Annotated in this window: 52 protein-coding genes and 1 pseudogene (2 of these 53 running past the window's edge); 27 read left to right on the forward strand and 26 right to left on the reverse strand. The window is 59.4% G+C overall.

Annotation, left to right across the window (positions count from 1 at the left end; all coding sequences use genetic code 11):
- From KDX37_RS03410 to gloB, 3 genes are all read right to left on the reverse strand, one after another.
- A protein-coding gene (locus tag KDX37_RS03410) for an extracellular solute-binding protein (RefSeq protein WP_231651263.1) crosses the window boundary here: on the reverse strand, positions 1-951 show its 5' portion. It extends 876 nt beyond the left edge of the window; the window shows 951 of its 1,827 coding nt (coding positions 1-951); its start codon is at positions 949-951; the stop codon falls past the left edge of the window.
- Positions 952-1,077: 126 nt separating this feature from the next.
- The gene (locus tag KDX37_RS03415; protein ID WP_231651264.1) at positions 1,078-2,664 is read right to left on the reverse strand and encodes a lytic transglycosylase; all 1,587 of its coding nucleotides are present in this window, start codon (positions 2,662-2,664) and stop codon (positions 1,078-1,080) included.
- A gap of 98 nt (positions 2,665-2,762) precedes the next feature.
- Positions 2,763-3,542, reverse strand: a complete 780-nt coding sequence (gloB, locus tag KDX37_RS03420) for a hydroxyacylglutathione hydrolase (RefSeq protein ID WP_231651265.1) — start codon at positions 3,540-3,542, stop codon at positions 2,763-2,765.
- A gap of 81 nt (positions 3,543-3,623) precedes the next feature.
- Between gloB and KDX37_RS03425 the strand changes: the two genes are divergently transcribed.
- From KDX37_RS03425 to KDX37_RS03440, 4 genes are all read left to right on the forward strand, one after another.
- Positions 3,624-4,382: a methyltransferase domain-containing protein gene (locus tag KDX37_RS03425; protein ID WP_231651266.1), complete on the forward strand. Its 759-nt coding sequence runs from the start codon at positions 3,624-3,626 to the stop codon at positions 4,380-4,382.
- A 48-nt stretch (positions 4,383-4,430) separates the two neighbouring features.
- Positions 4,431-4,883: a ribonuclease HI gene (rnhA, locus tag KDX37_RS03430; protein ID WP_231651267.1), complete on the forward strand. Its 453-nt coding sequence runs from the start codon at positions 4,431-4,433 to the stop codon at positions 4,881-4,883.
- 89 nt (positions 4,884-4,972) lie between these two features.
- Complete coding sequence (dnaQ, locus tag KDX37_RS03435; protein WP_231651268.1) at positions 4,973-5,752, forward strand: DNA polymerase III subunit epsilon; 780 nt, start codon at positions 4,973-4,975, stop codon at positions 5,750-5,752.
- 22 nt (positions 5,753-5,774) lie between these two features.
- Entirely contained in the window at positions 5,775-6,332 is a 558-nt protein-coding gene (locus tag KDX37_RS03440; protein ID WP_231651269.1) for a GNAT family N-acetyltransferase, read from the forward strand.
- A gap of 38 nt (positions 6,333-6,370) precedes the next feature.
- Here KDX37_RS03440 and KDX37_RS03445 read toward each other — a convergent pair whose 3' ends face one another.
- Positions 6,371-6,586: a hypothetical protein gene (locus KDX37_RS03445; protein WP_231651270.1), complete on the reverse strand. Its 216-nt coding sequence runs from the start codon at positions 6,584-6,586 to the stop codon at positions 6,371-6,373.
- Positions 6,587-6,799: 213 nt separating this feature from the next.
- On the opposite strand from KDX37_RS03445, the gene KDX37_RS03450 reads away from it, so the two are divergent.
- Positions 6,800-7,369 carry an NADPH-dependent FMN reductase gene (locus KDX37_RS03450; RefSeq protein ID WP_231651271.1) on the forward strand — a complete coding sequence of 190 codons (570 nt, stop codon included), beginning with the start codon at positions 6,800-6,802 and terminating at the stop codon, positions 7,367-7,369.
- 177 nt (positions 7,370-7,546) lie between these two features.
- Positions 7,547-12,778 carry a hypothetical protein gene (locus tag KDX37_RS03455; RefSeq protein ID WP_231651272.1) on the forward strand — a complete coding sequence of 1,744 codons (5,232 nt, stop codon included), beginning with the start codon at positions 7,547-7,549 and terminating at the stop codon, positions 12,776-12,778.
- Between the two features lie 51 nt (positions 12,779-12,829).
- Here KDX37_RS03455 and KDX37_RS03460 read toward each other — a convergent pair whose 3' ends face one another.
- The gene (locus tag KDX37_RS03460; protein ID WP_231651273.1) at positions 12,830-13,981 is read right to left on the reverse strand and encodes an acyl-CoA dehydrogenase family protein; all 1,152 of its coding nucleotides are present in this window, start codon (positions 13,979-13,981) and stop codon (positions 12,830-12,832) included.
- Positions 13,982-13,984: 3 nt separating this feature from the next.
- Positions 13,985-15,082, reverse strand: coding sequence for an enoyl-CoA hydratase/isomerase family protein (locus KDX37_RS03465; protein ID WP_231651274.1), 1,098 nt, complete (start codon positions 15,080-15,082; stop codon positions 13,985-13,987).
- A 240-nt stretch (positions 15,083-15,322) separates the two neighbouring features.
- Between KDX37_RS03465 and KDX37_RS03470 the strand changes: the two genes are divergently transcribed.
- Positions 15,323-17,002: an MFS transporter gene (locus KDX37_RS03470; protein WP_231651275.1), complete on the forward strand. Its 1,680-nt coding sequence runs from the start codon at positions 15,323-15,325 to the stop codon at positions 17,000-17,002.
- Positions 16,999-18,222, forward strand: coding sequence for an HlyD family secretion protein (locus KDX37_RS03475; protein ID WP_231651276.1), 1,224 nt, complete (start codon positions 16,999-17,001; stop codon positions 18,220-18,222). The genes KDX37_RS03470 and KDX37_RS03475 overlap by 4 nt, the downstream gene beginning before the upstream one ends.
- Positions 18,223-18,246: 24 nt before the next feature.
- On the opposite strand, the gene KDX37_RS03480 is transcribed toward KDX37_RS03475, so the two are convergent.
- From KDX37_RS03480 to KDX37_RS03505, 7 genes and pseudogenes are all read right to left on the reverse strand, one after another.
- On the reverse strand, positions 18,247-19,863 hold the full coding sequence (locus KDX37_RS03480; protein WP_231651277.1) for an inorganic phosphate transporter: 1,617 nt from the start codon (positions 19,861-19,863) through the stop codon (positions 18,247-18,249).
- Positions 19,864-19,995: 132 nt separating this feature from the next.
- Complete coding sequence (locus tag KDX37_RS03485; RefSeq protein WP_231651278.1) at positions 19,996-21,015, reverse strand: transporter; 1,020 nt, start codon at positions 21,013-21,015, stop codon at positions 19,996-19,998.
- 96 nt (positions 21,016-21,111) lie between these two features.
- A complete protein-coding gene (locus KDX37_RS03490; RefSeq protein WP_231651279.1) occupies positions 21,112-21,933 on the reverse strand; it encodes an aldo/keto reductase in 822 nt (273 codons plus the stop codon).
- An 81-nt stretch (positions 21,934-22,014) separates the two neighbouring features.
- Positions 22,015-22,749, reverse strand: coding sequence for a methyl-accepting chemotaxis protein (locus tag KDX37_RS29655; RefSeq protein WP_406641247.1), 735 nt, complete (start codon positions 22,747-22,749; stop codon positions 22,015-22,017).
- A 123-nt stretch (positions 22,750-22,872) separates the two neighbouring features.
- Positions 22,873-23,646 (reverse strand): annotated as a pseudogene (locus KDX37_RS29660) (cache domain-containing protein); the annotation flags it as partial.
- A gap of 361 nt (positions 23,647-24,007) precedes the next feature.
- On the reverse strand, positions 24,008-24,616 hold the full coding sequence (locus KDX37_RS03500) for a TetR/AcrR family transcriptional regulator (RefSeq protein ID WP_231651281.1): 609 nt from the start codon (positions 24,614-24,616) through the stop codon (positions 24,008-24,010).
- A gap of 273 nt (positions 24,617-24,889) precedes the next feature.
- Entirely contained in the window at positions 24,890-25,906 is a 1,017-nt protein-coding gene (locus KDX37_RS03505) for a 1-aminocyclopropane-1-carboxylate deaminase (RefSeq protein ID WP_231651282.1), read from the reverse strand.
- A gap of 185 nt (positions 25,907-26,091) precedes the next feature.
- Between KDX37_RS03505 and KDX37_RS03510 the strand changes: the two genes are divergently transcribed.
- A complete protein-coding gene (locus KDX37_RS03510; RefSeq protein ID WP_231651283.1) occupies positions 26,092-26,598 on the forward strand; it encodes an Lrp/AsnC family transcriptional regulator in 507 nt (168 codons plus the stop codon).
- A gap of 15 nt (positions 26,599-26,613) precedes the next feature.
- On the opposite strand, the gene KDX37_RS03515 is transcribed toward KDX37_RS03510, so the two are convergent.
- The gene (locus tag KDX37_RS03515; RefSeq protein WP_231651284.1) at positions 26,614-27,093 is read right to left on the reverse strand and encodes a transketolase; all 480 of its coding nucleotides are present in this window, start codon (positions 27,091-27,093) and stop codon (positions 26,614-26,616) included.
- A 334-nt stretch (positions 27,094-27,427) separates the two neighbouring features.
- Here KDX37_RS03515 and KDX37_RS03520 point away from each other — a divergent pair, with 334 nt between their 5' ends.
- On the forward strand, positions 27,428-28,336 hold the full coding sequence (locus KDX37_RS03520) for a DUF808 domain-containing protein (protein WP_231651285.1): 909 nt from the start codon (positions 27,428-27,430) through the stop codon (positions 28,334-28,336).
- Positions 28,337-28,380: 44 nt separating this feature from the next.
- Here the strand turns inward: KDX37_RS03520 and KDX37_RS03525 are convergent, their stop codons facing one another.
- From KDX37_RS03525 to puuE, 6 genes are all read right to left on the reverse strand, one after another.
- A complete protein-coding gene (locus KDX37_RS03525) occupies positions 28,381-29,163 on the reverse strand; it encodes an outer membrane protein OmpK (protein WP_231651286.1) in 783 nt (260 codons plus the stop codon).
- Between the two features lie 409 nt (positions 29,164-29,572).
- Positions 29,573-30,862: a urate hydroxylase PuuD gene (locus tag KDX37_RS03530; protein WP_231651287.1), complete on the reverse strand. Its 1,290-nt coding sequence runs from the start codon at positions 30,860-30,862 to the stop codon at positions 29,573-29,575.
- Between the two features lie 47 nt (positions 30,863-30,909).
- Positions 30,910-31,413, reverse strand: a complete 504-nt coding sequence (locus KDX37_RS03535) for an ureidoglycolate lyase (RefSeq protein ID WP_231651288.1) — start codon at positions 31,411-31,413, stop codon at positions 30,910-30,912.
- A gap of 99 nt (positions 31,414-31,512) precedes the next feature.
- A complete protein-coding gene (gene alc, locus KDX37_RS03540) occupies positions 31,513-32,508 on the reverse strand; it encodes an allantoicase (protein WP_231651289.1) in 996 nt (331 codons plus the stop codon).
- Between the two features lie 16 nt (positions 32,509-32,524).
- On the reverse strand, positions 32,525-33,064 hold the full coding sequence (gene uraD / locus KDX37_RS03545; protein ID WP_231651290.1) for a 2-oxo-4-hydroxy-4-carboxy-5-ureidoimidazoline decarboxylase: 540 nt from the start codon (positions 33,062-33,064) through the stop codon (positions 32,525-32,527).
- Positions 33,061-33,990, reverse strand: coding sequence for an allantoinase PuuE (gene puuE, locus KDX37_RS03550; protein WP_231651291.1), 930 nt, complete (start codon positions 33,988-33,990; stop codon positions 33,061-33,063). Before puuE ends, uraD begins: the two co-directional genes overlap by 4 nt.
- A 400-nt stretch (positions 33,991-34,390) precedes the next feature.
- On the opposite strand from puuE, the gene uraH reads away from it, so the two are divergent.
- Both uraH and KDX37_RS03560 read left to right on the forward strand, forming a co-directional pair.
- Positions 34,391-34,744: a hydroxyisourate hydrolase gene (gene uraH / locus KDX37_RS03555; RefSeq protein WP_231651292.1), complete on the forward strand. Its 354-nt coding sequence runs from the start codon at positions 34,391-34,393 to the stop codon at positions 34,742-34,744.
- 133 nt (positions 34,745-34,877) lie between these two features.
- Positions 34,878-35,636: a GntR family transcriptional regulator gene (locus KDX37_RS03560; protein WP_231651293.1), complete on the forward strand. Its 759-nt coding sequence runs from the start codon at positions 34,878-34,880 to the stop codon at positions 35,634-35,636.
- A gap of 19 nt (positions 35,637-35,655) precedes the next feature.
- Here the strand turns inward: KDX37_RS03560 and KDX37_RS03565 are convergent, their stop codons facing one another.
- The 5 genes from KDX37_RS03565 to phhA all read right to left on the reverse strand — a co-directional run bounded on the left by KDX37_RS03565 (position 35,656) and on the right by phhA (position 40,256).
- The gene (locus KDX37_RS03565) at positions 35,656-36,876 is read right to left on the reverse strand and encodes an MFS transporter (RefSeq protein ID WP_231651294.1); all 1,221 of its coding nucleotides are present in this window, start codon (positions 36,874-36,876) and stop codon (positions 35,656-35,658) included.
- Between the two features lie 162 nt (positions 36,877-37,038).
- Positions 37,039-37,218 (reverse strand): hypothetical protein, encoded by a 180-nt coding sequence (locus KDX37_RS03570; protein WP_231651295.1) that lies wholly within the window; start codon positions 37,216-37,218, stop codon positions 37,039-37,041.
- Between the two features lie 650 nt (positions 37,219-37,868).
- Positions 37,869-39,065: an amino acid aminotransferase gene (locus KDX37_RS03575; protein WP_231651296.1), complete on the reverse strand. Its 1,197-nt coding sequence runs from the start codon at positions 39,063-39,065 to the stop codon at positions 37,869-37,871.
- Positions 39,065-39,421: a 4a-hydroxytetrahydrobiopterin dehydratase gene (locus KDX37_RS03580; protein WP_231651297.1), complete on the reverse strand. Its 357-nt coding sequence runs from the start codon at positions 39,419-39,421 to the stop codon at positions 39,065-39,067. Before KDX37_RS03580 ends, KDX37_RS03575 begins: the two co-directional genes overlap by 1 nt.
- Positions 39,422-39,455: 34 nt before the next feature.
- Positions 39,456-40,256 carry a phenylalanine 4-monooxygenase gene (gene phhA / locus KDX37_RS03585; protein ID WP_231651298.1) on the reverse strand — a complete coding sequence of 267 codons (801 nt, stop codon included), beginning with the start codon at positions 40,254-40,256 and terminating at the stop codon, positions 39,456-39,458.
- A gap of 279 nt (positions 40,257-40,535) precedes the next feature.
- Here phhA and KDX37_RS03590 point away from each other — a divergent pair, with 279 nt between their 5' ends.
- The gene (locus KDX37_RS03590; protein WP_231651299.1) at positions 40,536-42,086 is read left to right on the forward strand and encodes a sigma-54-dependent transcriptional regulator; all 1,551 of its coding nucleotides are present in this window, start codon (positions 40,536-40,538) and stop codon (positions 42,084-42,086) included.
- Positions 42,087-42,218: 132 nt separating this feature from the next.
- On the opposite strand, the gene KDX37_RS03595 is transcribed toward KDX37_RS03590, so the two are convergent.
- A complete protein-coding gene (locus KDX37_RS03595) occupies positions 42,219-42,485 on the reverse strand; it encodes a DUF2790 domain-containing protein (protein ID WP_231651300.1) in 267 nt (88 codons plus the stop codon).
- A gap of 336 nt (positions 42,486-42,821) precedes the next feature.
- On the opposite strand from KDX37_RS03595, the gene acs reads away from it, so the two are divergent.
- The 14 genes from acs to astE all read left to right on the forward strand — a co-directional run.
- Positions 42,822-44,777 carry an acetate--CoA ligase gene (gene acs / locus KDX37_RS03600; RefSeq protein ID WP_231651301.1) on the forward strand — a complete coding sequence of 652 codons (1,956 nt, stop codon included), beginning with the start codon at positions 42,822-42,824 and terminating at the stop codon, positions 44,775-44,777.
- 559 nt (positions 44,778-45,336) lie between these two features.
- Positions 45,337-46,113 (forward strand): ABC transporter substrate-binding protein, encoded by a 777-nt coding sequence (locus tag KDX37_RS03605; RefSeq protein WP_231651302.1) that lies wholly within the window; start codon positions 45,337-45,339, stop codon positions 46,111-46,113.
- An 83-nt stretch (positions 46,114-46,196) separates the two neighbouring features.
- Positions 46,197-46,886 (forward strand): ABC transporter permease, encoded by a 690-nt coding sequence (locus KDX37_RS03610; RefSeq protein ID WP_231651303.1) that lies wholly within the window; start codon positions 46,197-46,199, stop codon positions 46,884-46,886.
- Positions 46,883-47,581 carry an ABC transporter permease gene (locus tag KDX37_RS03615; RefSeq protein WP_231651304.1) on the forward strand — a complete coding sequence of 233 codons (699 nt, stop codon included), beginning with the start codon at positions 46,883-46,885 and terminating at the stop codon, positions 47,579-47,581. The genes KDX37_RS03610 and KDX37_RS03615 overlap by 4 nt, the downstream gene beginning before the upstream one ends.
- A gap of 1 nt (position 47,582) precedes the next feature.
- Positions 47,583-48,695 (forward strand): succinylglutamate desuccinylase/aspartoacylase family protein, encoded by a 1,113-nt coding sequence (locus KDX37_RS03620; RefSeq protein WP_231651305.1) that lies wholly within the window; start codon positions 47,583-47,585, stop codon positions 48,693-48,695.
- A gap of 22 nt (positions 48,696-48,717) precedes the next feature.
- Entirely contained in the window at positions 48,718-49,482 is a 765-nt protein-coding gene (locus KDX37_RS03625; protein WP_231651306.1) for an ABC transporter ATP-binding protein, read from the forward strand.
- 133 nt (positions 49,483-49,615) lie between these two features.
- Entirely contained in the window at positions 49,616-50,608 is a 993-nt protein-coding gene (argR, locus tag KDX37_RS03630) for a transcriptional regulator ArgR (RefSeq protein WP_231651307.1), read from the forward strand.
- Between the two features lie 271 nt (positions 50,609-50,879).
- Positions 50,880-52,097, forward strand: coding sequence for an aspartate aminotransferase family protein (locus KDX37_RS03635; RefSeq protein WP_231651308.1), 1,218 nt, complete (start codon positions 50,880-50,882; stop codon positions 52,095-52,097).
- A gap of 136 nt (positions 52,098-52,233) precedes the next feature.
- Positions 52,234-53,265 (forward strand): arginine/ornithine succinyltransferase subunit alpha, encoded by a 1,032-nt coding sequence (gene aruF, locus KDX37_RS03640; protein WP_231651309.1) that lies wholly within the window; start codon positions 52,234-52,236, stop codon positions 53,263-53,265.
- Positions 53,266-53,328: 63 nt separating this feature from the next.
- The gene (gene astA, locus KDX37_RS03645) at positions 53,329-54,354 is read left to right on the forward strand and encodes an arginine N-succinyltransferase (RefSeq protein ID WP_231651310.1); all 1,026 of its coding nucleotides are present in this window, start codon (positions 53,329-53,331) and stop codon (positions 54,352-54,354) included.
- The gene (astD, locus tag KDX37_RS03650; protein ID WP_231651311.1) at positions 54,351-55,820 is read left to right on the forward strand and encodes a succinylglutamate-semialdehyde dehydrogenase; all 1,470 of its coding nucleotides are present in this window, start codon (positions 54,351-54,353) and stop codon (positions 55,818-55,820) included. The genes astA and astD overlap by 4 nt, the downstream gene beginning before the upstream one ends.
- Positions 55,821-55,869: 49 nt before the next feature.
- The gene (gene astB / locus KDX37_RS03655; RefSeq protein WP_231651312.1) at positions 55,870-57,216 is read left to right on the forward strand and encodes an N-succinylarginine dihydrolase; all 1,347 of its coding nucleotides are present in this window, start codon (positions 55,870-55,872) and stop codon (positions 57,214-57,216) included.
- Positions 57,217-57,276: 60 nt separating this feature from the next.
- Positions 57,277-57,564, forward strand: a complete 288-nt coding sequence (locus KDX37_RS03660; protein WP_005754955.1) for a hypothetical protein — start codon at positions 57,277-57,279, stop codon at positions 57,562-57,564.
- An 11-nt stretch (positions 57,565-57,575) separates the two neighbouring features.
- Positions 57,576-57,671, forward strand: partial view of a succinylglutamate desuccinylase gene (astE, locus tag KDX37_RS03665; protein ID WP_231651313.1) — the start only. It continues 918 nt past the right edge of the window; 96 of the gene's 1,014 nt are visible here — the first part of the coding sequence; the start codon lies at positions 57,576-57,578; its stop codon lies beyond the right edge, outside the window.

The raw sequence follows: 57,671 nt of genomic DNA on the forward strand, positions 1-57,671 counted from the left end.
CCGGTGCGGGATCTGCGCCTTGATCACATCGCCCCGGGCGACCGCCGGAAAATCGTAGCCGTTGGCCCAGTTCTTGGCCTGATGCTCGATATAGATGTCGAATTCGCCCGCTTTGAAGGCTTCGAAGGCCACGTCGCTGTCGCGGTAAAACTCCACCTCGACGCGATCAAAATTGTATTTGCCGCGGTTGACCGGCAGATCCTCGCCCCAGTAATCCTTGACCCGCTCGAACACCAGCTGACGACCCGGCTGTACGCGGGTAATCCGGTACGGCCCGCTGCCCAGTGGAGGCTCGAACGTCGTCGCCTTGAAGTCGCGCCCTTTCCAGTAATGTTGCGGCAGGACGGGCAGTTCACCGAGGCGCAGAATCAGCAGAGGGTTACCGGCACGCTTGAAAACAAAGCGGATACGGTGTCGGTTGAGGATGTCGACACGCTGCACTTCCTGAAGCGCCGTGCGGTACTGGGGGTGGCCGTCCTTGAGCAGCGTGCGGTAGGAAAAGGCCACGTCGTAGGCAGTGATTGGCTTGCCATCGTGGAAGCGTGCCTGCGGGCGGATGTTGAAGACTACCCAGCTGCGGTCATCGCTGTACTCCACCGACTGTGCGATCAGGCCGTAACTCGAAGTGGGTTCATCGCCTGACGGGTCGTACTGACCGGTGCCGACCATCAGCGGCTCGTTGAGCTCGTTGACGCCATATTGCAGGAAATTACCTGTCGAGACCGGGCTGCTGCCCTTGAAGGTATAGGGGTTGAGTGTGTCGAAGGTGCCGAACGCCATCATTCTCAAGGTGCCACCCTTCGGCGCCTCGGGATTGACCCAGTCGAAATGAGTAAAGCTGCCTGGGTACTTGAGGACGCCAAACTGCGCGTAACCATGACTCTCGGTGATGGTTGCGTTGGCACAGAAGCTCAAGGCCAGACTGACGATTAGCAGGAAGGGACGTATCACGATCCAGGCGACTTGGGCTTTCGGGTCGCTAACAGTAACAGCTTGTCCCGACAGGAAAAAGACCGCGCGCCGCAGGGCAGGCTGTCCGCTTGCCCCAAGGTCATTTCCAGGCAAGCCCGACAGCCATCAGTGAGGCAGGTAGACGGTCAGAGTCTGGCCGGGTTTGAGGGCCTGGCCGGTACGTGGGTTCCAGCGTTTGAGATGTTGCATCTCGACGTTGAAGCGCTTGGCGACGATGTACATGGAGTCGCCTTTCTGGATCTTGTATTGCATGGATTTCTTTTCGCTGTCCTTGGCGCTGGCGACCGACTTGCTGCTGGCTTTGGTCGCATCCTGCATCACCAGGGTCTGACCGATCCTGAGTTTCTTGCCGGACAATTTGTTCCAGCGCTGAAGGTCCTCGACATCCACTTTGTTGGCTTGCGCAATGGTGGTCAGATTATCGCCGTTCTTCACCTTGTAGGTGCGGCTGCGTGATGGCTTGTCGTTGCTGGCCAGTGCTTCGAATACTGGAGCAGAGGAATTCAGGCCTGGCTTGACCGGAATGCTCAGTGACTGGCCGACTTTAAGTTTATTACCAGCCAGCTTGTTATTGCCTTTCAGCGAACTGACGGTCACCTGATAGCGGCTTGCGAGGCTTTCAAGCGTGTCGCCGCGACGAACCCGATAAGGCTGCCAGGCAACCAGTTCTTCCTGCTTCATGGTCGACAGACTTGCCGTCAGCAGTTGCGCCTTGGACGTCGGCACCAGCAAATGCTGAGGGCCGTCGATGGTCAGACGTTTCTTGAAAGCTGGATTGAGCTGGATGAGCTCGTCTTCGTCGATGTCGGCTGCGCTGGCCACCTTGGACAGGTCAACGCGCTTGTTCAGCTCGACGACTTCAAAGTAGGGCTCGTTGGCGATCGGGTTGAGGTTGACGCCATACGCTTCAGGCGACAGGACCACCTGGGACAATGCCAGGAGCTTGGGCACATAGTCGCGGGTTTCCTGCGGCAGAGGCAGGTTCCAGTAGTCAGTCGGCAGGTTGAGCTTGTCGTTGCGCTCGATGGCGCGGCTGACGGTGCCTTCACCGGCGTTATAGGCCGCGAGGGCCAGCAGCCAGTCGCCATTGAACATGTCATGCAGGCGTGTCAGGTAGTCCAGCGCTGCGACAGTCGACGCCTGGATGTCGCGACGGCCGTCATAGAAATTGGTCTGGCGCAGATTGAAGTAGCGCCCGGTTGACGGTATGAACTGCCAGAGGCCTACGGCCTGGCTGCGTGACACAGCCATCGGGTTGTAGGCACTTTCGATGACCGGGAGCAGGGCCAGTTCGAGCGGCATGTTGCGCTCTTCCAGACGCTCAACGATGTAATGCATGTACAGGCTGCCGCGTTCGCCGGCGTTTTCCAGAAAGGAAGGATTGTTGGCGAACCACAGGCGCTGCTGGTCAATACGCGGGTTTTGATCGTTGCCTTGCTGCAACTGGAAACCCTGGCGCATCCGCTCCCATACATCTTGAGGCGGGGCCAGAGGAACGACAGGCTTCTGAGACAGGAAGATGGGCTTTTGCTTGATGCCGGCGGCCAGGTTTGGCGCGCGATGAGCGCTGACGGGTTCGACGTTGGCAGTGGTTTGGCAGCCTGCCAACAGGGCACTCGCGGCTACGGCCACGGCCTGAGCCAACCGAGTCAATGCGTCCGAATTTACCGGCTTGCTTATAGATGACGACATTGTTCGGGGGGTGCATCCAGACGAAAATGTCGGGCGATTCTAGAAAGCGTGCTGCCGTCGGTCAACCTTTCAGAATTTTATTGCGGTTTGAGTGTCACTCAGAACTTGTCTTTCCAGGCTCTCAAGGTGGCGAAAACAGCCGTTTGAGAGGTGTTTTCGTGACCGCTCCGTTCGTCCGCTTTTTCTTTAACGGATGTTTCATGGGTGCGCAGGAAGGGATTGGTCAGTCGTTCGAGAGCCATTGTTGAAGGCAGGCTGATCCGGTTTTCGTTGCGCCAGCGGGTCACTTCGGCAAGGCGATGGGCAATATCGGTGTTGTCGGGTTCGACTGCCTGAGCGAAGCGCAGGTTGCTCAGCGTGTATTCGTGGGCGCAGTAAACCTGGGTGTTGTCTGCAAAGCGATTCAGACGCTGAAGCGATTCGTGCATTTGTTCAGGTGTGCCCTCGAACAACCGTCCGCAGCCAGCCGCAAACAGGGTGTCGCCACTGAACAGCAAGGGCGTGGTCGCCTCGTCGTGGTAGAACGCAATATGACCCAGTGTATGGCCGGGAACGGCGTGGACGGTGAACGTCATGCCCAGCACGCTGATCTCTTCAAGATCAGCCAGCGCCACGTCACGTTCAGGGATGTTTTCGTCGGCGGGCCCCGACACTCGAGCCTGAGTGGCTTTTTTGAGCTGAACAACGCCACCCACGTGATCGTTATGGTGGTGAGTAATCAGGATGTCGGTCAGCCGGTGGTCGGGATTTTGCGCCAGCCAGTCGAGCACCGGCTTGGCGTCTCCCGGATCGACGACCGCGCACTGCCGGGTCGAAAGGTCTTGTAACAACCAGATGTAATTGTCATTGAAAGCGGGGAGGGCATGGATCTGTATCATGGCGCAGTTCGCATCGCGGAAGACAATGGTGCATCTTAGAGTCTGTTGCTGCTCCGTGCGAGCACCTGTGGAGAAGAACTCATGACCGATGAAGCGTTCGCTCAGGCCGATCCTGAGTGGCTTGCGTTGATCCGCACCGCCCGCGAGTGGCTGTCAGGCCCTGTGGGGCAACTGCTGCTGGAAGAAGAGCGCCGGGTTCTCGAAGATGAACTGGGGCGTTATTTTGGTGGCTATCTGGTGCACTACGGGCCGTCCGCCGAGACCCCGCCAGTTGCTCATCAGGTGCAGCGCAATGTTCGCCTCGGCGCGCCGCTGCCCGGTGTCGAAATTGTCTGCGAAGAGCAGGCCTGGCCTTTGAGCGAGCACGCAGCGGATGTCGTTGTTCTGCAACACGGGCTGGATTTCTGCCTGTCGCCCCATGGGCTGCTGCGCGAGGCCGCGAGCAGCGTGCGTCCTGGTGGGCATCTGTTGATCATCGGCATCAACCCCTGGAGTACCTGGGGAGTACGGCACGTATTTGCTCGAGATGCGCTGCGCAAGGCACGCTGTATTTCGCCGTCACGGGTCGCTGACTGGCTGAACCTGCTGGGCTTCGCACTGGAGAAACGGCGCTTCGGATGCTATCGTCCGCCCCTCGCTTCAGCAGCATGGCAGTCGCGTCTGATGGGGCTCGAAAACCTTGGCGAAGGACGACAAAGTCCCGGCGGCGGCTTCTATCTACTGGTAGCGCGCAAGCTGGTGGTGGGCCTGCGTCCATTGCGTCAGGTCCGTCGTGAACCCATGGGCAAGCTGATTCCGATGCCCATGGCCAAGGTCAGTCGCAATACCCCCGATACCTGACGATTGCCTGCTACGCACAATGAAGCCCAACAGTGTGGAAAGGTTGTAATGAGCGATAGCGTTGAACTCTTCACCGACGGTGCCTGCAAAGGCAATCCCGGCCCTGGCGGCTGGGGCGCCCTGCTGGTGTGCAAGGGCGTTGAAAAGGAACTGTGGGGCGGCGAAGCCAACACCACCAACAACCGGATGGAGCTGACCGGCGCCATTCGTGGCCTTGAAGAACTCAAGCGCCCTTGCGAAGTCTTGCTGGTGACCGACTCTCAATACGTCATGAAAGGCATCACCGAGTGGATGGTCAACTGGAAAAAGCGCGGCTGGAAAACCGCCGCCAAGGAGCCGGTAAAGAATGCCGACCTGTGGCAGCAACTGGATGAGCAGGTCAATCGTCACACGGTGAAGTGGCAATGGGTGCGCGGTCACATCGGCCATCCTGGCAACGAACGCGCTGATCAGTTGGCCAACCGGGGTGTCGACGAAGTTCGCGGCATCAAGCACGGCTAAGCGAGACCGTCCTGGCTGACTCAGGCAGGGCACAGGCTTGTACTGGCTGCGGCGTGCTAAGATCGCGGCCTGTAGATGAGGCACAGTCAATGGCAATGCAAAACCTGGATAACCGCTCGATCGTACTCGACACCGAAACCACCGGTATGCCGGTGACCGATGGTCACCGCATCATCGAGATTGGCTGTGTCGAACTGATCGGCCGCCGCCTGACGGGTCGGCACTTTCACGTTTACCTGCAACCCGACCGCGAGAGTGACGAAGGCGCGATCGGTGTTCACGGTATCACCAATGAGTTTCTGGTCGGCAAACCACGCTTTGCCGAAGTCGCCGATGAATTCTTCGAGTTCATCAAGGGCGCGCAGTTGATCATCCACAACGCGGCATTTGACGTTGGCTTTATCAACAACGAATTCGCCTTGATGGGCGCGCGTGACAAGACCGATATCGCGCAGCACTGCTCGATACTCGATACCCTGATGATGGCGCGAGAACGCCACCCAGGGCAGCGCAACAGCCTGGATGCCCTGTGCAAGCGTTATGGCGTCGATAACTCGGGCCGTGAATTGCACGGCGCCTTGCTCGACTCCGAGATTCTGGCAGACGTCTACCTGGCCATGACCGGCGGGCAGACCAGCCTGTCGCTGGCGGGCAATGCGTCCGACGGCAATGGTTCGGGCGAAGGTTCAGGCAATCGTGGCAGCGAAATTCGCCGTCTGCCAGGCGATCGCACGCCCTGCCGCGTAATTCGTGCGTCCGAAAGTGAACTGGCGGAGCACGAAGTGCGTATGTCTACCATCGCCAAGGCATCCGGCGCGCCTGCGCTGTGGGTGCAACTGCTGGAAGCCCAGGCGCAGGCATCTTCCTGACAGCAACTGGTCGAGTGGTGACATGATTGTTTCAAACCCTGCCCTGAGCATTCGCGTTGCTGACGAATGCTTCGAGGATTACATCCTCAACAGCGAATTCACCTTCACCGTCCGCGGCTATGCCACGCCTCGGGTAGGTGAGCGTGTGGATTCATGGCAGATAGAGCCCGTCGAGCCTTACCTCAAGAATTACGGTATTGATTCTCAGGAATTCTGCGATTACCGCGATGCGGCGGACAGCTCGGTGTTGGTCGCCTGGCTGGATGAACGTGCGGTGGGCCATATGGTGCTGAGTACGCACTGGAGCGGTTTTGCCCACATCGACGAGCTAGCCGTCGATGAGTCCGCTCGTCGGCATGGGGTAGCGCGCTCGCTGCTCGATGTTGCCCGGTTCTGGAGCCAGAAACGCAATCTGCCGGGCATCACGCTGGAAACCCAGAACAACAATCTGGCAGCCTGCAAACTCTATGAGCAGTGTGGGTACGTGGTCGGTGGCGTGGACCACATGCGCTACCGAGGGATTGATCCGCAGACCCGCGAAGCGGCGATCTTCTGGTACCTGATCTTTCCCGAAAGCTGATTCCCGCCTGCATGGGGCAGACAGGAAACGCGCTCATGTCACTTTGGCAGACGGGTCATCTTCACGCCGGACTGCACCAGCTCGAAATCGTCCCCGCCCAGATGCTTGACCCGGTCACCGATCGCCAGTCGATAGGTAATGACAGGCTCGGCGAGCTGAGACTCATCCGGCTGGGATTCCTGGAACTCATGCACAGGGTAGACACGGCCTTCCGCATCCCGGGCATGAAATTGTCCGACTAGAACTGAAGCCATTTGCTTTGTAACCTCTGAAACTGAAGATAACCGCTGTTTTGCCTTTCTATCGAGGCTTGTAGACCACTGATTTATAGGGGAGTTTACCGCGAGGAAAAAAATAGTGGGGAGCCGCGTTTTCAGGACCGGGAATGAAATGGCATGTTCTTCGTCTAAAGCCGGGTATGTGATCTATACCTAACCCTCACTCGAACCAGAAGGCGGATACTTTTCATGAGCCAGGTCCATTCCATTGCTGTATTGGTCGGCAGTCTGCGCAAGGACTCGATCAACCGTAAAATCGCGCTCGCACTCGCTGAGCTGGCCCCTGATACGCTGAAGCTCAAGATCGTCGAAATAGGTGATCTGCCACTGTACAACGAAGACATCGACGGCGAATCGCCACCGCCAGCCTACACGGCCTTTCGCGAGCAATTGGGCGCTGCACACGGGGTCCTGTTCGTGACCCCGGAATACAATCGTTCTATACCGGGAGCCCTGAAGAATGCCATTGACGTGGGGTCACGGCCTTATGGCAAGAGCGCCTTCAGTGGCAAGCCAGGTGCAGTACTCAGCGCATCGCCTGGCGCCGTTGGCGGGTTTGGTGCCAACCAGCATGTGCGCCAGACGCTGGTGTTTCTCGATGTACCTTGTCTGCAACAGCCGGAAGCCTATCTGGGTAATGCCGCAACATTCTTTGACGAAAAAGGCACGCTTTCTGACTCGGTAAAACCATTTTTGCAGAAGTTCATTGATCAGTACGCGGCGTGGGTGGACAAGAACTGCACGGCCTCCAGCCACTGACTCAACACTGATTCCGGGCGGGCAACGCGGCTGCAGGCGTGTCGTTACGCCCGCCGGGTATTTTTCAACTGATTGCACTATGTAGCGCAGTCTGTCTGGCCTGATCCATAAGCTGTTCCTTCAAGGCTTCCGCCCGTAACTGCGGCCGGCGGCGGATTTTATCCAAAGGAATGGCTTATGCCTGCTTCACAACCCCCGTATTTTTTCAGTGCAACACTGCGCCAGCGTTTTGCCCTGGACGTCAGCGAAGCGAACCGCCGCTCGGTTATCAGTGACGTGGAGGCTCTCTGGCTGCAACGACTGGTCAACGCGAACCCACAAATACAGGGCGCTGACCCGCTACCGAGGGTCGACAGACTGGTCATGGACGACGGCTCGCCAGTCAATGCCGAGCTGACGGGTGCGTTGCTGATCAGTCATGCCGACGACGGGAACCTGCCGGTTTTTCTCAGTACGCTGCTGTTCGGTATAGAGCGCTTCGAGCATCGCAGTCAGGTGCCGGTTGCCTTGATGCTGCGATTCAATGAAATCAGCACCCGGTCTTCAATCATTGATGTCCAGCTCGTCGAAGGTCCTTTGTTCGAGGTGCAAACGCGCGCGATCATCCGGCAACAAGCCAGCCACCTCAATGGGGTTTCAGCACAGCTACAACTGCTGCCGGATCTGCGGACAGTGATCGGCCATGGTGCACAGGCGAGCCTGAAAACGCGCGTGCCCGGCGACGCGCTCGACGTGTTCGTTCATCCTGTCCATGTCGTTGAAACAACGCCATCCAGCGACCTGGCGCTGACCGAAGTGGTGAGTGCCCAGAGCCTGGCCGATGTCGCCATGGACCGCTTTTTGTCGCGCAATCTGGCGCCGGGGCTTAAGTATCGGTTTCTCGATGGACAGGGCTATACGCTCTCGGCCGACCAAGAGAAGCCTTACCTTCAGGCGCTTGACGACGCAGTCTCTTCGATCAACCTCCAGTACGACCACCAATTGACGACCTACTGGATTTCTTCGCGACCGGAGGGCGATACGGTTCATGCTTTCGTGGTGCATGCCTTGATCGAGTCGTTTCGCCAGCACCTGCTCGCGGGTCTGGCCGACGGTTCGCTGACCCGTGAGGAGGTCCGTTGCCTGGGCGCGATGTTACATCGCGCCGCTGCGGGCGCTGACCCCTCGGCGGTGCAGGCTCACCGGATCTCGGTAGCGGTTGCCAGGCAAGATCCCGTCAAGCTGGTAGGGCTGCTATTGATCGTCTGCAAGACGCTGGAAAGTGAGGGTGCCTACGTCTACGCGTCAGGGGCGGGGTTCAGACGGTTCGACAGCGTGGAGCAGGTCAGCCTTCATTTTGAAGGCGATCAGGCGCGTACGGAACTGCTGTTTCATGCATCCTTGAACGATCACCCGTTGCTGGCAGCGCCTGGGAGTATTGAGCTGCATCTGGAAACGCTCTCTGCGCCTTACTTCCCTGAATGCCTTGATTCGATCATCGCCTTGCAAAAACGTAATCTGCGCCACGCATTTGCACTGTCGCCGATACACCAAGCCAAAGGAATTGCACGGATCGACGATGCGCTGGACATTCGCGCCTATGTGGATGTGCGTTTGCTGGGCCTGCATGAGCCGGGGCGCTGGCGCTCTGGTCGATGGAACGTCGAGCAGGCACTCGATACGGCAGGTGAGCCGGACAGTCCGCTGTTGATCGACGGCCCGCGGGCGTCTGACACCTGGGCCGAAAAACTCAGCAGTATCGAAGCGCTGAGCGAGCGAGTGGACCTGCAGCGACCTGGCGTCGATGGCTGCATGCGTCAGGCCTTGAATGCCTATCTCGCGCAGGTCACGGGACCGGCGCTTGACGCGCGAGCGCTTTGGTATGCGTCCGACGCACATGACGTGACGGCTGTACGCCTGATTGCACTGGCCCTTGATCGGGTGAGCGGGCATACGCACGCTGTGCTTTCCTCGGGAAGAATGCTTGACGGCTTGAAGGCTCCGTTGACCACTCAAGCGCTGAGCCAACTTCCTTCGGTGCTGGTTGAGCAGATTCTGGAGTGCGTGGTGCCCGATTTCGCCGCGCGTTTTGAACATCAGGTGCAGGAATTCTACGCCGGATGGCCTCGGCTCCCGAGCGCTTGTGAGCGACCCGATGTGCTGTCGGTCATGATTCGGGAGCGCACGCTGCGCCTTGAGCTGTTGATGGAAAAGCGCTTGGGGAGACTCCCGCTGTTTGCGCTGGAAAGCGTTCAGCAACTGGTAGACCGACCCGTGCCTGCGGTCAGAGCCGCATTGGCGGAAAACGGCTCAGATGCCTATACGCTGTCGATTCAGTACGACCCGCTGGCACCGGCGATATTGCTGCCTAACGCTTTTGTCTGCTGCAACGAGCGTTCCGGCAGCTACGTCATGTGGTCGCTGATCAATGGCTTCAGGTCGTTTACTTCGTTGCAGGCACTGAGGAGCCATGTGGCGTCTCTGCTGACAAGCGACAGGGCGGAGTCGTGGCTGCTTGAGCTGCTGGCTGATCCGGACGCGCGGCGCGCACGCGATCATCTTCGCCAGGTCGCGGCACCGCAGGCCAACGTTACGCTGCAGAAAATAGCAGGCCACTTCCTCGAAGCGCTCGAGCAACACGAGATCAAACGTCAGCAAAGCGTCGTCGCGGCTCGCTACAGGCAAGCGGTTTCATGGCAGTTGCCATCCAGATTGTTCATCCATGTGTTGGCAGCTGCCGAACGTGAAGGCTTCAATCGACTGGCTTCGAACGGGCTGGGTGTCGCGATCCAGTTGATTGTTTACAAAGCTCTGGTGCCCGACTGGATCGGTACCGCGTCGATCACTGAGCAGATCAAGGTTGCTGATGCGCTGGGGCGCTTTTACCAGGCATGCTTTGCGCAAAAGGACTTTCTGTTCGACATTCCCGGTCTGGATGATTACTCGCGCCAGCAACTCAGCCGTCGGCTCGACATCGATTTTCCTGGTCAGCGTCTGGACCCGACTGCGCTGGTCGTGACGTTCACTCGTTACATTCCAGCGCCTGCTGTCCCCGGACAGCTGCCGCAACTGATACCGGCCGCAGACGTTCGCGTCAGCGAAAACCTTGCCGAGTTTGCCGTCAATCGATTCATGTCGGCGCAGGAGGGCGTTCTCTCTATCACCACGCCGGATGGGCAGCCACTGCCGGCGGCGCTGACCTCTGCTTATATCCGGGAGCTGGTGAACGAACTGGACGTCGCCGCTGGTTTTCGGACCCTGCTGGCGAAGGCACTGGATGAGGATAACCCCGCCTACGCAGAGCGGCAGCGGCTGTTCACCCAGCAGTTGCCATCGCTGGACGGCCTGAGAGCGCTGATGCTCAAGCTCAAGGGCGAGCTGTCGGGCGATGCGCTTTACTTGATTGATGCGGTCCTGAGCATGCCGGATGATATCGCTCGCTTGCCGGTCAAGGGGTGCAAGGCGACGTTCAGCCCACTGCGCCTGCTGCCAGCCGCGAGCGGATGGACATCGACCCCAGTGACAGGTGTTTACGTCATTGCGCCCCAGGCGCCCCTTACAGGTCCATGGCTGCTTTATGTGCTGATGCACGATGAATTCGTCTTCGTCGAATACCGCGACCAGGCCGCGCTGGTGAATGGCATCTGCAGCACACAAGAACTGCAAGATATCCTGCTCGACCGTATGGACCCGGACATGCGCCACGTTTACGACAAGGGTGGTTTCCTGGAACCCCACCTGCCGTTCAGCACCGAATCATCCTGGGATGTCCCGCTGGCAACCCCGCTGCCTGTCACGCTCGACGTACGACCGTTCCACGGCAATGCATTGAACTGTCTTTTCGAAGATGCGCTGCACATTCTGAAGTTGAAAGTCCGCCAGCAAAGTGTGACCAGCGCCGAACATCGCCGTGCCGCGTCCCGGCACCTGTTCGTGCTGGGTGCAGAGCAGATCATGGCGCTGTTGCCTGGGCGGCTGGGTGCGTTGGCTGGACTATGGCAAAGCCAGGCGCTGCTCAGTTCATCGGTGCTTTCGGCTGGCCAACAGCATTGGGGCAAGGCGTTATCGGAGTTCATGGCGGCCTTGAGTGTGCTGATTTCGTCCAGACAGAACCCTCCAACGTCTGCGATGGCGCAAGGCGACGAGGACGCGCTGGTCGGGGAGGCCATTGTCGAAGATCAGGAAGAAGCCGCGTCCGAGGCCGTCAGGACCTATCCCGAATTTTCATGGAGCAACAACTCGCTGACCCAGCAGTTGCGCGTACGCCTTCGCCAGTATGAAGCGAGTGACATTGCGTTAAGCGCGCTTGGCCGGGACGATGTGCTCAACCTCTATCACGAGGACAGCTCCGGCAAGACCTTCGCGGCAGTCGAAGGCAAGGCCTATGAGGTGCAGTCGGATGAAGACGGCTGGTTCATCGTCGCCAACGGTGTCTATGGCCCTGGCATCAGGCTTGATGTCGATCAGCATTGGGTGCTGGATGTCCAGGGAGGTCTGAAAGGCGGTGGCGGCGTTGTCACCCGGATGAAAAACACACGGGTTGAAAAGTCCATCGGCGATGTGCTGACTGTCAGCGCCAGTGGCATGGCCGATATTCGTCATAACTTCAGCGCGCTGGCGGAGGCGATTGAAGAGGGGCACCTGCAGGCGCGGCGTTATCTGGAGAATTGCCTGGATAACCTGACCCACCGCACCGGAAATGGCTCACTTGATCCCCATGTCGAAAAAGTCATTGCCGACTTTTTCGATCACCCGGGGCCGGACCTTTGGTTGTACGACCGTTTGAAGCTGGACATCAGGCGACTTTTCGACGAACTGATGGATCCTTCGCTGTCACCGATTGATTCAGATCGCTATGTGACGGGTATCAATCGCCTCGGGCATGAGGCCGCCAGTGCGTTCATTATCGAAACGGATTCTTTGAAACGCATCTTCCTCACCGAGCAGTTTTTTCGCACGCCTGTGTTTCGGTTGAAAGTGCGCGCGATGCGCTCGGGCAGTTTCCGGGTGGGCGCGCATTATCGTGCGGCGGTACTGATCCATGAGCTGTCTCACCTGGTGCTGAACACTGACGATATAGCCTATGTGGACGCACATGCGCCCTTTATCGACCTTTTGGAGGACAGCTCTTCTTATCGCCAGCGACTCAAGAACGAACAGATTACCCGGCAGCAAAAGTCATTGTCGTATCAGACTGATCGCAGCCAGTTGTTCAAGCAGACCGACAGCGACCCCTTGCAAGACCTGAGACGCGCCGACGGCAATGGCAAAAAGAATATTTTGCGGATCACCGGTAAACGAACCCTTGATGAGGCCAGGGACGTGTTTTACGCAGATCCGCGCAAGCGCATCGAGATCATGATGAGCAACGCGGATTCGGTTGCGCTGTTGGTAACGCTGTTGGGGCGTCAGCAGTTGGCACATCTGTGAGCCGGCAGCCCCCTGACAGGCTCATGTTCAGAGGCCAACGGCTTGGACGTGTCAGACCAGATAGTGACGCAACTCCCGGGCAATCAGCAGGCGTTGAATCTCGCTGGAGCCTTCGTAGATCTGCGTAATGCGCGCGTCACGGTAGTAACGCTCAACAGGGTAGTCCTCAAGGTAGCCGTAGCCGCCATGGATCTGGATCGCCTTGGAGCAGACCCATTCTGCCATCTCGGAGGCGAACAACTTGGCCTGCGATGCTTGCGAAAGGCACGGCTGGCTGGCGCTGCGTAACCGGGCGGCGTGCAGAGTCAACAGGCGCGCTGCGTTGATGCGCGTGTGCATGTCAGCGAGCAGGTTGGCGATGCTCTGGTGCTCAATGATTGGTTTGTCGAATTGCACCCGCTCGCGTGCATAAGCCAGGGCAGCTTCAAACGCGGCACGGGCGATGCCCAGCGCTTGTGCGGCAATCCCGATACGGCCGCCTTCCAGGTTCGACAGCGCAATGGCCAGCCCCTTGCCACGCTCACCCAGCAGGTTGGCCACGGGAATCCGGCAGTTGCTCAAGGTCACCGCGCAGGTGTCCGAGGCACGAATGCCCATTTTGTGTTCGCTGCGATCAACCACGAACCCTGGGTTATCGGTCGGTACCAGGAACGCCGACAGGCCTTTTTTACCCAGATCCGGATCAGTGACGGCAAACACAATGGCCAGTTGCGCTCGTTTGCCATTGCTGACGAACTGTTTGGCGCCGTTGATCACCCATTCATCACCCTGCAACTCGGCGCGAGTGCGCAGGTTGTGCGCTTCCGAGCCTGCGTGGGGTTCGGTCAGGCAGAAGCAGCCGATCGCCCGGCCGGTGGCGAGCTTTTCCAGCCAGGTATGCTTCTGTTCGTCGCTGCCGTAGTTGAGGATCGGCCCGCAGCCCACCGAACTGTGCACACTCATCAGGGTGCCGGTGGCAGCGTCGGCTGCGGATATTTCTTCTACCGCCAGCGCATACGCCACGTAATCGATGTAGGTGCCACCCCATTGTTCAGGCACCACCATGCCCAGCAGACCCAGTTCCCCCAGCTTGCCGACCAGCGCGTCGTCGATCCAGCCAGCCTTTTCCCACGCCTGAGCGTGTGGGGCGATTTCGTTACGGGCGAAGTCGCGCGCCATGTCCCGAATCATGATTTGTTCTTCGCTCAGTTCCAGATCGTGCATGATTCAACTCTCCAGGCCGTTGAAGAAACTCTGTACGTGCGCAGCGCTGACGTCCTGTGCATCGTCGTGTTTCCAGTGTGGCTTCTTGTCTTTATCGATAATCAAAGCGCGTACGCCTTCGATCAAGTCGCCGCGTTCGAACCATTGGCGGTCCAGATGCAGCTCCATGTCGAAACAGGCCTGAAGCGTCAGATGACGGCCGCGACGGAGCATTTCCAGGGTGACGGCCATGGCCAGCGGCGAATGGCTTTTCATCAGGCTGACGGTTTCCAGCGCCCATTGACGGGAGTCGGCAATCGTCACTGCCTGCAGCTGTTCGAGGATGCTTGGAATGTCCGGCAAGCGGAAGAAGTGATCGATGACCGGGCGCAGCAGTTCCAGAGGCGGGTAGGGCAGGCGTTGGGTGGCCAGCTTGGCCATCGCACCTTGCAGGTCCTTGAGCGGTGTCGATTTCCACTTCAGATGATCCAGCATATGGTCGAGGCGCGGCAGCATTTCACTGCTCATCGACCAATTGGCGAGCCCGCAGTACAACGCATCGGCAGCACCGATCCGGGTACCGGTGACGCCCATCCAGGTGCCCAGCTCGCCGGGCAACCGTGACAGAAAATAGCTGCCGCCGACGTCCGGGAAGTAACCAATGGCCACTTCCGGCATGCCCAGTCGGCTGCGCTCGGTGACCACCCGCAGGTCGGCACCTTGGACCAGACCCATGCCACCACCCAGCACCAGACCATCCATCAACGCCATCACCGGTTTGCGGTAGCCGTGGATGGTCAGGTCCAGCGCATATTCCTCGGCAAAGAAAGTGTGATGCAGATCCATACCCTTGCGGTGGCTTTCGTACAGGGCGCGTATGTCACCGCCCGCACAGAACGCCTTGCCGCCCGCACCCCGCAGGACTATGGCGTAGACGTCTTCATCCTCGGCCCAGGCATCGAGCTGGCTTTTGAGCGTGCGAACCATGTCGAGGTCAATCGCATTCAATCCTGCCGGGCGATTGAGGGTAAGGTGGCCAATATGGTTGCGTACATCAACCAGGACCGCGTCCCGGCTTGCGGGCTGTCGCACCGGCCGGGCGGATGAAAGCTGTGAACTCATTGTGAACTCCTTGTTCGTTTGCGCTTTCTTCTTGTTTTCGCGTCGCTGAGATCCTAGCAGTGCAAATGTGCAAAGCAAAACTGCGTTTAAGCATAGACGCAGGTGCTAAATAGCCATCATTTGCTTCGTTTGGGTGTGTTTGAGCTTTAATGCATGTCAGCGCAGTACTAATCATCGCCATGTTCATGAGTATTCTGACTGCCATTAATGTCACACAAGGGAATTCCTCAGGTCCCCTCCATGAACGATAAGTACGCACCGCGCGAATGGGCCGCCCATGAGCGTCCGACCATGCCCGGTTCGCCCTCCACGCCGTTGCATTCGACGGCACGGCGCTGGGCCTTTGCGATCGTCGGCTTGATCGTTGCGCTGACCGGTGGCCTGGGCAACGGGCTGGTGGTCGCCAACCTGCCTTACCTGCAAGGTGCGCTGGGCGCGACGTCGCAGGACATCGCCTGGCTGCCGGCGGCCTACATCATGACCAACGTCTCGATGAACCTGCTGCTGGTCAAGTTCAGGCAACAGTTCGGCTTGCGCGCCTTCACCGAGCTGTTTCTGGTGCTGTATGCGCTGGTCACGCTGGCGCATCTGTTCGTCAATGACATCGAATCCGCAGTGGCGGTGCGCGCAGCCCACGGCATGGTAGGTGCCGCGCTCAGTACTCTGGGCCTGTATTACATGATTCAGGCCTTCCCGCAGAAGTGGCGACTCAAGGCGCTGGTGCTGGGGCTGGGCACTGCACAGCTGGCTACGCCGATGGCGAGACCGGTGTCCGAAGACCTGTTGCAGATTGCCCAGTGGCGGGGTCTTTACCTGTTCGAGCTGGGCATGGCGATGCTTTCGCTGGGGTGCGTGCTGATGCTCAAGCTGCCGCCGGGCGACCGCTTCAAGGCGTTCGAGAAACTGGACTTTCTCACCTTCGGCTTGCTGGCACCCGGCTTTGCGCTGTTGTGCGCAGTGCTGTCGCTGGGGCGCATCGAGTGGTGGTTCGAGGCGCCGTGGATCGGCATCGCGTCGGCGGCTTCCATTGCCCTGATCTGTGCGGGCCTGGCCATCGAGCACAACCGCAGCAACCCTTTATTGATTACGCGCTGGCTGGGCAGTGGTGCGATCCTGCGGCTGGGGCTGGCGGTGATCCTGTTTCGCATCGTGCTGTCTGAGCAATCCGTCGGGGCGGTCGGTTTTCTCCAGACGCTGAACATGGGCAGCCAGCAATTGCACTCGTTGTACATGGTCATGCTGCTGGGCAGTGTTGCCGGGCTGGCGGTGAGTGCGTTGACGATCAACCCGGCGCATCTGATCAAACCGTTACTCATCTCATTGGCCATGATGGCGGTGGGCGCCTGGATGGACAGCCATTCGACCAACCTGACCCGGCAATCGAACATGTACTTGAGCCAGTTCCTGCTGGCGTTTGGCGGCACGTTCTTTCTCGGTCCGACCCTGGTGCTGGGGATCAGTGGCGTGTTGGCCAACCCGCGCAACATGGTGAGTTTTTCGGTGCTGTTCGGGATCACTCAGAACATTGGCGGCTTGATCGGGTCTGCTGCACTGGGCACGTTCCAGATCGTGCGCGAGAAATTTCATTCCAGCCACATTGTCGAACACCTGACCCTGATCGACCCGCTGGTGCAGTCGCGTCTGCAGAGTTACAGCGCCAGCTACGCGTCGGTCATGGCCGACCCATCGTTGCGCACCACTCAAGGGATCAGGACGATGGCCACTGCGGCGACGCGGGAAGCCAATGTATTGGCCTACAACGACGTGTTCATGCTGATCGCACTGATCGCGGTGCTGACGATGATCTGGATTTCCTTGCGGGTGCTCTGGCTGAAAATGACCACACAACCCCAGGCGTTGGCTCCTGTAGCACCTGGCGCTTCGCCTTCCGTACCTAATACCGGCGCTCAACCTTCATGAATGAACCGAACAACTCGAATAATCCGGGCAACCCGACGACCTCTGACACTGAGGCGACCCGCAAAGCGCCGTTAAGTGGCGAGAACGCGCAACGCGCTGACGGTCCGCCACCGGCGCCGCTGAAATCCCCCGTCACGTCGCGACCGCGCTCTGCCCGAAAGCGAGTCGTTTCGTCCGTGATTTTCGGCGCCATTGCGCTGGCCGGTGTGCTGGTAGTGCTGTACGCATGGCAGTTGCCACCGTTTGGCAGCCCGATCCAGAGCACCGAGAACGCGCAGGTGCGTGGCCAGACCACGCTGATCGGCCCGCAACTGAGTGGTTACGTCTACGAAGTGCCCGTGCAGGACTTCCAGTTCGTCAAGGCGGGTGACTTGCTGGTGCGTCTGGACGACCGCATCTATCGTCAACGGCTGGATCAGGCGGTGGCGCAACTGGCGATGCAAAAGGCCTCGCTGGCCAACAACCTGCAACAGCGCCGCAGTGCCGAGGCAACCATCGTTCAGCGTCAGGCTGAGCTGCAGAACAGCATCGCGCAAAGCCGCAAGAGTGCTGCTGACTTGCGCCGTAATCTGGCATTGGTCACTGACGGTTCGGTGTCGAAAAGCGAACTCGACGTGACCCGCGCTGCTGACGCCCAGGCGACCGCTGCTGTCGCCGAAGCCAAGGCCGTGTTGCAGATCGCCCGTGAAGACCTGCAGACCGTGATCGTCAACCGTGGCTCGCTGGAAGCGTCAGTGGCCAACGCAGAAGCCGCCATCGAGCTGGCACGCATCGATCTTGACAATACCCGCATCGTCGCACCGCGTGATGGCCAGTTGGGGCAGATTGGTGTGCGTCTGGGCGCTTACGTCAATTCAGGCGCGCAACTGATGGCGCTGGTGCCGGAGCGGCGCTGGATTATTGCCAACCTGAAGGAAACCCAGATGGCCGATGTGCGTCTGGGGCAGCCGGTCAGCTTTACCGTCGATGCGCTGGACGATCGCACGATGCACGGACGTGTGCAGCGCATCTCGCCCGCTGCGGGGTCGGAGTTCAGCCTGTTGCCGGCAGATAACGCCACCGGCAACTTCGTGAAGATCTCCCAGCGCATCCCGGTGCGGATCGTGGTCGATCCTGACCAGCCGATGCTCGATCACCTGCGACCGGGGATGTCGGTGGTGGTGAGTATCGATACCAGTGTCGAAGGTGGCGATGTACCGCCAGACCCGACCGCACCGTGATGCGAACTTGTGCGCTGAGCAGGCTCAGAACAGCTTGCTGAAAACCCAGTACAGCGAGCCCGACAGCAGAATCGCTGCAGGCAGGGTCAATACCCAGGCGGTAGCCAGGTTGCGCAGTGTGCGCATCTGCAACCCCGAGCCGTTGGCAACCATCGAGCCCGCCACGCCGGACGACAATACGTGCGTAGTGGAAACGGGCAGGCCGTACATGTCGGCCGCACCGATGGTGCACATGGCCACGACTTCGGCAGACGCGCCCTGAGCGTAGGTCATGTGCGTCTTGCCGATCCGCTCGCCGACGGTGACCACGATGCGCTTCCAGCCGACCATGGTGCCAAGCCCCAGAGCAATCGCCACCACGATCTTGACCCAGGTCGGAATGAAGCGCGTGGCGTCATCGATCTGCTGCTTGAACGCCTCAAGCTTGGTCCGTGTGTCGGCGTCGAAATTGCCGACGTTGTTTTTTTCCATCACGCGGATGCTCTCCGAGGTCAGGTACATGTCGTTACGCACGTTGGTCACGGCTTCGGCTGGCACTTTCGAGAGCGAGCCGTAACTGGCAACCTGATCGCCAATCTTGCCGGCCATCACCGCCAGTGCCGGGATCAGTTGCGGGGTAACCTGCTTGCTGACCAGATAGTCGGACAGCGTTTGCCGTGAGTCGACAGGGGCCGGCAGGGGCGCGCTTCTGGTCAACGCCTGTTGGGTGACTTGTGCCACCGCGGCGAATTGCGTGGCCTGTTCAGCTGGCATGGTGCGGTTGAGGGCATAAGCCATCGGCAGCGTGCCTACCAGGATCAACATGATCAGCCCCATGCCTTTCTGTCCATCGTTGGAGCCGTGTGCGAACGACACGCCGGTGCAGGTGACGATCAGCAGGCCACGAATCCACAGCGGCGGCGGGGCGTTACCTTCCGGCGCCTTGTACAGCGCACGATTTTTGATGAACACCCGCATGGCTACCAGTAGCAATGCGGCGAAGAAGAAGCCTATCAAGGGTGACAGCAGCAGCGAATAGCCGATCTTGGAGGCCTGTGACCAGTCGACGCCACTGGTGCCCTCGCGCCCGTGCATCAGCGCATTGGCGATGCCTACGCCAATGATCGAACCGATCAGGGTGTGCGATGACGAGGCAGGCAAACCCAGCCACCAGGTCCCGAGGTTCCAGATGATCGCCGCAATCAACAAGGCAAATATCATCGCAAAGCCTGCTGACGAGCCGGTTTGCAGAATCAATTCCACGGGCAACAGGGCGATGATGCCGAAGGCCACCGCGCCGCTGGAAAACATTACCCCCAGAAAATTGAACACGCCCGACCAGACCACGGCGAAACCGGGCGGCAGGGAGTGGGTGTAAATCACTGTTGCGATGGCGTTGGCCGTGTCGTGGAAACCGTTGACGAACTCGAAGCCCAGCGCGATCACCAGCGCCACGCCGAGCAGTACGAATGGTGTCCAGGTGGTGACCACCGTGCCCATCTCTTCGACGTCCTGCATCAGGCTGTAACCGGTGAAGATCAAACCGGCGATGAGTACCGCAAAAAACATCGCAATGGTCAGGCGGCCTGGCTTGCGGCCGAATTGCGTCGCCGACAGGCTCGCTCGCCCGGCGACATCAGGAGATAGTGCATTGATGGCCATGTTGGTAACCCTGGATTGAAAGATTACTGCCATAGTCATTGCGAAATGTGACAGAGGTGCGACACGCCTCTAGTCATTGCTCACATGAGTGAGATTCCTGATAACCGGCGGACTGCTCAGCGCACCCTGGCGTCAATAATCCCCGCGCTTGCGAAACGCCCAACGGCCTGCGACCAGCGTAAAGGTGGCGACCAGTGCCACCAGTATCCAGAACCCCTCGGGATCAGTCGCAAGTGGCACACCGCCAACGTTCATGCCGAAAAAACCGGCCACAATGTTGATCGGCAGCGCCAGCACGGTAACCACGGTCAGGGTAAACAGCGTGCGGCTGCTCTGCTCGTTGAGGTTGGCGGCGATTTCTTCCTGCAATAGCTTGATGCGTTCGCCCAGCGCCGTCAGGTCGTTGATCACCAGCGATGACTCTTCAACAGACTGGCGCAACGCCTGGGCATCCTGTTCGCGCAACCATTGGGGCGGTCGGTGCAACAGGCGCATCAGCGAACCCGGTTCCAGCGCCAGAAGGCGTTGCAGGCGTACCAGCATCCGGCGCATGGCGCCAAGCTCGGAGCGATTGTTGCTCAGGCGTTGCGACAGCAATTGGTCTTCGATGCGATCCACGTTGACGCTGGTCTTGCGCAGGAACTGGGTCAGCACCTCACCTTGATCGCTCAGCAGATGGGCAAGCAGCTCCAGTGGTGAATGAAACTGCTCGCCCGCCTTGACCGCCGAACGCAGCTTGTCCACCGAGCGCAGCGGTTGCAGGCGGGCGGTGATCAGCAAGCGCTGTCTGGCACACACCCACAGCGTCGAAATGTCGGTCGATAATCGGTTGAAATCGAAGACCACATCGTTGACCACCGCCAGCAAGGTGGCGTCGACATGCTCGATTCGGGTTGAGCGTGAACCCTCGTGCAGGGCCTCGAAAAACTCTTCCGGCAGGTTAAGGTGCGTGTGCATCCAGCGCTCGCAGGCGGCATGGGAAAGGTTGAGGTGCAGCCAGATGAAATCGTCGCCTGCTGGCGGGTGATCGAGGTAATCAAGTGCGGCGGCCGAGCCGATTTCCTGACCGCTCTCACCGGGGCGAAAGCGAAAGCCGTAAAGCAGGCCGAACAGGTCTGAATCCTGGTGATGATGCGCAAGGCTCTGGTTCATGGCTATCCACGTGCGGCCCGGCCTGAAAGGGGGGCGAAGGCCGCATCATGACAAGCCGTTATTTCAGATTTGTGACGGCATGTTTCAAGTTGTGTATCAAACCATCGCCAATGGCAGCTTGCGTGTCGGCACCGGCCACGCCCGGTCAATGTCGGCCAGATCCTGCTCGGTCAGACGAATCTGCTCGGCTGCAATATTCAGGCGAATGTGCTCTGGATCGGTCGCCTTGGGAATGGCGATCATGTTGTCCTGACGTAATACCCAGGCCAGCGAAATCTGCGCGGGCGTGGCGCCGTGACGGTTGGCGATTTCCTGCAGCGCAGGGTGATACAGCAAGTCGCCAGCCTGGCCGATCGGGCAGTACGCCATCAGCGGCAAATGACGGTTGGCGCTCCATGGCATCAGGTCGAACTCGATTCCGCGCTGTTCCGGGTTGTAGAGCACCTGATTGGTGGCACAACGCGGATTGTCCAGTTCGATCATGTCCGGGACATCGAAGTTGGAAACACCCCAGGCGCCGATCTTGCCGGCGTCCTGCATCCGCTCGAAAGCTTCAACGGTTTCGCTCAGCGGGTACTGGCCCGGCCAATGCAGCAGATAAAGGTCGATGTAATCGGTGTTCATCCGGCGCAGGCTGGCTTCGCACGCCTTTGGAATACCTGCGCGGCTGGCGTTGTGCGGATAGACCTTGCTGACGATGAATACCTTGTCGCGCTGCCCGGCAATGGCTTGCCCGACGATCTCTTCGGCTGCTCCGTCAGCGTACATCTCTGCGGTGTCCAGCAAGGTCAGGCCCTGCTCGATGCCCAGACACAGCCCGGCGATTTCCGCCGACCGCTGATGCCCTTTTTCGCCCATGTGCCAGGTGCCTTGACCCAGCACTGGCACCGTTTTGCCTGCCAATTCCAGTGTGCGCATATGACCCCCTGCGATTAAGTGAACAGGTCTCAGGCAACAATGTCTGCACGAGGTTCCGTGCAGACCGTTGGCGAAACCGACTTAAACGCGGAATTGTTTCAGCAAACCGTTCAGCTCTTCGCTGAGACTTCTCAGGTGCTGGCTTGCACCTGTCGATTGCTCGGCGGCAAGGGCCGTGCTCTGCGAGAGTTGCGCGGCCTGTGTCACGTTCAGGTTGATGTCATCGACGACGTGCGATTGCTGCAACGTGGCGCTGGCAATCGACGCATTCAGGCTATTGAGATTGCGCAGGGCCTGACTGATGGAAGACAGACTCTGACCTGCCTGATTGGCCTGTTCGATGGTCAGTTGCGAGGCGCGGCTGCTGTCGCCGATCACTTTCACTGCGGCATCGGAGTGGCGCTGCAAGCGTTCGATCATCGCCTGGATTTCAGCGGTCGACTTCTGTGTGCGCTGGGCCAGCAGCCGGACTTCGTCAGCCACGACGGCAAAGCCTCGGCCCTGTTCACCGGCACGCGCGGCCTCGATGGCGGCATTGAGGGCGAGCAGGTTGGTCTGTTCGGCAATCGAGCTGATCACTTCCAGCACGCCACCGATCTGGGTGCTTTCGCTGGACAGGCTGTGCATGACGTCCACCGCCTGGCCGATGGTGCCCGAGAGGTGTTCGATCTGGCGCAGGCTGTTGTCGATGTTTACCTGACCCTGCTGCGCCTGCGATTCGGCATCGCGCATTTCGCTGGCCGCGTGTTCGGCATTCTTGGCCACGTCCTGCACGCCGTAGGTCACTTCATTGACGGCGGTTGCCACCAGATCCATCTGCTGTGACTGCTGCTGGCTACGACTTTGCGCCTGTTCGGCATTGGTCCCCAGATCAGTCGAGGCCTGACCCAGTGCCACCGCAGAACTCTGCAACTGGCCGACCACATTGCGCAGCTTGGCGATGAACGCGTTGAAGTGAGTGCCCAGCTCGGTAATTTCATCCTTGCCGTGGGTTTCGAGGGTGCGGGTGAGGTCGCTTTCTCCACTGGCGATGTTGGCCATGGCACCCACTGCAGCTCTCAACGGAGCAACGATGCTACGCACGATCAGGACCAGCATCAGCACCAGGACCACCACGATGCCAGCGATGAACAGGCCGGCGTTCCACAGTTGGGTCTTGAATTCTGCCGCGACGTCATCCACGTAAACGCCGGAGCCGATAATCCAGCCCCATGGCTGGAACAACTGCACGTACGAAGTTTTCTTCACCGGCTCGGTGGCGCCTGGTTTTGGCCAGCGATAATTGACCATGCCTGCGCCTTTGCTTTTGACGACGGTGACCATTTCGTTGAACACCGCGAAACCGTCCGGGTCACGAATGGCCGACAGGTCCTGGCCTTCGAGCTTGGCGTTGGTGGGGTGCATGATCATCACCGGGCGCATGTCGTTGATCCAGAAATAGTCATTCTGGCTGTAACGCAAGCCGCGGATTTCTTTCAGTGCCTGCTGTTGAGCGGCTTCACGGGTCATGGTGCCAGCAGCTTCCAACCCTTGATAAAACGTCAGGATGCCACTGGCCGTCTGTACCACGTGCATGGTTTTTTCAGACTTGCCCTGGTAGAGATCGTTATGAATCTGATTGAGAAGAGTGGCTGCCAGGACCAGAAGCATCAGCACAGAGACGACAAGGATCAGCCATAACCGACGACTGATGGACAAACTGCGCATATTCATGATCTGTACCCCGTACGTTATTTTTCTTTTTCTTGAGGGCCCACAGCACGAATGCCGATTTCAGGGGTCTCTCCAGCGTCTCGGCGCATCATGACCAAACATGAGATCACAGTCACAATTATTTAACCGTCGCACATTGCTATGGCGAAAGGCTTACATCAGGACAGGTGATCAGCTCTATTGCCTGACTCGAGAGGCATGTAGGATCCAATTCAACAGCTGCTGCGAAGGAACGCCGCAGTGATCAGGGAGGATCGACCATTGCCAGGAGGCTACTGACAGGATGTCGGGATGGTCATGTTTGCAAAACGACCCGCTTCGGCGGGTTTTTTGCGTCTGCACGAAAGTGCTCATGCTGCGCTCAGTGGTCCGGCGCACAGCCTTTGAGCACCAGACGCAGGATGGTCTGCGTCGCTGCCTCGTAGTCGGCGTCCTCAAGTTTGGGCTTGCCGGTCACGGTCGCGATCTGCCAGTCGAAATCCGCATACGTCTGGGTGGCCGCCCAGATTGTGAACATCAGGTGATGAGGGTCGAGTGGCGCAATCTGCGCGCTGTCGACCCATGCCTGGATGCATTCGATGTTGTGCCGGGCCTGACTGTTCAGTTGCTCGATCTGCTCAGGCGTAAGATGCGGTGCGCCATGCATGATCTCGCTGGCGAACACTTTCGAGGCAAACGGGAGGTCGCGTGATATCTGGATCTTGGCGCGAATGTATCGGTTCAGCACGTCCGCAGGATCGCCTTGCGGGTTGAAAGGTGTGGAGGCTCGCAGGATCGGCTCGATGATGCTTTCCAGCACCTCGCGATACAGGTTTTCCTTCGACTTGAAGTAGTAATAGACGTTGGGCTTGGGCACTCCGGCCTTGGCAGCAATGTCACTGGTCTTGCTGGCGGCGAAGCCCTTGTCGGCGAATTCTTCGCTGGCAGCGCGCAGGATGAGTTCTATATTGCGCTCGCGGATGCTGCTCATGACCCGGATATTCCTTGCCTGCACGGCGGGCAAGCATGGTAGCACCGGGTTTGCGCGAGGCTCAATAATGACCTTGTGAACGCAGGCATTCCTTGCTCAAGCGCTGTCTTGATCCCCGTTCAGTGGCTCGCGAAGCCATTCGCCTTGTGGCGCTTTGTGCATCATCAATCCCGGACGCAGCCACCCTTATTGTCAGGGGCGGCTGCGTTGAATTATTGCGTGCTGGGTTACGGAAAGTTTCCAGCACGTCAGGTCGCGAGTCGGCCGATCGTCTCAACCATCCTTGAACAAAAAGCTGTAGGCGTTAAGCGCCGGTACACCGCCCAGGTGGGCGTAAAGCACTTTCGAGCCTTCCGGAAACTCGCCATTGCGCACCATGTCGATCATGCCGTGCATGGATTTACCCTCGTAGACCGGGTCGGTCAGGACACCCTCCAACCGTGCGCACAGGCGTATTGCTTCCAGCGTGCCGTCGTTGGGCAGGCCGTATTCGGGGTAGGCGTAGCGCGTGTCGAGCACGACGTCTTCAGTGGTGATTTCACGGCCCAGCTCCACCAGTTCGGCGGTGTGTCGGGCAATGCGCAGGACCTGATCCCGGGTTTTCTCCGGTTTGGCCGATGCGTCGATGCCGATCACGCGCTGGGCACGACCGTCCGCTGCGAAGCCGACCAGCATGCCCGCGTGGGTGCTACCAGTCACCGAGCACACGACGATGTAGTCGAACTTGAAGCCCAGTTCTTCTTCCTGCTGGCGCACTTCATCGGCGAAGCGGACAAAGCCCAGGCCGCCGTAAGGATGTTCCGAGCAGCCAGCGGGAATCGGGAACGGCTTGCCGCCGCTCTCCACGACATCAGCCATGGCCTTTTCCCAGCTTGGCCGGATGCCGATGTCGAAACCGGCTGAGTCCAGGCGAACGTCTGCTCCCATGATGCGCGACATTTCGATGTTGCCGACGCGGTCGTACAGCGCGTCGGAGTAATTCACCCAGTTCTCCTGAACCAGCACGCACTTCATGCCAAGGTGCGCAGCCACAGCCGCGACCTGTCTAGTCTGGTTGGACTGGATACCGCCAATGGACACCAGCGTGTCGTAGCCGCCCTCGATTGCCTCTGGCACAAGGTATTCCAGCTTGCGGGTCTTGTTGCCACCAAACGCCAGGCCGCTGTTGCAGTCTTCGCGCTTGGCATACAACTGGACCTTGCCACCCAGGTGCTCGCTCAGACGCTTCAACGGCGTGATGGGTGAGGGGCCGAATGTCAGCGGGTAGCGCTTGAACTTGTTCAGATTCATGTCGAGTCTCCAGTAAGAAGTCAATCAAGGCACGTCAGGGTTGGCTGGCTGCGTCACAGCGGTGTTTGCGATGGCTTATATCTTAGGAAAAAGCGGAGAAATGAGGGTTGCAAAGAGTTGTCGATTTAAAAAATTAGTCGTAGTGTTTTGGCCGTCATGCTTTGTTTTATTTTGTGGGATTGCATATGAAAGCAATAAATGAACGTAGCAAGGCGGCAAGTGCTGATCCGGTGCCGCTGCTGGACAGAATCGACAAGGCGATCCTCAAAACGCTGCAGCGTGATGCCTCGATTTCCAACGTGGCGCTGGCGGAGAAGGTCAAATTGAGCCCGCCCGCGTGCCAGAGGCGCGTCGAGCGACTCAAGGAAGCGGGGGTAATCAAAGGTGTAGTGGCGCTGCTCAATGGCGACGTGCTGGACGCAGGCATGGTCGTGCTGATCGGCGTGGTGCTGGACCGCTCGACGCCGGAGTCCTTTGCGCAATTCGAAGCCGCTGCGCAAAAGGTCTCCGGTTGCATGGAGTTTCACGTGGTGACCGGGGAATTCGACTATTTCATGCTGCTGCGCACCAAAGACAGCCAGAGCTTCAACCGCCTGCACGCCGAACAACTGCTTTATCTGCCCGGCGTCCGGCAGATTCGTTCGTTCATGGGGCTGCGTCAGGTGTTGTCCACGACGCACATTCCGCTCTGAGTCTGAGCAATCGGGTCAGTCTGGCGACAGGTAATGGTCCTTGAGATAGCTCTTCATCAGGTACCGGGCGGCGTTGACGATCTGCTCGACCTGGGCGTCTATCGACGTGTCGTGCAAGCGCTGCTCTTCGGGGCGGGCCAGTTGAAGAAAATGCATCTTGTGCCCGCAGACCGAGCCCAGCCAGGCCAGGTGGGCCGGATGACTGACTTCTATATCCAGCAGGCAACAGGTCTTGGGAATAGCGCTCAACAACTGCCTGGCTTCACAGTCTGAGTGGCGATGGGCGTCGAAGAGGCGGTTTTCAGCGTCCAGCCACTCGTCCTCCAGCGTGGTCGACTGCTTGATCATCAGCCAGGCCATTTGCGGCCAGTCGCTGATCTCGGCACCGAGTGCATCGATCAACCGGCTGGACAGGTTGGCATTGGAAATGAGGATGACCCCGGTTTCCTGGGAGGTGGTTTTCATCCATTGCGCTCGCTGTGAATCAATCAGCATAAACAGCCCCTTGGTCATGGATGCGTCGGTCAGGTCTGCAATGCAAAGCAGCAGTCATGCCATGAATGGCGATTGGCGGCACCTGCAAATGCTGGCACGTCTCTACCTGATGAGTGATTGACAGGGTAAAGCAGGCCGTATCATAGAGATGGGGCCTGAAGGGAACCCTGCCTGAAGCCAGCCACAACAGGACGCAGCGGTATCAACTGTTGCGTTATCAAACGTTCTGCGGCGGCGCGGGTCAGACCTTCCAGCGCGTGGGCGATGCCACGTGACGGCGGCGTGTGATTCAATGCGTGTCTGCCTGTTCTCTACTCATTCAAGGATTCTGATTTTGGCTGCTGGAAGCTTGCTTACGCTGCTCGACGACATTGCAACCCTGCTCGATGACGTGGCGCTGGCCACTAAAAAGACGGCAGGTGTTCTGGGTGATGATCTGGCGCTCAACGCCCAACAGGTCACAGGTGTTTCAGCCGACCGCGAATTGCCGGTGGTGTGGGCGGTGGCCAAGGGGTCGCTGCTCAACAAGGCGATTCTGGTGCCGGCAGCCCTGTTGATCAGCGCATTTGCGCCTTGGGCGATTCTGCCGCTGTTGATGGTTGGCGGTGCGTTTCTGTGTTTCGAAGGGTTCGAGAAGATCGCGCACAAATGGCTGCACGCTGACGACGGCGAAGCGCACGAAGAGCGCAAGCAGGCGACTACCGATGCATCGTTGGACATGGTGGCGTTCGAGAAAGAGCGCATCAAGGGTGCGATTCGTACTGACTTCATCCTGTCGGCCGAAATCATCGTGCTGGCATTGGGCGTGGTGTCCAGCCGGCCTTTCATGGATCAGGTCGGCGTGCTGGTCATCGTTGCGGTGTTGATTACCGTCGGTGTTTACGGCCTGGTGGCGGGCATTGTGAAACTGGACGATCTGGGCCTTTACCTGAAGAAACGTGCGAGTTCGCTGGCGCAAAAAACGGGTGCCGGTCTGCTGTGGCTGGCGCCTGTGCTGATGAAGCTGCTGTCGATTCTTGGTACTGCCGCGATGTTCATGGTCGGCGGCGGGATTCTGGTCCATGGCTTGCCGTTTGCGCACCATTGGGTCGAAGGCGTAACTGCCAGTGCAGCGGGTGCTGTGGGCGGTCTGTCGGTCATTGTTCCGACGCTGATCGATGCCGTTGCCGGGATCATCGCCGGTGCAGTGCTGGTCTTGCTGGTGACCTTTGCAGGCAAGGCATGGAAAGCCGCACGCGCCTGACCTGCTTTTGAAAGCCCCCGCCGTCAGGTGGGGGCTGCAAGACTTCAGAAGAAGACTTTGACCAGCAGGCTTGCCGTGTTCTGGTTGGTATCGAACGCAGCCGTGTCCTTGATGCCGTATTTGTTGCTCCAGTAATCGTATTCGATACCGACGTAGAGTTGTCTTTCCGGGTAGCTCAACGCTTTACCCAGGTCATACTTGATCTGCGGGTTGAAGTGCAGGTTGGAGTGATACGTGCCACGCGACGTCTTGTCGTTGTCCACCACCCAGTCCATGAAACCGTCAATCAGCACATCAGACTTGCCCACGGGAATGGTGTAAGACCAGACCGGCGTGATCTGCCAGACGCCGTCGCCCGGACGGTTGCCCTCGGTCTGGCGCTGATAGAAGTTGAGTTGGAAATAATCGAAACCCGGAATCTTCAGGTCAAACGCAGGGCCGATCAGGTAAGACTCGTTATCGCCTTCGCCAAACTCGTAAGTGGCGGCCAGCAGCACATCGCTGATCGGCCCGAACTCAAACTTCTGGCCAAAGATCTTGCCCAGCGACAAGCGTGGCGAGAACTCGCCGTAGTAAGTGTTATCGCCCGCGTTCGCATCTTTCTTGCCGTTATAGAAAATCTTGTCGACGAAGAAGAAGTTGTCGCCGTACTTCCAGCTGTCAGCATGTTCGAACGTAAATGTCTGTTGGTTTTCCGGGTTGACCGCAAAGTCCCGTCCATTGAGATAGGTCAGGCTGTTGCTCTGCCACTGGAAGATATCCGCCATCGCGGGTGCTGCGCTCAGCAGACTGCTGGTCAGTAATACGTTGGAAAACGTACGGTTCATTCGAGATTCCCTTGAGTGTGATCATGGTGTTCGGACCGGCGCTCTGTAGTTGGCGCCTTGTCCGCAGGTGTAATAATTTGTCTGTTTGGTCAGCTTTGAGTTGTTAGCAAGAGCTGCGCCAATTGCCAATGAAAAGCCACAGTCATCCTCTCACCGACACTGGAGTGTCGGTTTCACCTGTTTTATCAGGAGCCACGAGTGCCTGATCGCGCAATTGCCTGGTTGGCTGCCCGGTCAGGTTGGATAAACAGAGAGGTAACGGCGGGTTCGGTTGCGGCGGCGGAGGATACTGGCCCGAGGTGTCTGGCTCAAGTGCTCCAGAGCGGGGCGTGCAGAGCGAAACTGGGGCAGCTTGGCTGAGGCCAGTTTGCACATGTGCATCGCGTGCAGACTGGCCTCAGTGTACGGATCAGTTGGTTTTGGCGCCCTGGTCGATCCAGGCGCCCACCAGGTCGCGTTCCTGCTGGGTCATCTGGGTGATATTGCCCAGTGGCATGATCGGCGAAGCGACCGCCTGGGCTTTGATGCGCGGGGCCTGTTGCTGGATCTGCTGCGGCGTATCGAACATCACCCCGGCGGGGGCGACGCTGAACAGTTGGCTCGTGGGACTGGCTGAATGACAGACCGTGCAGCGCTGTTGGATCACCTCATGCACTTTCGTGAAATCCGCGCTGGCGACCGCTGTAGCCGGTATTGCTGGCGCGGGCGCTGCCACGGGTTCCGGACGCTTTTCGTCAGCGCGATAACCGCCGACGGCAGTGCCGGGCAGCGGCTGATACTGGATCTGTGCAGCCGTCTGCGGTGGTTGAGCCGGGCCGGTCACGTACGCCAGGCACAGCATGCCCAGTGCGGCGGCGGGCAGGGTCCAGGCGAAGCGATGGCTGTTATGACGAGTGTTGAAGTAATGCCGCACCATGACCGCCAGCAGCGCGATGGCGGCCAGGATCAGCCAGTTGTACTGGCTGCCATAGGTACTCGGAAAGTGGTTGCTGATCATGATGAACAGCACCGGCAGCGTGAAGTAGTTGTTGTGCCTTGAGCGCAACAGACCCTTGGCCGGCAGGCTTGGGTCGGGCGTGCGGTTTTCAGCGATGGCGGCGACCAGTGCCCGCTGGGCTGGCATGATGATGCGAAACACGTTGCCAACCATGATCGTGCCCATGATCGCACCGACATGCAGGTACGCGCCGCGCCCGCTGAATACCTTGCTGAACCCGTAAGCGGCGGCCACCAGCAGCACGAACAGGATCAGACCGAGCAGGGCAGGGCGTTTGCCCAGCGCCGAGTCGCACAGAAAGCTGTAAATGAACCAACCGACAAACAGCGAGCCCAGGCCGATGTGGACCCCTTCGGCACCGGTCAGGGTGCTACCCGGTGCCAGCAGGTACAGCGTCGGGTTGGCGTAAAACACCACGCATAGCAGTGCCACACCGGACAGCCAGGTCGAATAGGCCTCCCATTTGAACCAGTGCAGTTTCTCCGGCATGGTCGGCGGGGCGAGCTTGTATTTTTCCAGGTGATAGATGCCGCCACCATGGATCGCCCACAAGTCCCCGGACAACCCTTCGCGCGGGTTGGCGCGGTTCAGGTTGTTTTCCAGCCAGACGAAGTAGAACGATGCACCGATCCAGGCGACGCCCACTATCATGTGAATCCAGCGTACGCCCAGATTCAGCCATTCCATCAGATGTGCCAGCACAGTGATACCTAATGCCTGTCACCACTTGGCGGGTGCTCAGGCCCTTCCTATGGGTTGGGATCGAGAACCATCAACTGGTCCTCTGCAAAGTAATGCTCATCGCAGTTGTTGCCGGTTCCACTGCGATCAACCACCAGGAAGTCATCCCGCTTTTCGATCGTCAGCACCGGGTGGTGCCAGACGCCGCGATGGTAATTGACACCCTGCCTGCCGTTGGACACGAAGACGCGGGTCAGCTCTGATTCAGGTGCATCGCCAACTGGCGCGACCACGATCAGAAAAGGGTTGCCGAGCAGTGGTATGAACGCCTGACTGCCCTGCGGGTGACGCTCCAGCATGTTGATGATCAACGGCATCGGCAGCGCTTCGGCGCGGAAGATACTGATGATTGCCTTGTCGTCCGGTTGTGCGGTTTGCACCTCGGCCAGACGATGAAAGCGCATGGTCGAGCCGTTATTGATCATGAAGTGATCGCTGCCATCGGCTTCAATGACGTCGCCGAAAGGTGCGAAGGCTTCCTTGGTCAGTGGCTCGATTGTCAATGTGCGCATGCGGGTTCTTCTGTTTTTGAATTCAATTGAAGTGAGGAGGTCGTCACCTGGGACAGAGCGTGCGCCAGCCGCGAGCTTGCGTACGCTCTGCGCGGGCATTTATCGGGCCACTTTGCCCAGCACCCGAAGTCTGCTGACGCCGCCGTCCGGGAACACGTTCAGGCGGATATGGGTAATCGGGCCGATGGCTTTCACCTGCTCGGCGAACTCGTGCTCGGCATGCATGCTCAGCTTCTGGCTGGGCAGCAGTTCGCGCCAGAACAGGCTCTGGGTTTCGATCTGGTTGTCGGTGCCACCTTTGACGAAGGCGCCCTGAATCGAGCAGCTGTCCGGGTAGTTGCCCTTGAAGTGCAGGGTATCGACGATGACTTTTTCGACTTCGCCCGCGTGCCCCAGCGCGACGATGACCCAGTCATTGCCAGGTGTGCGACGACGTGCGGTTTCCCAGCCGTCGCCCATGTTCACCCCACGGCCAGGGTTGAGGATGTTGCTCATGCTGCCGTAGTGCTCATCGGAACAGGCAATCGAGCGACCGCCATTGAGGGCCGCTACCAGATCGATCTGTTCGGTCTCGCTGACTTTTGACCAGTCGCGGTGCGGCACGCCGTAAACGCGCAGGCGAGCCACGCCGCCGTCGGGGTAGATATTGAAGCGCAGGTGGCTGAACGCCTGGTCATGGCTGATTTCATGATAGTGATGGCTGTTGCCCTGCAGTTCGACCGACGACAGTACTTCGGTCCAGGCGGTGTTCTCATCCGGCTCGCCCGAGGCCAGGAAGCAGGCTTCCAACGAAGCAGAAGGCGGGAAGTTGCCGGTGAAGTACGAGGTGTCGATGTCCACGCCTTTGATGGTGCCCGCCACGCCCAGGCGAATCACTGCGCTGTCGTAACCCTCGAAACGCTTGCGGCGCGACTCCCAGCCATCCATCCACTTGCCGTTGTCATCGAACACGCCTTCTTTCCAGACCGCGGGGGTCGGTTGAAACAGGCGGTTGGCGTCGGCGAACCAGTCATCGGTCACAGACAGGATTTTTGTGCCCAGACGCGCGTCTGCCAGGTTGACGAACTTCTCGAACGGTGCGGCGTAAACTTTCATTCTTCTTGTCTGCCTTCTAAACGTTGAGTGCTTGGGCGGCGTGCAGCGCCTGCAAGCGGAACAATGCGATTTTGTTGATCTCGGCCAGTGCGCATGCGAACTCTGCCTGGGCCGAGTGATGGAGGCGTTGCTCGAACGCCGCCAGGATCTTGTGTCTGTCGCTGCCCTTGACCGCCATGATGAACGGAAAGCCGAACCGCGCCTTGTAAGCCTGATTCAACTCGGTGAAACGTTGAAACTCCAGAGGCGTGCACTGGTGGATGCCGGCACCTGCCTGTTCGTCGCTGCTGGCCTGGGTCAGCTCGCCCTGAACCGCAGCCTTGCCTGCCAGGTCCGGGTGGGCATTGATCAGTGCCAGTTGTTGTTCATGGGTGGCGTTGAGTAACAGGGCGCTCATGCGCGCATGCAGCGTCTGAACTTCGTCCAGTTCGGCATCTGCCCCTTGTTCATAAGCCAGACGGGCCAGCCACGGCGAGTGTTCGTAGATATCACCAAAGACTGCGACGAAGGCGTCGCGGCTCAGGGACGAGGGCTTTGGGTTCTGGAAGTGACTCATCGCGCCGCCGTGCCGGTAAAGGGGTGTTCCGCGTGCCAGTGACGCGCGATATCGACGCGTCGAGTGAACCACACCTGTTCATGACTCTTGGCATATTCTATAAAGCGCTTGAGCGCCGCAAGCCGCGCAGGGCGGCCGATCAGTCGGCAGTGCAGGCCTATGGAAAGCATCTTCGGCGCGTCTTCGCCTTCGGCATACAGCACATCGAAGGCGTCTTTCAGATAGTGGAAAAACTGATCGCCATTGTTGAAGCCCTGGACCTGCGTAAACCGCATGTCGTTGGTGTCCAGCGTGTAGGGAATCACCAGGTGGGGCTTACCGTTCGGGGTGTTGGGTTCCCAGTAGGGCAGGTCGTCGTCGTAGGTGTCGCAGTCGTAGAGAAAGCCGCCTTCCTCCATCACCAGTCGGCGGGTGTTGGGCCCGGTGCGACCTGTGTACCAGCCCAGGGGGCGTTCACCGCTGATTTCAGTGAGGATGCGAATGGCCTGAAGCATGTGTTCGCGTTCCTGAGCCTCGTCCATGTTCTGGTAGTCGATCCAGCGGTAGCCGTGGCTGCAGATCTCATGCCCGTCGGCGACCATGGCGCGAATCACGTCCGGATGACGTTGCGCGGCCATGGCCACAGCAAATACGGTCAGCGGGATATCGAACTGCCTGAACAATTTGAGAATGCGCCAGACGCCAGCCCGACTGCCGTACTCGTAAAGCGATTCCATGCTCATGTTGCGCTGACCCTGCAAAGGTTGCGCGGCCACCATCTCGGACAGAAACGCTTCGGACTCCTTGTCGCCATGCAGGATATTGCGCTCGCCACCTTCCTCGTAATTGAGCACGAACGACAAGGCGATACGCGCTTTGCCCGGCCAGCGAGGGTGGGGTGGGTTATTGCTGTAACCGATCAGGTCGCGTGGATAGTCGGCGCTCACTGCAAGCTTCCTTTTGTGCGAGATATCAGGTGCGGTGCGGATAACGGAGCGGGCACAGCATTTCAAGGATTGTATACAATATGAAAATAGAATTGTAACGTAGATTTTCTTCTTCGCCGTCTTTGACGATGTGCAGGCAGGCGATGTATCAGACCAAGCAAGAAACCTGCCCGACTGGTCAAATTACGAGAAAAAATCTGATTACTTTCCTTTGCTTCAGTCATTCTGGTTCCATTCTGGCGTAGGTGACTGACGGCGCCGGCCATGGCCTGTTTAGTGTGTACAAGCTTTTTCAAAAGTGTCTTAATCGGTTGCGCTGATTAATCGCCAGGCACCTGATTGGTGCGCTTCTGTCGATTGGACGATCTTCATCCACAGGTATCAAGCAGGGAGCGACACAGTGGGAAAATTGACAACGCATGTACTGGATACCGCCCACGGCTGCCCCGGAAGCAGCATCAGGGTCGAGCTGTATCGGGCGGATGGCGAGCGATTGGTGCTGGTCGCCAGCGCGATCACCAACAGTGACGGTCGCTGCGACACGCCGTTATTGCAGGGTGAGGATTACCGGTCCGGCGTGTATCAACTGCACTTTCACGCAGGCGATTATTACCGCATCCGCGGCACCGAGCTCGACGAGCCGGCGTTTCTCGATGTGGTGGTGCTGCGCTTTGGCATTGACGCAGGTCAGGCTCATTATCATGTCCCGCTGTTAGTCTCGCCCTACAGCTACTCGACATACCGAGGCAGCTGATTATCTTGCCCGCGCGCACTGCGGGCCTTTTTCTGCGCGCTCCGCCTGTCATCAGGTACAGGCGCGCCGTCAGGTTTTGCACTGTGTACAATGCGCCCGTCCGACGCCGTAATCCATTTGCGCACGAGTGCCCATGAACGACCAGTCCCTGCCTCTCAAGAAACCGACGCGCACTGCGAAAGCTCCGAGTAGCGTGACCCAGGACGATATCGTCTATGCGCACATCTTCGATGCGATCCTTGAGCAGCGTCTGGCGCCTGGCACCAAGCTGAGCGAAGAGGCGTTGGGCGAGATTTTCGGCGTCAGCCGCACCATCATCCGTCGTGCCTTGTCGCGTCTGGGTCATGAAGGTGTCGTGCAACTGCGGCCGAATCGTGGTGCGGTGGTCGCCAGCCCCAGCGTTGAAGAAGCCCGTCAGGTGTTTTTTTCCCGGCGTCTGGTGGAAAAGGCGATTACTGAATTGGCGGTCGAGCATGCCACGGCTGACCAGCTTGCCGAATTGCGCCAGATGGTCAGTGATGAGCGCGACAGCTTCGCGCGTGGGGATCGCGGCGCTGGTATTCGTCTCTCAGGGGAATTTCACCTGCAACTGGCGGTGGCGGCCAGGAATGCTCCGCTGATCAGCTTTCAGCGCAGTCTGGTGTCGCAGACCTCGTTGATCATCGCCCAGTACGAAACCGGCAACCGCAGCCATTGCTCCTACGACGAGCACAATCAACTGATCGATGCCATCGAAGCCCGCGACGCTGCGCTGGCGGTCGAGTTGATGATGCACCACATGGATCACATCGACAGCAAGCTCAATCTGGATGAAGACGTGATCTCGGATGACTTGCAGGCCGTGTTTTCACATTTGCTGGGCAAGAAAAAGACGACGCGCCTGGCGCAGTAGCGGCGCCGAGCTGCCGAGGTCAGCCCGGCTTCTGATTGCCTTGCTCGCGCAGCGCCTGGGTCTTGCGATGCAGGAACACGGTCAGGACGAGCCCGCCCAGCGAGGCGAAAGCCGCGAACAAAAAGATTGAAACAAAACCAAAGCCCGCCGCAATGGCGCCCGCCAAAGGACCGGTGACACCCAGCGACAAATCAATGAACAGCGAATAGGCACCGACCGCAGCGCCCCGGCTGGAGGCCGGTACCAGGTTGACGGCCTCGACGCCCAGCGCCGGGAACACCAGCGAGAAACCAAAACCGGTCAGCGCCGCACCGGCCAGTGCCAATCCTGGCGTGGGCGCCATCCAGAGCAGCAGCAGCCCCAGCGTCTCAACCGACAAGCAGACGATGGCGACGCGAAAGCCGCCCAGACGGTTGATCAGATTGCCGAACAGCAAGCGTGCTGCGATGAAACTGCCGCCGAACAGGGTCAGGCACAGCGCCGCGTTGGGCCAGTGATTGCTGGCGTAATACAGAGTGATGAATGTCGCAATAGTACCGAAGCCGATGCCGCCCAGCGCCAGGCCCATGCCGTGGGGGAATACCCGTCCAAGCACATGCATGAAGGGCAGGCGCTCGCCGTGCACGATGGGTGCAGCCTGTTTTTTCCATGTGAGCAGCAGGCCGATTGCACACAGCAGCATGATGCTGACACCCACCGTCCAGAGCCCGAATGCGCTGACCATCCACACGCCCAGCGGTGCACCAATGGCCAGTGCGCCGTAACTGGCGATGCCGTTCCAGGAGATGACCTTGGCAGTGTTCTGCGCGCCAACCCGGCCGATGCCCCAACCGATCGAGCCAGAGCCCACCAGGCTTTCTGCAGCACCGAGAATCACCCGGCCGATCAGCAGAATGATCAGGCTGGCCATCGGCCAATCCTGTAGCCAGATCGGCACGAGCATGAACACGCCGCTCAACCCACATCCGGTCAGGCCGAATTGCACGGCTTTCTTGCTGCCCAGGTTGTCGATGATGCGGCTGGCCCACGGTCGGCTGACCAGGGTGGCGAGGTACTGGACACTGATTACCAGGCCCGCGATCACTGCACCGAAGCCCAGATCGCTGTGCACATAACCCGGCAGAACGGCCAGGGGAATGCCGATGTTCAAATAACCGATAAAGGTGAACAGGACGATCGAAACGACGGTCAGCGTGACGGCAAACGGCGTTTGTTGGACAGCGCTTTTTGAATCGGGCATGGGGCGGGCTTTCATTCTGGAGACGGTCTGGAAATTGTGCTTCGAGATGGGCGGGTAAAAACCCTTAGCAAGCTCTCGATTCGCTCATGATAGCGGCGCATTGGACAATGCAGGGGCAACAGACTGAAATAAATTCGGGATGAGGGCGGATCAGGGAGGTTGTTACGGCTTGGACGGTGCGACCAGTTGCGTGGTGACCAGCGCGGCCAGTGCGTTTTCCTGGGTGCCGAAGCGTGCGAGCAGCGCGTTCTGTTTTTCCGGGCTGAGACGGGCCCAGATTTCAATCATCCTTTCGGCGGTGCCGATCAGTGCGCTGGCTTGGGTTTCGGTAAAGTCGCTCATGAAGTCCTGCCTGTATCGTTGGTTTTCCAGGCGTATTGAAAATCGGCAGAACCGTTTTTCGATACGCCTGAAAACAATCGCCTTCAGTCTTCGCGTCGGGCTTTCTGGCTGTCTTGAGCCGAGGGTGCTGCTTTCATTGCGGCAGGTTGACCAAGCTCCTGTTGAGCCAATGTCGACTGCTGTGGTTCCTGTTGACCTGGTGGGAAGTTAGGGATTTCGTGCATCGTCGTCTCTCCTCGCAAGGGGTTGCAGATAGAACCGTGCTTCAAAAAGCCTGCGCAGGATACCCCACTGAAAATGACAATCCGGATATTTTTTTCAACTGATTGACTGAACGGCGAAACAAAAAACGGTTTTTACTGTCTTTGCGGCTTGCGCCAGCTGGTCGTCAGCGTCTGTGCGTGCGTGCGCAGACAGGGCTCGTTGGGCATGTTTTGCCAAAAATTGCGGGTTGGCCGCGGGTCCCAGGCTCCTGGGGTGAATTTACGGGTCGCGAAGGCTGCCTTGAGGGCGATACATCCCCAACAGATTTTCTGGCTTGTTCGTCAGCAAGCGAAACGCCGCCCGGCTGACGCCCACAGAATGAATGCTTGCCTGTGGGAACGAGCTTGGCGGCGTTGCGTTTGCGCGCGAAAGGATCAATCTTCGCTTCAGTCTTTGCACACTGCCGCAATGGCCTGTGCCAGTTGATCAAGGCGTGTGGCGTCGATGCCGGCAATGTTGGCGCGACCAGCGTTGACCATATACACGCTGTGCTCATGACGCAGGCGGGCGACCTGGTCGTCGTTGATGCCCGTGTAGGAGAACATTCCGCGTTGCTGCGCGACATGGGCAAAGCGTTCACCAAGGCCCAAGGGCGTCAACGCTTCAACCAGACCACTACGCAATTGCGCGATGCGCTGGCGCATTTCTTCCACTTCATCGGCCCACAAGCTTTTCAACTCAGGGTCGCCAAGGATTTCTGCCACCACCGCGGCACCATGGTCGGGCGGGTTGGACCACAGGTTGCGGGCGATGCCTGCCAACTGGCTGCGCACATCCAGCAGTTTCTCGGTGTCTGCCGCGCAGATGATCAAGGCACCGGTGCGTTCGCGGTACAGGCCGAAGTTTTTCGAACAGGAGCTGGTGATCAGCAGTTCCGGGAGTTGCGCGGCGAACAGGCGGACTGCCCAGGCATCTTCTTCAAGGCCGTCACCAAACCCCTGATAGGCGAAGTCGATCAAAGGCAGCAGGTCGCGACTGCGAACGATATCCAGCACTTCACGCCAATCGGCGTGCGACAGGTCAAAGCCGGTCGGGTTATGGCAGCAGGCGTGCAATAACACCACGTCCCCGTGGGGAACCTGACGCAGTGTGTCCAGCATGCCTCCGATATTCAGGCGGTTATCGCTGCCCACGTAAGGGTAGTGCCCGACCTTGAGGCCGACCTTGTTGAAGATCGTCTCGTGGATGGGCCAGGTCGGGTCGCTGAGCCAGATACCTTTGCCGGGCAGGCATTGCGCTATGAAATCCGCCGTCAGGCGCAATGCCCCGGTGCCGCCAGGCGTTTGCGTCGCGCCGACGCGCTGGTCGGCGATCACTGCCGATTCACCGCCCAGCACCAGTTCACTGATCAGCGTGCCGAAGCGCGGCTCGCCATGCCCGCCGATGTAGGTCTTGGTCAATTGCCGATCGACGAGCCGCTGTTCTGCCAGTTTCACCGCACGAGGAATGGTGGTCAGGCCCTGCGAGTCCTTGTAGACGCCTACGCCCAGGTCGAACTTGGCGGGGTTGGTGTCGTTGGCGTACGCGTCGATCAGGCTCAGGATCGGATCGCCCGGTACTCGTTGGATATCCTTGAAGTGCATTACTTGCGGCCCTCGGCGTCTTTGGCCACCTCGTCGGTTCGGGCAGCCATGATGAAGTCGTTGCGGTGCAGACCCTTGATCGAATGGCTCCACCAGGTCACGGTCACTTTGCCCCACTCGGTGAGCAGGCCTGGGTGGTGACCTTCTGCTTCGGCAATTTCGCCGACCGCATTGGTAAATGCCAGCGCAAATTTGAAATTCTTGAACAGAAAGACTTTCTCCAACTGCATTACGCTGTCACGGACTTCGATGTTCCAGTCCGGGATCTGCCGAAGCAGTTCCGGCAGCTCGGCTTCACTGACTTGCGGGGCATTGGCGTTACAGGCTTCGCAGCTGGCCTGGTTGAGTGTGGTCATGAGCGTTATTCCTTGTTTTGTGGCGAGGCGACAGTCAGTCAGGCCGCCTGGGTTTTGGCTTTGGGTGGGAATTGGGCGCATGCAGGCCCAACTGCATACCGCGCTCGACCATGGCCATGATGTCTTCCTGCGCCAGGTCAAACAGACGCTTGAGGTCCGGGAGTACAAAGTACACCGGTTGCAGGATGTCGATGCGATAAGGCGTGCGCATGGCTTCGAGTGGGTCGAACGGCTGATGTTCCGGGGCGGTAGACAAGCTATACACCGCTTCCTTGGGAGAGGAGAGAATGCCGCCGCCGTAGATGCGGCGTCCTTCGGCGGTGTCGACCAGGCCGAACTCGATGGTCATCCAGTACAGACGGGCAAGGTAGACGCGCTGCTCTTTGGTCGCGCTCAGCCCCAGTTTTCCGTAGGTGTGGGTGAACTCGGCAAACCAGGGGTTGGTGAGCAGCGGGCAGTGGCCAAATATCTCGTGAAAGATGTCGGGTTCCTGTAGATAGTCCAGTTCTTCTTCGGTGCGAATGAACGTTGCCACCGGGAAGCGCTTGCTGGCCAGGAGTTCGAAAAAGGTCTGAAACGGAATCAGCGCAGGGACGCGTTCGACCTGCCAGCCAGTGGTCGCAGCCAGTACCCGATTGATCTCGCCAAGTTGGGGGATACGGTCATGAGGCAACCCCAGTTGCTCGATTCCTTCCAGATACTCGCGGCAGGCGCGACCCTCTATTACCTTCATCTGGCGCGTTATCAAGGTGTTCCACACGGCGTGTTCGGCCGCCGGATAGTCGATAAAACCGGTGGCGTCGGGCTCGCGTGCCACGTACTGCGTCTGGGCCATGCTGATCTCCTCGAAGGTTATTGTTGTTGTTGTCAGTCGCGCTGTCATGTGCGTAAAGCTTGATCAAGGAATAGCCCGATCACCGTCACCTGTCAGCCCCCGAAGACCGGAGCTTGCGCGCCATAAGTACGATCTTCGTAACGAAAACTTTACGGCGGGTCCGATGCGGCGTCTGATCAGTATGTTTTAACGCGAAGAAAGCAATGGGCTGTCACGTATTGTTGACGCTAAACTTCACACCACAACAAAAATACAGACGCTCACAGGAGCCGACCCCTCATGCGCATCAAGGTGCACTGCCAAAACCGGATTGGCATTCTTCGCGACATCCTCGAGCTGCTGGTGAGCTATGGGGTCAACGTGGCCAAGGGCGAGGTCGGTGGCGAACATGGCGACGCGATTTACTTGTATTGCCCCAACCTGATCAACCTGCAGTTTCAGGCCCTGCGCCCCAGGTTCGAGGCGATCACAGGCGTGTTCGGCGTCAAGCGCGTCGGCCTGATGCCCAGCGAGCGACGGCACATGGAGCTGAATGCTCTGCTCGGTGCGCTGGAGTTTCCGGTCCTGTCCATCGACATGGCTGGAGCGATTGTCGCGGCCAACCGAGCGGCGGCGCAGTTGTTGGGCGTGCGGGTTGACGAGGTGCCGGGGATTGCGTTGTCTCGCTACGCCGAAGACTTCGACCTGCCTGCGCTGGTGCGCGCCAATCGCTCACGAATCAACGGACTGCGGGTCAAGGTGCGAGGCGACGTGTTTCTGGCCGACATTGCGCCTTTGCAGTCCGAGCATGACGACAGCGAAGCCATGGCAGGCGCCGTGTTGACCTTGCATCGCGCGGATCGGGTGGGCGAACGCATTTATCATGTTCGCAAACAGGAGCTGCGCGGCTTCGACAGTATCTTTCAAAGCTCGAAAGTCATGGCGGCGGTGGTGCGCGAAGCACGCCGCATGGCACCGCTGGATGCACCATTGCTGATCGAGGGCGAGACAGGTACCGGCAAAGAGTTGCTGGCCCGCGCGTGCCATCTGTCCAGCCCACGTGGGCAGTCGCCCTTGATGGCGCTCAATTGTGCCGGGCTGTCCGAGTCCATGGCAGAAACCGAGCTGTTCGGCTACGACCCTGGCGCCTTCGAAGGTGCCCGGACGGAAGGGCGACTGGGTTTGCTGGAGCTGACTGCGGGCGGCACGTTGTTTCTTGACGGTGTGGGTGAGCTGAGCGCACGGATGCAGGCCAAGCTGCTGCGCTTTATTCAGGACGGTTGCTTTCGTCGAGTCGGCAGTGACGAGGACATGTTTCTGGACGTGCGGATCATGTGCTCGACGCAAGTCGCCCTGTCTGAATTGTGCGCGCAGGGCGCTTTCCGGCAGGACCTTTACCACCGCCTCAATGTACTGTCGTTGCACATACCCCCGTTGCGTGAATGCCTGGATGGTCTGGAAACGCTGGTCGAGCATTTTCTCGATCAGGCCAGCCGGCAGATCGGATGTCCGTTGCCGCGGATTGCACCGGCTGCGATCAAGCGACTGAGCCAGTATCACTGGCCGGGCAATGTTCGCCAGCTGGAAAACGTGTTGTTTCAGGCGGTGTCACTGTGCGAGGGCGGTGAGGTCCAGGCTGAACACATTCGGCTGCCCGACTACGGCGCGCGCCAGGCGCTCAATGAGGTATCCCTGGAAGGTGGGCTGGATGCCATTGTCGGACGTTTCGAGAAGTCGGTGCTGGAGCAACTGTATGGGCAATACCCGAGCAGTCGGCAGTTGGGGAAACGGCTTGGGGTTTCACATACCACCATTGCCAACAAGTTGCGCGATCACGACATTCACAAGTAAGGATGATGGCAAACTTGCATCTAAAAGTTGAGTGTTTCTATTAAACAAGTGCACGGATCAATCAGTGTGCAGGGCGCCTCGCAATACTGATATTTGCGAGGCGCAGCGCAGCCAAGATGATGTACAGGAAGATCAGCCGTTGCTGCAGCCGTTGCCCATGACCTGGTAGCTCATGATGTGCTGCTTGCCTTGCGAGTCTTCATAGACCATGCGGGCGGGGACTACCTGGCAGACGTCCGGGATCTGGCTGATGGAGATCACGCGGGCGATGTCCAGATGCGTGCCGTAGGTATATTGCTCGACACGTGCCTGTTGCATGGCCACTTTGGTCTGTGATTCCTCGGCCATGGCGAATGCACTGAAACCGCAAAGTGCCAGGACCGCGATTGAAACTTTCATTGCTGTTTACCTTCTTCAGGGCGAATGGGTTCGCTTGACGTTTCTACGGTCAAGGTCAAAACGAGTAAGGTTTGATAGCCGGTCTGCGTGGGGCAGCGGTTGTTGGTCTGGTTGGTTGCCTTGTGGGGCGGAAATAATTCTAGGCCTGTCGTGCAGGGATTTATATAAAGGCTTTTGATAAAACCTGTCATTGAAACGGTAACAATCACACTCGGTGATCAGGTGCGGTTTTCCCCAGGCGCGTGCAGCCGGTAAGACCAACGTCGAATGGCCCCTCCGGGTGGGGCGGGATACAACGGAGCCATAAAACAACAACTATCCACCGAGGTAACCAAGATGAGTGCAGCTTCCCTGTACCCCGTCCGCCCAGAAGTCGCAGCGACTACGCTGACGGATGAGGCGACCTACAAGGCCATGTACCAGCAGTCGGTGGTCAACCCCGACGGTTTCTGGCGTGAGCAGGCCAAGCGCCTCGATTGGATCAAGCCCTTTACCCACGTCAAGCAGACCTCGTTCGACGACCACCGTGTCGACATCAAATGGTTTGCCGACGGCACTCTGAACGTCGCCTACAACTGCCTCGACCGTCACCTGGAAGAGCGCGGCGACAGCATTGCAATCATCTGGGAAGGTGATGACCCTTCCGAGCACCGCGAGATCACTTACCGCGAGCTGCATGCTGAAGTCTGCAAGTTCGCCAACGCCTTGCGTGGTCAGGATGTACACCGCGGCGACGTCGTCACCATCTATATGCCCATGATCCCCGAGGCTGTGGTCGCCATGCTGGCGTGCGCCCGGATCGGTGCGATCCACTCGGTGGTGTTTGGTGGTTTCTCGCCAGAAGCGCTGGCTGGCCGAATCATTGATTGCAGCTCCAAAGTGGTTATCACGGCGGATGAAGGTCTGCGCGGTGGCAAGAAAACCCCGCTCAAGGCCAACGTTGATCGTGCCTTGACCAACCCGGAAACCAGCAGCGTCCAGAAGGTCATCGTCTGCAAGCGTACTGGTGGCGAGATCGAATGGAACCGTCATCGCGACATCTGGTACCACGCCCTGCTGGAAGTGGCATCAAGCACCTGCGCACCGAAAGAAATGGGCGCGGAAGAGTCGCTGTTCATCCTTTATACCTCAGGTTCCACCGGCAAGCCGAAGGGCGTGCTGCACACCACGGCGGGCTACTTGCTTTACGCAGCACTGACCCACGAGCGTGTGTTCGACTACAAACCCGGCGAAGTCTACTGGTGCACCGCAGACGTGGGCTGGGTCACCGGGCACAGCTACATTGTCTACGGCCCGCTGGCCAACGGCGCGACCACCTTGCTGTTCGAAGGCGTGCCGAACTATCCGGACATCACTCGCGTGTCGAAAATCATCGACAAGCACAAGGTCAATATCCTCTACACCGCGCCAACCGCGATTCGCGCCATGATGGCCGAAGGCACCCGCTCTGTTGAGGGCGCTGATGGCTCGAGCCTGCGTCTGCTGGGGTCTGTCGGTGAGCCGATCAACCCTGAGGCCTGGGGCTGGTACTACGACACCGTTGGCAAGAAAAACTGCCCGATCGTCGATACGTGGTGGCAGACCGAGACGGGCGGCATCCTGATCAGCCCTTTGCCTGGCGCAACCGCGCTCAAGCCAGGCTCGGCGACGCGTCCGTTCTTCGGCGTGATCCCTGCGCTGGTGGATAACCTGGGCAACCTGATCGAAGGCGCGGCCGAAGGCAATCTGGTAATTCTCGATTCGTGGCCGGGTCAGTCACGTTCGCTTTATGGCGACCATGACCGTTTCGTCGACACCTACTTCAAGACCTTCCGGGGCATGTATTTCACCGGCGACGGCGCGCGCCGTGATGAAGACGGGTACTACTGGATTACCGGCCGTGTGGACGATGTGCTGAACGTGTCCGGCCACCGTATGGGCACCGCTGAAATCGAAAGCGCGATGGTTGCGCACCCCAAGGTCGCCGAAGCCGCCGTGGTCGGCGTGCCACATGACCTGAAAGGGCAGGGCATCTACGTTTACGTGACCCTCAATGCGGGCGAAGTCGCCGACGAAGCCTTGCGCATCGAGCTGCGTAACTGGGTGCGCAAGGAAATCGGTCCGATTGCTTCGCCCGATTTCATTCAGTGGGCGCCGGGCTTGCCGAAAACCCGTTCGGGCAAGATCATGCGTCGCATCCTGCGCAAGATTGCGACCGGCGAGTACGATGCGTTGGGTGACATTTCGACCTTGGCTGATCCTGGCGTGGTGCAGCATCTCATTGAAACCCACAAGACCATGAGCGCGGCCTGATCTGCTGATTGCCTGACTCACTGCTGCGCCCCGTTTGGCCAACGCTGAACGGGGCGTTTCTGTTTCCAGTGGGTGCCAAATGCTCTGGACAGGGGCGCGTGAGACGGCCAAGCAGGATATATATCGAATTGTTACGGGTTTACCCGATGTGTAGGGCAGTTGATTCCTTGTGGGACATGAGCTCTGGCGTTTGTAGGAAGCGGGTGCGTTTTTTCAGGTTTCATGAGATCGATTCAACGCTGGGCTTGCCGGATTAGAAGGCTTTGCCAATAATGGGCGCGTTTTTTGCTGTATCAACTGGTTTTATTCTTCTTGCTTGATCAAGAGTTTTAAGTCTAGTCAATAGGGTGGGTGATTTTTCTGGTGCTTCTGTAACTAGTTGTCGCATTGAAGAAATATCGACTTCGAACCTGTCGTTAAAATGCCCACCACTCGCTGATGGCCGGGAACCGCCAATCCGGTTCCACGCCCTGACGTCGCGCTCTCTAGATATCCTTCCCGCATTTTGGGTTATGGCCCACTCTGCCACTTGTCGCGCTTTACCGATGGAGTCCTGGAAATGAAAAAGCTCATGCTTATTGGCGCGCTGGCGTTGTCCGTGCTTGCCCAGCCGGTTTTTGCAGATGAAAAGCCGCTGAAGATCGGCATTGAAGCCGCCTACCCTCCGTTTGCCTCCAAGGCACCGGACGGCAGCATCGTTGGTTTCGACTACGACATCGGCAATGCACTGTGTGAAGAAATGAAGGTCAAGTGCACTTGGGTCGAGCAGGAGTTCGACGGTCTGATCCCGGCGTTGAAAGTGCGCAAGATCGACGCGATTCTGTCCTCGATGTCCATCACTGACGACCGCAAGAAGTCCGTGGATTTCACCGGCAAGTACTACAATTCCCCGGCGCGTCTGGTCATGAAAGATGGCACCGTGGTCAGCGATAACCTGGCTGAGCTCAAGGGCAAGAAGATTGGCGTGCAGCGTGGCTCGATCCACGAACGTTTTGCCCGCGAGACTCTCGCACCTCTGGGTGCTGAAGTGACGCCATACGGTTCGCAGAACGAAATCTACCTGGACATCGGTGCGGGTCGTCTGGATGGCACAGTGGCTGACGCCACGCTGTTGCAGGACGGCTTCCTGAAAACCGACGCTGGCAAGGGTTATGCGTTTGTCGGCCCGTCGTTTACCGATCCAAAATACTTCGGTGACGGTATCGGTATCGCCGTGCGTAAAGGCGACAAGGCCAATCTTGATCGCATCAACGCGGCCATCGCAGCCATCCGTGCCAACGGCAAATACAAGGCTATCCAAGACAAGTACTTCGATTTCGATATCTACGGCAAGTAAATCGTCGCGGTACTGAACGAGATGGCGCAAACAGAATTGCCTGGGTTGCGCCATTTTTATTCCACGCTTGAGGACTGCACATCATGTTGAAAGGCTACGGGGCTGTGATCCTCGAAGGTGCCTGGCTGACTTTGCAGCTCGCCCTGTCATCGATGGCTCTGGCAATCGTTCTAGGTCTGATCGGCGTGGCGCTTCGCTTGTCACCTGTGCGCTGGCTTGCCCGGCTGGGTGATTTGTACAGCACGGTGATCCGCGGTATTCCCGATCTGGTTCTGATCCTGCTGATTTTCTACGGCGGCCAGGACCTGCTCAATCGTGTTGCGCCGCTGCTGGGTTTTGACGATTACATCGATCTCGATCCGCTGATGGCCGGCATCTGCACGCTTGGCTTCATCTTTGGTGCCTACCTGTCCGAGACTTTTCGCGGTGCCTTCATGGCGATTCCCAAAGGGCAGGCCGAGGCGGGCATGGCGTATGGCATGAGCGGCGGCAAGGTTTTTTTCCGCATTCTGGTGCCGCAGATGATCCGTCTGGCGATTCCGGGCTTCACCAACAACTGGCTGGTGTTGACCAAGGCTACCGCACTGATTTCCGTGGTCGGTCTGCAGGACATGATGTTCAAGGCCAAGCAGGCGGCTGATGCCACCCGCGAGCCTTTCACCTTCTTTCTGGCCGTGGCAGCCATGTACCTGGTCATTACCAGTGTCTCGCTGCTGGCCCTGCGTTATCTGGAAAAACGCTACTCCGTGGGCGTAAAGGCGGCTGACCTATGATCTTCGACTACAACGTCGTCTGGGAAAGTCTGCCGCTGTACTTCGGCGGCCTGCTGGTGACCCTCAAGTTGTTGGCGATTTCCCTCGCGTTCGGCCTGCTCGCGGCGTTGCCGCTGGGCCTGATACGGGTTTCGAAAAAGCCGTGGGTCAACGTACCTGCCTGGCTTTATACCTACGTGATTCGCGGTACGCCCATGCTGGTGCAGCTGTTTCTGATCTATTACGGCCTGGCTCAGTTCGAGGCGGTGCGCGAGAGCTTCCTGTGGCCGTGGCTGTCCAGCGCAACCTTTTGCGCCTGTCTGGCGTTTGCCGTCAACACCAGCGCTTACACCGCCGAGATCATCGCCGGCAGCCTCAAGGCAACTCCTGCCGGTGAAATCGAAGCTGCGCGGGCCATGGGTATGTCGCCGACCAAAATGTACCGCCGCATCCTGCTGCCTTCGGCACTGCGCCGGGCGCTGCCGCAGTACAGCAACGAAGTCATCATGATGCTGCAGACCACCAGTCTGGCGTCCATCGTGACCCTGATCGACATCACCGGCGCAGCCCGCACGGTCAACGCCCAGTTCTATCTGCCGTTCGAGGCCTATATCACGGCGGGCGTTTTCTACCTGTGTCTGACATTCATTCTGGTGCGCCTGTTCAAGATGGCTGAACGTCGCTGGCTGGGCTATCTGGCCCCACGGAAGGTCTGAAATGCAAAGAACCGATCATGTATTGCCGTGGAGCACCCTCGGCACCGCGCGTCAATTGAGTGTGTTCCGCTTCGGCACCGGCGAGCGCAAGGCCTACATTCAGGCCAGCCTGCACGCCGATGAACTGCCCGGCATGCGCACGGCGTGGGAATTGAAGAAACGCCTCGTCGAACTGGAACAGCAGGGCGCACTGAAGGGCGTTGTCGAGCTTGTGCCTGTGGCCAATCCGCTGGGCCTTGGGCAATTGCTGCAGGGTGCGCATCAAGGGCGCTTCGAGTTCGGCAGTGGCAAGAATTTCAACCGTGATTTTGTCGAACTGAGCGAGCCGGTCGCCGAATTGCTGGAAGGCCAGCTGGGTGAAGACCCGCGGGCCAATATTCAGATGATCCGTCAGGCCATGGCCACCGTGCTGGAGCGTTTGCCCGCCCCGCAATCCGAGTTGCAGGGCATGCAGCGCATTCTGCTCAGTCATGCCTGCACAGCGGATGTGGTGCTGGATCTGCATTGCGACGCCGACGCTGCGCTGCACATGTATGCCTTGCCGCAGCACTGGCCGCAATGGCGTTCGTTGTCGGCGCACCTGAATATCCAAGTGGCGCTGTTGGCCGAGGATTCGGGCGGCAGTTCGTTCGACGAAGCCTGCTCGTTACCCTGGCTGCGCCTGTCGCGCCTTTTTCCGCAGGCGCAGATTCCGTTGGCGTGTCTGGCGACCACTCTTGAGCTGGGTGGGCAGGCGGATACCGGCAAACACCAGGCCGAAGCGCACGCCGAGGGCATTCTGGCATTTCTGGCCGAGCAGGGCTTCATCAGTGGCGACTGGCCGCAGCCTGGGCATGAGGCCTGCGAAGGCATGCCCTTCGAGGGCACCGAATTGCTCTATGCGCCGCATCCCGGTGTGGTGACATTCTTGCGCGCGGCAGGCGACAGGGTCGAAGTTGGCGAGCCGTTGTTCGAAGTCATCGACCCGCTGTCCGATCAGGTCAGCACCATTTGCGCGAATACGGCCGGGGTGTTGTTTGCCATCGAGCGGCTTCGCTACGCTCAACCCGGTTTCTGGCTGGCCAAAGTGGCGGGGCGCACGGCGCTGCGCCACGGACGTCTGCTCAGTGATTGATCGTTCTGTGAGAACCGAAAGCATGAACAAACTCGAAGTGCTGGACCTGCACAAGCGTTATGGCAGCCACGAAGTGATCAAGGGCGTTTCCCTGACCGCTCGTGCTGGCGATGTCATCAGCATCATCGGCTCCAGCGGCTCGGGCAAAAGCACCTTTCTGCGCTGCATCAACCTGCTTGAGCAGCCGCATGCCGGCAAGATCCTGCTGAACAACGAAGAGCTCAAACTGGTGCCGAACAAGGACGGCGGTCTGAAAGCGGCAGATGCCAAACAGTTGCAGCGCATGCGCTCGCGCCTGTCGATGGTGTTTCAGCATTTCAACCTCTGGTCGCACATGACGGCTTTGGAAAACATCATCGAAGCGCCAGTTCACGTGCTTGGTGTCCCCAAAAAGGAAGCACTGGAAAAGGCCGAGCATTATCTGGCCAAGGTTGGCGTCGCTCATCGCAAGGACGCCTACCCAGGGCACATGTCCGGTGGCGAACAGCAGCGTGTGGCGATTGCCCGTGCGCTGGCCATGGAACCTGAAGTCATGCTCTTTGATGAGCCGACCTCGGCGCTGGACCCGGAGCTGGTGGGCGATGTGCTCAAGGTCATGCAGGGGCTGGCTCAGGAAGGACGGACCATGGTGGTGGTGACGCACGAAATGGGATTTGCCCGTGAAGTGTCCAACCAGTTGGTGTTTCTGCATCAGGGCGTAGTGCTTGAGCGTGGTGATCCGCGTGAAGTGCTGGCCAATCCGCAGACCGAGCGCTTGCAGCAGTTTCTGTCGGGCAGCTTGAAGTGACCGAAGGCATCGCATTGGCGATGCCTTTTTACAACAGAACGGGCATGCTGCGCGTCTCGCGGCACGACCGAATGTTCCAGATCAGGCCGGCTTCAAGGCCTGGCTTTTGCGGCAATAAGTAGCGGATGTCCCAATGACTGCCCATCGAATAGGTTTCCTTGTCTGGCCCGGCACCAAAGCCCTGACCCTGGCGCTTGCCGAGGAAGCCTTGCGCGTTGCTCAGCGTGTTCACCCCGACGTGGTCTACGAATTGTCGTTCCTGCAGGCCGAGGCTGCCGAGCAGCCTGCCCTGGCTGGCGGTTGGCAATTGCCGGGCGAGCCTTGGGCGGGGCGTCTTGAAGGTTTCCACAAGTTGTTCCTGCTGGCGGACGAGCCGCCGGCGCCGATGGCTTCGGCGCTGGGCAGTGCGCTCAAGCAACTGGTCCGGGCAGGTTGCTCGATCGGCGGTCTGTCGGCGGGTGTCTATCCGCTGGCGCAGTTGGGCTTGCTGGATGGTTATCGAGCGGCGGTACACTGGCGCTGGCAGGATGATTTCAGTGAGCGCTTTCCCAAGGTCATTGCCACCAGTCATCTGTTCGACTGGGACCGTGATCGCCTGACCGCCTGTGGCGGCATGTCGGTACTTGACCTGTTGCTGGCGGTGTTGTCCCGTGATCATGGCGCAGAGCTGGCAGGTGCGGTGTCGGAAGAACTGGTGGTCGAGCGTATCCGTGAAGGCGGCGAGCGCCAGCGCATCCCGCTGCAGAATCGTCTGGGCTCCAGCCATCCGAAGCTCACTCAGGCAGTGCTGCTGATGGAAGCCAACATCGAAGAGCCGCTGACCACCGACGAAATCGCCCAGCACGTCTGCGTCTCGCGCCGTCAGCTGGAGCGCATCTTCAAGCAGTACCTCAATCGCGTCCCCAGCCAGTACTACCTGGAGCTGCGCCTGAACAAGGCGCGTCAGATGCTCATGCAGACCAGCAAGTCGATCATCCAGATCGGCCTGTCCTGCGGTTTCTCTTCCGGTCCGCACTTTTCCAGCGCCTATCGCAACTTCTTTGGCGCCACGCCCCGCGAAGACCGCAATCAGCGACGCAGCAGCAGCCCGTTCGAGCTGTCCCCGGTGCCCGCCGAACGCGGTTGAGCATGGCTCAAGGAAGGCGGCGGTGTGGGTCTGCCCTGAGGTGCAACTGTGTTGGGCGTCAATCAACGCATCTGTGTCTGCAACAAATGCTCGGCAACGTTTAAACTGCGCCTTTGTGACGCAATATGTCGCATTGCCGAAAGCCTTGAATGAACACGGTTTTGCGCTGTAACAAGTTGTCGCCTGGCGGCAAGGCCGAACACCAATCAGTCCTTACAATCCTTCTATCGCTCGCCAGTTTCAGGCTGGCGTTCCTCATCAGGAGACTCCGATGTCCGTTGAGCATGCTGCGGTGCAACGCGCCGATTTCGACCAGGTAATGGTCCCCAATTACGCACCGGCCGGGTTTATTCCTGTACGCGGAGCGGGGTCTCGTGTCTGGGATCAGGCGGGTCGTGAGCTGGTGGATTTCTCGGGCGGTATCGCCGTCAATGTGCTGGGTCATTGCCACCCGGCGTTGGTGGGGGCCCTGACCGAGCAGGCCGGTAATCTGTGGCATGTGTCCAATGTCTTCACCAACGAGCCGACACTGCGCCTGGCGAAAAAGCTGGTGGACGCGACGTTTGCCGACCGCGTGTTCTTCTGTAATTCGGGTGCCGAGGCCAACGAAGCAGCCTTCAAGCTGGCGCGTCGTGTGGCGCATGACCTGCATGGGCCCGAGAAGTACGAAATCATTTCTGCCGTGAACAGCTTTCACGGGCGCACCCTGTTCACCGTGAGCGTGGGTGGCCAGCCGAAGTACTCCGACGGTTTCGGGCCGAAGATCACCGGCATCACTCATGTGCCGTACAACGATCTGGAAGCGCTGAAAGCCGCCGTGACCGACAAGACCTGCGCGGTGGTGCTGGAGCCGATTCAGGGCGAAGGCGGCGTGCTGCCCGCGGAACTTGAGTACCTGCAAGGCGCGCGCAAACTGTGCGACGAGCACAATGCATTGCTGGTGTTCGATGAAGTGCAGAGCGGCATGGGCCGCAGCGGTCATCTGTTCGCCTACATGCATTACGGCGTGACGCCAGACATCCTGTCCAGCGCCAAGAGCATTGGCGGCGGCTTCCCGCTGGCCGCCATGCTGACTACCGACAAGCTCGCCAAGCACCTGGCAGTGGGCGTTCACGGTACGACCTACGGTGGCAACCCGCTGGCCTGCGCGGTGGGCGAGGCGGTCATCGACGTGGTCAACACGCCTGAAGTGCTGGCGGGCGTCAACGCCAAGCATCAGCTGTTCAAGGCTCGCCTGGAGCGTATCGGCCAGCAGTACGGCGTGTTCACACAAGTGCGTGGCTTGGGCCTGCTGATCGGCTGTGTGCTGTCGGATGCCTGGAAAGGCAAGGCCAAGGACATTTTCAATGCAGCAGAAGCCCAGGATCTGATGATTCTGCAGGCAGGTCCCGACGTGATCCGCTTCGCGCCGAGCCTGGTGATCGAAGACGCCGATATTGAAGAGGGTCTGAACCGCTTCGAGCGCGCCATCGCCCACTTGACCGCCTGAACAGACGCTTTGCCCTCCGGTGCGCGTCCATGAGACGTGCACCGGACCTCTTTCCGGCACCTTGCGAGCACCGCTCTGTAGGGTGCCTTTTTTAGCGCCGGTTGTTTCCGGCCAGTGATCTACAAGGAGTGGCACCATGCTGGTGATGCGCCCTGCGCAAATGGCTGATCTGGCCGAGGTTCAACGCCTCGCGGCCGACAGCCCTATCGGTGTCACGTCCCTGCCGGATGACGAAGGTCGTCTGAGTGACAAGATCGGCTCCTCCGAAGCGTCGTTTGCCGCCGAGGTCAGCTTCAATGGCGAAGAAACCTACTTCTTCGTGCTGGAAGACAGCGAAAGCGGTCGTCTGGTGGGCTGCTCCGGGATCGTCGCCTCGGCGGGCTATTCCGAGCCGTTCTACAGCTTTCGTAACGAAACCTTCGTGCATGCGTCCCGAGAGCTGAAGATCCACAACAAGATTCACGTCCTGTCCCAGTGCCATGACCTGACCGGCAACAGCCTGCTGACCAGTTTCTACGTGGTTCCGGAACTGGTAGGTACTGCCTGGTCGGAACTCAACTCCCGTGGCCGCCTGCTGTTCGTTGCCAGCCATCCCGAGCGCTTCGCCGATTCGGTGGTGACCGAGATTGTCGGCTACAGCGATGAACAGGGCGACTCACCGTTCTGGGACGCCATCGGCCGCAACTTCTTCGACCTCAATTACGCCGAGGCCGAGCGCCTGTGCGGGCTGAAAAGCCGGACCTTCCTCGCCGAGCTGATGCCGCATTACCCGATTTACGTCCCCTTGCTGCCGGACGCCGCGCAGGAAGCCATGGGGCAGGTACACCCACGGGCGCAGATCACCTTCGACATCCTGATGCGCGAAGGCTTTGAGACCGATCACTACATCGATATTTTCGACGGCGGCCCGACCCTGCATGCGCGGGTTTCCGGGATCCGTTCGATTGCGCAAAGCCGCCTTGTACCGGTCAAGGTCCAGCCTGAGAGCTCCGGCGATGTCGGCAAAGGCGGGCGGCTGTATCTGGTCGCCAATGGCCTGTTGCAGGACTACCGCGCCGCGCTGCTGGAGCTCGACTGGGCGCCCGGCAGGCCGGTGGTACTGAGCCTGGCGGCCGCCGAGGCGCTGGGTGTCGGTGAAGGTGCCAGTGTGCGGATCGTGGCAGTCTGAGCCCGACGTTCGATAGCTGATTAGCGAGTTTCAAGGCTCTTGAAGGGCCGCTGAGGAGATAACATGATCGTTCGTCCCGTACGCAGCAGCGACTTGCCTGCGCTGATCGAATTGGCGCGCAGCACGGGCGCAGGTTTGACGACGCTGCCCGCCAACGAGGAGCGTCTCGCGCACCGCGTCGGCTGGGCCGAGAAGACCTTTCGAGGCGAAGCCGAACGTGCCGATGCCGATTACCTGTTCGTGCTTGAAGACGACGATGAGCGTGTGGTCGGCATTTCCGCCATCGCCGGTGCGGTGGGGCTGCGCGAGCCCTGGTACAACTACAGGGTGGGCCTGACGGTCAGCGCTTCTCAGGAACTGAATATCTACCGGGAAATTCCGACGCTGTTTCTGGCCAACGACCTGACCGGCAATTCGGAGCTGTGCTCGCTGTTTCTGCGCAGCGACTCGCGCAATGGCCTGAACGGACGCCTGTTGTCCAAGGCGCGCATGCTGTTCATTGCCGAATTCCCCAAGCTGTTCGGCAACAAGATCATCGCTGAAATGCGCGGGATGTCGGACGAAAATGGTCGCTCCCCGTTCTGGGAAAGCCTGGGGCGGCACTTCTTCAAGATGGAGTTCAGCCAGGCCGATTACCTGACGGGCGTCGGCAACAAAGCGTTCATTGCCGAACTGATGCCCAAGTTTCCGCTGTACACCTGCTTTCTCTCCGAAGACGCGCGCAACGTAGTCGGCCGCGTGCATGCCGACACCGAGCCTGCGCTGACCATGCTCAAGGGCGAAGGCTTCAGCTATCAGGGCTACGTCGATATCTTCGACGCGGGGCCTGCCATCGAGTGTGAGACCGGCAAGATCCGCGCCGTGCAGGACAGCCAGACGCTGGTTTTGGCCATCGGAACGCCGGGTGACGATGCCCCGCAATTTCTGATCTACAACCGCAAGCGCGAAGAGTGCCGCGTGACGGTCGCCCGTGCGCGCTTCGCAGCGGGCACGCTGGTGGTCGATCCGGCAGCGGCGAAACGGTTGCGCATGAGCGCCGGCGACAATGTGCGCGCAGTGCCTTTGTCGGCAGCGCGGGAGGGAGTGTGATGAGCTCGCTGTATATCGCAGGCGCCTGGCAAGCCGGGCAGGGTGACGCATTCGATTCACTGAACCCGGTGACCCAGCAGGTGCTGTGGTCCGGACAGGGCGCTACCGCTAACCAGGTTGAAGCGGCCGTGCAGGCTGCGCGTCAGGCTTTTCCAGGCTGGGCCCGTCGCTCGCTGGACGAGCGCATTGGTGTGCTCGAAGCATTCGCCGCTTGCCTCAAGGCGCGTAGCGACGAAATCGCCCGCTGTATCGGTGAGGAAACCGGCAAACCGTTGTGGGAATCAGCCACTGAAGTGACCAGCATGGTCAACAAAGTCGCGATTTCGGTACAGAGTTACCGTGAACGCACCGGTGAGAAAAGCGGCCCGCTGGGCGACGCGACTGCTTTTCTGCGTCACAAGCCGCACGGTGTGGTGGCCGTGTTCGGGCCTTACAATTTTCCGGGTCATTTGCCCAACGGGCACATTGTCCCGGCATTGCTGGCCGGCAACACCGTGGTGTTCAAGCCCAGTGAGCTGACGCCCAGGGTCGCCGAGTTGACCGTCCAGTGCTGGGTCGAGGCCGGGCTGCCTGACGGTGTATTGAACCTGCTGCAGGGCGGTCGCGAAACCGGTATCGCCCTGGCTGCAAACCCCGGTATCGACGGGTTGTTCTTCACCGGCTCCAGCCGCACCGGCAATGCGTTGCATCAACAGTTTGCCGGGCGCCCGGACAAGATCCTTGCCCTGGAAATGGGTGGCAACAACCCCTTGGTGGTCGAGCAGGTTCAGGACCTGGACGCCGCGGTGTACACCGTCATTCAATCGGCTTTCATTTCCGCAGGCCAGCGCTGCACCTGTGCGCGCCGCCTGCTGGTGCCTGAGGGCGATTGGGGCGATGCGTTTCTGACACGTCTGGTGGCGGTGAGCGCAAGCATCGAAGTGGGTGAGTTCGATCGTCAGCCTGCGCCGTTCATGGGCTCGGTCATCTCGCTGGAGGCCGCGCGTGCGTTGCTGGACGCCCAGCGCGACCTGCTGGGCAAAGGTGCCGTGGCGCTACTGGAAATGCAGCAGCCGCAGCCCGGCGCCGCGTTGCTGACGCCGGGTATTCTGGACGTCAGTGCGGTCAGCGAAAAGCGAGATGAGGAGCTGTTCGGTCCACTGCTGCAAGTGATCCGCTACGCCGATTTCGACGCGGCCATTGCTGAAGCCAATGACACCCGATACGGCCTGGCAGCGGGTCTGCTGTCAGACTCCGAAGCGCGTTATCAGCAGTTCTGGCTGGAGAGCCGTGCAGGTATCGTCAACTGGAACAAACAGCTGACCGGCGCCGCCAGCAGCGCGCCGTTTGGCGGTGTGGGCGCGTCCGGTAACCATCGTGCCAGCGCCTATTACGCGGCCGATTATTGCGCCTATCCGGTGGCCTCGCTTGAAACCGGCAGCCTGACGCTGCCTGCAGTACTGACGCCCGGCATCAGACTGGACTGAACGTGTCTGCACTGCTTGCTTATAAAAACAGATCCACGGAGCCACACCGATGAAGTCCTGTGAAGTGAATTTTGACGGTCTGGTCGGGCCAACCCACAACTATGGCGGGTTGTCCTACGGTAACGTCGCGTCCCAGAGCAACAGCCAGCAATGCTCCAACCCGCGTGAAGCGGCGTTGCAGGGCCTGGCGAAGATGAAGGCCTTGATGGACCTGGGCTTCACGCAGGGCGTACTTGCGCCTCAGGAGCGACCGGACGTGGCGGGCCTGCGTCAGCTGGGTTTTGCAGGCAGCGACGCGCAAGTCATCGAACAGGCTGCCCGGCAGGACATGCCGCTGCTGGTCGCCAGTTGCTCGGCATCGAGCATGTGGGTGGCCAATGCCGCGACGGTCAGCCCGAGCGCGGACACGGCTGATGGCCGGGTGCATTTCACGGCCGCCAACCTCAACTGCAAATACCACCGCAGTATCGAGCACCCCACTACCAGCCGGGTACTGGGGGCGATGTTTGCCGACTCGACGCACTTCGCCCACCACCCGGCGCTGCCGCCGGTGGCGCAGTTTGGCGACGAGGGCGCAGCCAACCACACGCGCTTCTGCCACGACTACGGTCAGGCGGGTGTGGAGTTTTTTGTCTTCGGCCGCAGTGCTTTCGACACTCGTTATCCTGCGCCGCAGAAATACCCGGCGCGGCAGACCCTGGAGGCGTCGCGCGCAGTTGCCCGGCTGCATGGCTTGAGTGAGGCCGGTGTGGTTTACGGTCAGCAGAATCCTTCGGTGATTGATCAGGGCGTGTTTCACAACGACGTGATCGCGGTCGGTAACGGCGAGGTGCTGTTCTATCATGAGGACGCGTTCCTCCACACCGCCCCGATGCTTGATGAGTTGCGCGAAAAGCTGGGGCGTGTCGGTGGGCAACTGCGCGCCATCTGTGTACCGCGTGCCGAAGTCTCGGTGCAGGACGCCGTGCGTTCCTACCTGTTCAACAGCCAGTTGCTGTCGCGTCCCGACGGCTCGATGCTGCTGATCGTGCCGCAGGAATGCCAGGCCAACCAGAACGTCTGGAATTACCTGCAACGCCTGATCGCCGATCAGAGCCCGGTCAGCGAGGTCAAGGTGTTCGACCTCAAGCAAAGCATGCAGAACGGCGGTGGTCCGGCGTGCCTGCGCCTGCGGGTGGCCCTCAATGAAACCGAGCTGGCCGCGGTGAACCCCGGTGTGATCATGACCGCGCCGCTGTATGAAACGCTGACGCAGTGGGTGGACAAACACTACCGTGACCGCATGAGCGACAGCGACCTGGCTGATCCGCGTTTGCTGACGGAATGTCGCACGGCATTGGATGAACTGACACAAATCCTTAAACTGGGCGCCGTGTATCCTTTCCAACTGATTTGAAACACCCTGCGCGCCGAACCGGGTTCGGCGCATGAATTTTCTCTTTAGAGCATTCCAACCATGAGCGACGCCCTGCAACTGATTCTTGAAGACACCGACGGCACCCAGCTGGAAACCTCCTGCACACGCGTTGCCATTATCTGGCAGGGTAAAGAGCTGTGGATCCAGCAGGACGGCCGTGGCCAGTTGCTGATCGGGGTTGACGTCGAAGAAGACGACGCCGAATACGCCAACCTGTTGCTGCGCCCGCTGGCGACCAACCTGGTCAGCCTGCAGCTGGAAATGGAGCCTGCTGACGTCGGCGCCGATGAAGATGGCCACGTTCACGGTCCTGACTGCAATCACTAAGGAAACACCCCATGCTTGCCCTCGGCACCCTGCTTGAACTGACCCTGGCTGGACGCGAACCAGCGGAGAAGACTCAACTGACCGCCGACGGCGCGAGCCTGCGATGG

This window comes from Pseudomonas californiensis, from assembly GCF_021147775.1.
GTDB classification, from domain to species: Bacteria; Pseudomonadota; Gammaproteobacteria; order Pseudomonadales; family Pseudomonadaceae; genus Aquipseudomonas; species Aquipseudomonas californiensis.

Coding starts and splice junctions, on each gene's coding strand:
- KDX37_RS03415 (WP_231651264.1), bottom strand. CDS start 2,664: ATGTCGTCATCTATAAGCAAGCCGGTAAATTCGGACGCATTGACTCGG.
- gloB (WP_231651265.1), bottom strand. CDS start 3,542: ATGATACAGATCCATGCCCTCCCCGCTTTCAATGACAATTACATCTGG.
- KDX37_RS03425 (WP_231651266.1), top strand. CDS start 3,624: ATGACCGATGAAGCGTTCGCTCAGGCCGATCCTGAGTGGCTTGCGTTG.
- rnhA (WP_231651267.1), top strand. CDS start 4,431: ATGAGCGATAGCGTTGAACTCTTCACCGACGGTGCCTGCAAAGGCAAT.
- dnaQ (WP_231651268.1), top strand. CDS start 4,973: ATGGCAATGCAAAACCTGGATAACCGCTCGATCGTACTCGACACCGAA.
- KDX37_RS03440 (WP_231651269.1), top strand. CDS start 5,775: ATGATTGTTTCAAACCCTGCCCTGAGCATTCGCGTTGCTGACGAATGC.
- KDX37_RS03445 (WP_231651270.1), bottom strand. CDS start 6,586: ATGGCTTCAGTTCTAGTCGGACAATTTCATGCCCGGGATGCGGAAGGC.
- KDX37_RS03450 (WP_231651271.1), top strand. CDS start 6,800: ATGAGCCAGGTCCATTCCATTGCTGTATTGGTCGGCAGTCTGCGCAAG.
- KDX37_RS03455 (WP_231651272.1), top strand. CDS start 7,547: ATGCCTGCTTCACAACCCCCGTATTTTTTCAGTGCAACACTGCGCCAG.
- KDX37_RS03460 (WP_231651273.1), bottom strand. CDS start 13,981: ATGCACGATCTGGAACTGAGCGAAGAACAAATCATGATTCGGGACATG.
- KDX37_RS03465 (WP_231651274.1), bottom strand. CDS start 15,082: ATGAGTTCACAGCTTTCATCCGCCCGGCCGGTGCGACAGCCCGCAAGC.
- KDX37_RS03470 (WP_231651275.1), top strand. CDS start 15,323: ATGAACGATAAGTACGCACCGCGCGAATGGGCCGCCCATGAGCGTCCG.
- KDX37_RS03475 (WP_231651276.1), top strand. CDS start 16,999: ATGAATGAACCGAACAACTCGAATAATCCGGGCAACCCGACGACCTCT.
- KDX37_RS03480 (WP_231651277.1), bottom strand. CDS start 19,863: ATGGCCATCAATGCACTATCTCCTGATGTCGCCGGGCGAGCGAGCCTG.
- KDX37_RS03485 (WP_231651278.1), bottom strand. CDS start 21,015: ATGAACCAGAGCCTTGCGCATCATCACCAGGATTCAGACCTGTTCGGC.
- KDX37_RS03490 (WP_231651279.1), bottom strand. CDS start 21,933: ATGCGCACACTGGAATTGGCAGGCAAAACGGTGCCAGTGCTGGGTCAA.
- KDX37_RS29655 (WP_406641247.1), bottom strand. CDS start 22,749: ATGGATCTGGTGGCAACCGCCGTCAATGAAGTGACCTACGGCGTGCAG.
- KDX37_RS03500 (WP_231651281.1), bottom strand. CDS start 24,616: ATGAGCAGCATCCGCGAGCGCAATATAGAACTCATCCTGCGCGCTGCC.
- KDX37_RS03505 (WP_231651282.1), bottom strand. CDS start 25,906: ATGAATCTGAACAAGTTCAAGCGCTACCCGCTGACATTCGGCCCCTCA.
- KDX37_RS03510 (WP_231651283.1), top strand. CDS start 26,092: ATGAAAGCAATAAATGAACGTAGCAAGGCGGCAAGTGCTGATCCGGTG.
- KDX37_RS03515 (WP_231651284.1), bottom strand. CDS start 27,093: ATGCTGATTGATTCACAGCGAGCGCAATGGATGAAAACCACCTCCCAG.
- KDX37_RS03525 (WP_231651286.1), bottom strand. CDS start 29,163: ATGAACCGTACGTTTTCCAACGTATTACTGACCAGCAGTCTGCTGAGC.
- KDX37_RS03535 (WP_231651288.1), bottom strand. CDS start 31,413: ATGCGCACATTGACAATCGAGCCACTGACCAAGGAAGCCTTCGCACCT.
- alc (WP_231651289.1), bottom strand. CDS start 32,508: ATGAAAGTTTACGCCGCACCGTTCGAGAAGTTCGTCAACCTGGCAGAC.
- uraD (WP_231651290.1), bottom strand. CDS start 33,064: ATGAGTCACTTCCAGAACCCAAAGCCCTCGTCCCTGAGCCGCGACGCC.
- KDX37_RS03560 (WP_231651293.1), top strand. CDS start 34,878: ATGAACGACCAGTCCCTGCCTCTCAAGAAACCGACGCGCACTGCGAAA.
- KDX37_RS03565 (WP_231651294.1), bottom strand. CDS start 36,876: ATGCCCGATTCAAAAAGCGCTGTCCAACAAACGCCGTTTGCCGTCACG.
- KDX37_RS03570 (WP_231651295.1), bottom strand. CDS start 37,218: ATGAGCGACTTTACCGAAACCCAAGCCAGCGCACTGATCGGCACCGCC.
- KDX37_RS03575 (WP_231651296.1), bottom strand. CDS start 39,065: ATGCACTTCAAGGATATCCAACGAGTACCGGGCGATCCGATCCTGAGC.
- KDX37_RS03580 (WP_231651297.1), bottom strand. CDS start 39,421: ATGACCACACTCAACCAGGCCAGCTGCGAAGCCTGTAACGCCAATGCC.
- phhA (WP_231651298.1), bottom strand. CDS start 40,256: ATGGCCCAGACGCAGTACGTGGCACGCGAGCCCGACGCCACCGGTTTT.
- KDX37_RS03590 (WP_231651299.1), top strand. CDS start 40,536: ATGCGCATCAAGGTGCACTGCCAAAACCGGATTGGCATTCTTCGCGAC.
- KDX37_RS03595 (WP_231651300.1), bottom strand. CDS start 42,485: ATGAAAGTTTCAATCGCGGTCCTGGCACTTTGCGGTTTCAGTGCATTC.
- acs (WP_231651301.1), top strand. CDS start 42,822: ATGAGTGCAGCTTCCCTGTACCCCGTCCGCCCAGAAGTCGCAGCGACT.
- KDX37_RS03605 (WP_231651302.1), top strand. CDS start 45,337: ATGAAAAAGCTCATGCTTATTGGCGCGCTGGCGTTGTCCGTGCTTGCC.
- KDX37_RS03610 (WP_231651303.1), top strand. CDS start 46,197: ATGTTGAAAGGCTACGGGGCTGTGATCCTCGAAGGTGCCTGGCTGACT.
- KDX37_RS03615 (WP_231651304.1), top strand. CDS start 46,883: ATGATCTTCGACTACAACGTCGTCTGGGAAAGTCTGCCGCTGTACTTC.
- KDX37_RS03620 (WP_231651305.1), top strand. CDS start 47,583: ATGCAAAGAACCGATCATGTATTGCCGTGGAGCACCCTCGGCACCGCG.
- KDX37_RS03625 (WP_231651306.1), top strand. CDS start 48,718: ATGAACAAACTCGAAGTGCTGGACCTGCACAAGCGTTATGGCAGCCAC.
- argR (WP_231651307.1), top strand. CDS start 49,616: ATGACTGCCCATCGAATAGGTTTCCTTGTCTGGCCCGGCACCAAAGCC.
- KDX37_RS03635 (WP_231651308.1), top strand. CDS start 50,880: ATGTCCGTTGAGCATGCTGCGGTGCAACGCGCCGATTTCGACCAGGTA.
- aruF (WP_231651309.1), top strand. CDS start 52,234: ATGCTGGTGATGCGCCCTGCGCAAATGGCTGATCTGGCCGAGGTTCAA.
- astA (WP_231651310.1), top strand. CDS start 53,329: ATGATCGTTCGTCCCGTACGCAGCAGCGACTTGCCTGCGCTGATCGAA.
- astB (WP_231651312.1), top strand. CDS start 55,870: ATGAAGTCCTGTGAAGTGAATTTTGACGGTCTGGTCGGGCCAACCCAC.
- KDX37_RS03660 (WP_005754955.1), top strand. CDS start 57,277: ATGAGCGACGCCCTGCAACTGATTCTTGAAGACACCGACGGCACCCAG.